Source organism: Xenorhabdus sp. PB30.3 (genome assembly GCF_963895965.1).
Taxonomy (GTDB): Bacteria; Pseudomonadota; Gammaproteobacteria; order Enterobacterales; family Enterobacteriaceae; genus Xenorhabdus; species Xenorhabdus stockiae.
Genome location: NZ_CAWQMW010000126.1, coordinates 1 through 42,175, shown reverse-complemented (window position 1 = coordinate 42,175; position 42,175 = coordinate 1). Strand labels below are relative to the sequence as shown.

At 41.4% G+C, this 42,175-nt stretch carries 32 protein-coding genes and 2 tRNA genes; 15 read left to right on the top strand and 19 right to left on the bottom strand.

The annotated features are described in order from the left end of the window. Nucleotides 1–103: 103 nt before the first annotated feature. Nucleotides 104–697 (top strand): lytic polysaccharide monooxygenase, encoded by a 594-nt coding sequence (locus AACX38_RS10510; RefSeq protein WP_099123074.1) that lies wholly within the window; start codon nucleotides 104–106, stop codon nucleotides 695–697. A gap of 16 nt (nucleotides 698–713) precedes the next feature. On the opposite strand, the gene AACX38_RS10505 is transcribed toward AACX38_RS10510, so the two are convergent. The 7 genes from AACX38_RS10505 to ubiG form a co-directional block, all read right to left on the bottom strand. Continuing rightward, nucleotides 714–1,172 (bottom strand): lysozyme, encoded by a 459-nt coding sequence (locus AACX38_RS10505; protein ID WP_228864219.1) that lies wholly within the window; start codon nucleotides 1,170–1,172, stop codon nucleotides 714–716. A 654-nt stretch (nucleotides 1,173–1,826) separates the two neighbouring features. Then, nucleotides 1,827–2,294, bottom strand: a complete 468-nt coding sequence (locus AACX38_RS10500) for a hypothetical protein (protein WP_339385673.1) — start codon at nucleotides 2,292–2,294, stop codon at nucleotides 1,827–1,829. 720 nt (nucleotides 2,295–3,014) lie between these two features. Continuing rightward, nucleotides 3,015–3,785: an N-acetylmuramoyl-L-alanine amidase gene (locus tag AACX38_RS10495; RefSeq protein WP_228864217.1), complete on the bottom strand. Its 771-nt coding sequence runs from the start codon at nucleotides 3,783–3,785 to the stop codon at nucleotides 3,015–3,017. Nucleotides 3,786–4,161: 376 nt separating this feature from the next. Beyond that, nucleotides 4,162–4,428, bottom strand: coding sequence for a class I ribonucleotide reductase maintenance protein YfaE (yfaE, locus tag AACX38_RS10490; protein WP_099108346.1), 267 nt, complete (start codon nucleotides 4,426–4,428; stop codon nucleotides 4,162–4,164). Between the two features lies 1 nt (nucleotide 4,429). Beyond that, entirely contained in the window at nucleotides 4,430–5,560 is a 1,131-nt protein-coding gene (nrdB, locus tag AACX38_RS10485; RefSeq protein WP_099108347.1) for a class Ia ribonucleoside-diphosphate reductase subunit beta, read from the bottom strand. 12 nt (nucleotides 5,561–5,572) lie between these two features. Next, nucleotides 5,573–7,864: a class 1a ribonucleoside-diphosphate reductase subunit alpha gene (gene nrdA, locus AACX38_RS10480; RefSeq protein WP_228858463.1), complete on the bottom strand. Its 2,292-nt coding sequence runs from the start codon at nucleotides 7,862–7,864 to the stop codon at nucleotides 5,573–5,575. Between the two features lie 358 nt (nucleotides 7,865–8,222). Continuing rightward, on the bottom strand, nucleotides 8,223–8,957 hold the full coding sequence (gene ubiG / locus AACX38_RS10475) for a bifunctional 2-polyprenyl-6-hydroxyphenol methylase/3-demethylubiquinol 3-O-methyltransferase UbiG (protein WP_228864216.1): 735 nt from the start codon (nucleotides 8,955–8,957) through the stop codon (nucleotides 8,223–8,225). A gap of 209 nt (nucleotides 8,958–9,166) precedes the next feature. Between ubiG and gyrA the strand changes: the two genes are divergently transcribed. Next, nucleotides 9,167–11,809 (top strand): DNA topoisomerase (ATP-hydrolyzing) subunit A, encoded by a 2,643-nt coding sequence (gyrA, locus tag AACX38_RS10470; protein WP_228864215.1) that lies wholly within the window; start codon nucleotides 9,167–9,169, stop codon nucleotides 11,807–11,809. Nucleotides 11,810–11,973: 164 nt separating this feature from the next. Continuing rightward, entirely contained in the window at nucleotides 11,974–14,826 is a 2,853-nt protein-coding gene (gene rcsC, locus AACX38_RS10465) for a two-component system sensor histidine kinase RcsC (protein ID WP_228864214.1), read from the top strand. A 36-nt stretch (nucleotides 14,827–14,862) separates the two neighbouring features. Here rcsC and rcsB read toward each other — a convergent pair whose 3' ends face one another. Both rcsB and rcsD read right to left on the bottom strand, forming a co-directional pair. Beyond that, nucleotides 14,863–15,513: a response regulator transcription factor RcsB gene (gene rcsB, locus AACX38_RS10460; protein WP_099108352.1), complete on the bottom strand. Its 651-nt coding sequence runs from the start codon at nucleotides 15,511–15,513 to the stop codon at nucleotides 14,863–14,865. 8 nt (nucleotides 15,514–15,521) lie between these two features. Beyond that, a complete protein-coding gene (gene rcsD / locus AACX38_RS10455) occupies nucleotides 15,522–18,221 on the bottom strand; it encodes a phosphotransferase RcsD (RefSeq protein WP_228864213.1) in 2,700 nt (899 codons plus the stop codon). Between the two features lie 212 nt (nucleotides 18,222–18,433). Between rcsD and AACX38_RS10450 the strand changes: the two genes are divergently transcribed. Both AACX38_RS10450 and AACX38_RS10445 read left to right on the top strand, forming a co-directional pair. Then, nucleotides 18,434–18,521 (top strand) — tRNA-Ser (locus tag AACX38_RS10450). 6 nt (nucleotides 18,522–18,527) lie between these two features. Next, nucleotides 18,528–18,603 (top strand) — tRNA-Thr (locus AACX38_RS10445). A gap of 38 nt (nucleotides 18,604–18,641) precedes the next feature. On the opposite strand, the gene AACX38_RS10440 is transcribed toward AACX38_RS10445, so the two are convergent. Beyond that, nucleotides 18,642–18,800, bottom strand: coding sequence for a hypothetical protein (locus tag AACX38_RS10440; RefSeq protein ID WP_370630630.1), 159 nt, complete (start codon nucleotides 18,798–18,800; stop codon nucleotides 18,642–18,644). A gap of 864 nt (nucleotides 18,801–19,664) precedes the next feature. On the opposite strand from AACX38_RS10440, the gene AACX38_RS10435 reads away from it, so the two are divergent. Next, complete coding sequence (locus AACX38_RS10435; RefSeq protein WP_228864212.1) at nucleotides 19,665–20,903, top strand: MFS transporter; 1,239 nt, start codon at nucleotides 19,665–19,667, stop codon at nucleotides 20,901–20,903. Nucleotides 20,904–21,327: 424 nt separating this feature from the next. Next, nucleotides 21,328–22,533 carry a tyrosine transporter TyrP gene (tyrP, locus tag AACX38_RS10430; RefSeq protein ID WP_228864211.1) on the top strand — a complete coding sequence of 402 codons (1,206 nt, stop codon included), beginning with the start codon at nucleotides 21,328–21,330 and terminating at the stop codon, nucleotides 22,531–22,533. Nucleotides 22,534–22,593: 60 nt separating this feature from the next. Here the strand turns inward: tyrP and AACX38_RS10425 are convergent, their stop codons facing one another. The 7 genes from AACX38_RS10425 to menF form a co-directional block, all read right to left on the bottom strand. Next, nucleotides 22,594–23,136, bottom strand: coding sequence for a YfaZ family outer membrane protein (locus AACX38_RS10425; protein ID WP_228864210.1), 543 nt, complete (start codon nucleotides 23,134–23,136; stop codon nucleotides 22,594–22,596). Nucleotides 23,137–23,244: 108 nt separating this feature from the next. Continuing rightward, nucleotides 23,245–24,663 (bottom strand): o-succinylbenzoate--CoA ligase, encoded by a 1,419-nt coding sequence (gene menE / locus AACX38_RS10420; RefSeq protein WP_228864209.1) that lies wholly within the window; start codon nucleotides 24,661–24,663, stop codon nucleotides 23,245–23,247. Then, nucleotides 24,654–25,649: an o-succinylbenzoate synthase gene (menC, locus tag AACX38_RS10415; protein ID WP_228864208.1), complete on the bottom strand. Its 996-nt coding sequence runs from the start codon at nucleotides 25,647–25,649 to the stop codon at nucleotides 24,654–24,656. The genes menE and menC overlap by 10 nt, the downstream gene beginning before the upstream one ends. Continuing rightward, on the bottom strand, nucleotides 25,649–26,506 hold the full coding sequence (gene menB / locus AACX38_RS10410; protein ID WP_099108358.1) for a 1,4-dihydroxy-2-naphthoyl-CoA synthase: 858 nt from the start codon (nucleotides 26,504–26,506) through the stop codon (nucleotides 25,649–25,651). The genes menC and menB overlap by 1 nt, the downstream gene beginning before the upstream one ends. Before the next feature lie 12 nt (nucleotides 26,507–26,518). Then, nucleotides 26,519–27,307: a 2-succinyl-6-hydroxy-2,4-cyclohexadiene-1-carboxylate synthase gene (menH, locus tag AACX38_RS10405; RefSeq protein WP_228864221.1), complete on the bottom strand. Its 789-nt coding sequence runs from the start codon at nucleotides 27,305–27,307 to the stop codon at nucleotides 26,519–26,521. After that, nucleotides 27,304–28,998 carry a 2-succinyl-5-enolpyruvyl-6-hydroxy-3-cyclohexene-1-carboxylic-acid synthase gene (menD, locus tag AACX38_RS10400; protein ID WP_228864207.1) on the bottom strand — a complete coding sequence of 565 codons (1,695 nt, stop codon included), beginning with the start codon at nucleotides 28,996–28,998 and terminating at the stop codon, nucleotides 27,304–27,306. The genes menH and menD overlap by 4 nt, the downstream gene beginning before the upstream one ends. 156 nt (nucleotides 28,999–29,154) lie before the next feature. Continuing rightward, nucleotides 29,155–30,465 (bottom strand): isochorismate synthase MenF, encoded by a 1,311-nt coding sequence (gene menF, locus AACX38_RS10395; protein ID WP_228864206.1) that lies wholly within the window; start codon nucleotides 30,463–30,465, stop codon nucleotides 29,155–29,157. A 758-nt stretch (nucleotides 30,466–31,223) separates the two neighbouring features. Here menF and pgaA point away from each other — a divergent pair. The 8 genes from pgaA to AACX38_RS10355 all read left to right on the top strand — a co-directional run bounded on the left by pgaA (nucleotide 31,224) and on the right by AACX38_RS10355 (nucleotide 41,455). Further along, nucleotides 31,224–33,725, top strand: a complete 2,502-nt coding sequence (pgaA, locus tag AACX38_RS10390; RefSeq protein ID WP_228864205.1) for a poly-beta-1,6 N-acetyl-D-glucosamine export porin PgaA — start codon at nucleotides 31,224–31,226, stop codon at nucleotides 33,723–33,725. A gap of 10 nt (nucleotides 33,726–33,735) precedes the next feature. Further along, entirely contained in the window at nucleotides 33,736–35,772 is a 2,037-nt protein-coding gene (gene pgaB / locus AACX38_RS10385; protein ID WP_228864204.1) for a poly-beta-1,6-N-acetyl-D-glucosamine N-deacetylase PgaB, read from the top strand. Beyond that, nucleotides 35,765–37,090: a poly-beta-1,6-N-acetyl-D-glucosamine synthase gene (gene pgaC / locus AACX38_RS10380; RefSeq protein WP_228864203.1), complete on the top strand. Its 1,326-nt coding sequence runs from the start codon at nucleotides 35,765–35,767 to the stop codon at nucleotides 37,088–37,090. Before pgaB ends, pgaC begins: the two co-directional genes overlap by 8 nt. Next, nucleotides 37,090–37,506: a poly-beta-1,6-N-acetyl-D-glucosamine biosynthesis protein PgaD gene (gene pgaD, locus AACX38_RS10375; RefSeq protein ID WP_228864202.1), complete on the top strand. Its 417-nt coding sequence runs from the start codon at nucleotides 37,090–37,092 to the stop codon at nucleotides 37,504–37,506. The genes pgaC and pgaD overlap by 1 nt, the downstream gene beginning before the upstream one ends. Before the next feature lie 411 nt (nucleotides 37,507–37,917). Further along, a complete protein-coding gene (locus AACX38_RS10370; protein ID WP_228864201.1) occupies nucleotides 37,918–38,382 on the top strand; it encodes a YfiR family protein in 465 nt (154 codons plus the stop codon). A gap of 4 nt (nucleotides 38,383–38,386) precedes the next feature. After that, entirely contained in the window at nucleotides 38,387–39,649 is a 1,263-nt protein-coding gene (locus tag AACX38_RS10365) for a diguanylate cyclase domain-containing protein (RefSeq protein ID WP_228864200.1), read from the top strand. Further along, a complete protein-coding gene (locus tag AACX38_RS10360; RefSeq protein ID WP_228864199.1) occupies nucleotides 39,646–40,131 on the top strand; it encodes an OmpA family protein in 486 nt (161 codons plus the stop codon). The genes AACX38_RS10365 and AACX38_RS10360 overlap by 4 nt, the downstream gene beginning before the upstream one ends. A gap of 346 nt (nucleotides 40,132–40,477) precedes the next feature. Continuing rightward, nucleotides 40,478–41,455 carry an EAL domain-containing protein gene (locus AACX38_RS10355; protein ID WP_339385672.1) on the top strand — a complete coding sequence of 326 codons (978 nt, stop codon included), beginning with the start codon at nucleotides 40,478–40,480 and terminating at the stop codon, nucleotides 41,453–41,455. A gap of 56 nt (nucleotides 41,456–41,511) precedes the next feature. On the opposite strand, the gene AACX38_RS10350 is transcribed toward AACX38_RS10355, so the two are convergent. Next, a complete protein-coding gene (locus tag AACX38_RS10350; protein ID WP_228864197.1) occupies nucleotides 41,512–41,964 on the bottom strand; it encodes a hypothetical protein in 453 nt (150 codons plus the stop codon). A gap of 50 nt (nucleotides 41,965–42,014) precedes the next feature. Then, nucleotides 42,015–42,134, bottom strand: coding sequence for a CPCC family cysteine-rich protein (locus tag AACX38_RS10345; protein ID WP_228864220.1), 120 nt, complete (start codon nucleotides 42,132–42,134; stop codon nucleotides 42,015–42,017). Nucleotides 42,135–42,175 lie beyond the last annotated feature (41 nt).

The window sequence follows — 42,175 nt, the reverse complement described above, 5'->3', positions numbered from 1 at the left end:
GTATTACTGTATAAATCACATATATTTTATAATAGTGATTTAATATAACACATTAATAAATTTACTATTTTTACAGTCAAGAACGGAAAATAGGACTTTTATCATGAATATTAAAAAGCCATTATTGTTAGTAGGACTTACAGCTTTATTCTCTACTCCTCTATTTGCTAATGCTGAGTCTCAGAATCGCCATGGCTATATAGAAAACCCTCCAAGCAGAGCACTTCTGTGTAAAAAAGGAATCAATAAAAATTGTGGGCCTGTCATGTATGAACCCCAATCTGTTGAAGGCCCCAAAGGATTTCCTGAAGCAGGGCCACCTGATGGCCAGATAGCCAGTGCGGGTGTTGGACAATTCAAACAGCTCAATGAACAAAGCGAAGATCGTTGGCATCACGTTCCGGTTAATAAAGGACAAAATACATTTAAATGGCATTTAACTGCCCGACACAGTACGACATCATGGCAGTTTTTTATAACTAAACCTGACTGGGATCCGAATAAACCTCTTGCTCGCGCACAATTCGATCTTACGCCTTTCTGTTCACAGGAAGATCATGGAAAACGGCCAGAGCAGGAAGTGAATATTAGCTGTGAGGTTCCTGATCGCTCAGGCTACCACGTGATCCTTGGTGTCTGGACAATCGCTGATACATCCAATGCTTTCTATCAGGTCATTGATGCTGATATAAAATAGTTATCTGGGATATTAATTATGTGCTGGTGAAAGAGCCAGCACATGATAAAAACATTTTTTGTTCGGATTTTCGACGGGCCAGTAACGCGGGTAATTCGTGCCCACTGGCCTGATCCCATTTAAGAAATTCCTGCGCAGCACCTTGATAATTACCCCCATTCAATTTCTTCAGTAACGTTGAACGAAGAAAATTACCAATGCCCACATTAAAAATGAACGAACATAACGCATCGAATTGTTCCTGTGTTAAAGCTACCTTAACGAATCGTTGTAAAACGGCATAAATAGGGGTTAAATCTTCACGTAAAAATGCTTCTGCTTGTTGGCTGGTAATCACCTGACCGGGAACAACTCCTTTTGTATGTCCATAACCTATTGTCCAAGGCTCTGCGCCTGTCGCAGGGTCTGGATAAGCTTTTAGCCTCAACCCCTCATAGCTTTTTATTGCATTGATACCATTTTCACTGATTTCCATAAGCGCTCTCCAATAGTTGAACTCACTATCAGGTTAAAACTTATTCTTTTGGATAAAGTATAGACAGATTAAAAAGTTATACGCATATGTCACAGTACAAATGGTGATAAATCAACAGGTTATAGTTACACAACCAACCAATTAAAACTTTAATTTCAATTGGTTACATGAAGTTACAAAAATATTTTAAATTTTAAAAAAATAATTTAATAAATACCTTGACTCTTTTCTGTTTGTGCATAAAATGCCACTCAGAATTTAGATTTTCGTGAAGTAAATCACAATTTATAAACTCTGAAAGGAAACCATCATGAAATCTGTAAAATCTTTCTTCTCCAATGTACATTGTGTTGTTATTCGTCTGTCAACAAAACGTTTCATGTAAAAAACTATGCCAATGCTGAAAAAATAAGCCAGTTAAAATAAAAAACTGGCTTTTTATCATTCAATTCTCAAAATAGTCTGACTGATTCTCTAAAATGTACTAATCACAATGTGGTCTATCACATTAGATGGAAAGGCATGATTCAGATGAATGGTTATGAGGAGCGGTAGCATGAAGAATTATTCAGTAGTTCGTAATGTTTCATAATAAAAATCCATTAACAACATAGGCTAATTTAACTCAATAACCTGATTTCTTTGGGTTAAATTTCATTCAGTATTACTCATTTTTTTGACACAGTACTCTAAAGAGAGAATATAAGCCCCTTTTAGGCTAGGAATATTTATTTTAGAAATAAAAAACTCATTTTTACCCGGTTTAAAATACCCCAATCCATAATCTTTCCCACCATATATTAAAGTGTTTTCACCTATCTCTAAGAGATCTTTTTTATTTAAGATGCCAAATTTAGTGATAAGGGTTAATTTAGGGCTGACAAATTCTTGAGGTTTTATTTCATGAATAATAAAACTCGCATTTTTATAAGAAACTGTAGCTGTATCCTGATTTGCAGAAAAAAAATACATCCCGCCACTTCTGAGAGTAGCATCATTCAATTCCTTATTTATTTTGCACAAATATTCTCCATCATAAGGTGATTTTGCTTCAGCGGTATTATATATAGCTGTAACTACTCCTACCGTCATAACAATCACAACTAACCGTACTCCCATCATAGGCTCCTGACAATCTTCGTAATGGTATATACTCGTCGTCTTATAAGTTGCCTCGTTTTCTGGCCGCACCCTACCTCTGATGCCTATCGTTATAAACGTAAAACCATAAACGCATAGTCATTTGTCTATGCTCCAGAAAATTTATTCTATTGCTACCACAATACAGTTTAAGATATTTTCAGCATAAAACACTTTATATAATCCATGGATTAAAAAAATCCATAAAGAAAACATTAAGATTAGATTAGCATTTACCAAAGAGCAAGGATGAAACAAAAAAGCATAACAATATATGCGATTAAAACAATAAATTTCACCTAAAATAGATATTACCTATAATTTATATTAATAATGGCATAGAGTTTTAAAAAGTCACAATTTTAATTATTTGCTATTATTATCAATAAGTTAATCTATATAAAAAAGATATAAATGGAATTATATTCAGTGAAGATTAGAATTGTACCCTGGCAGTAAAGGAAAAATCAGCTAAGCCAATGGCTAATTTTTGGTGAGATTTTGATACATCTCTGGTCACCATATTTTATAAATAAGATGACCGATTGAGGAGGTGTAGTCCAAAAGAGACAGCTTAAAAGATAAAGAGTGTAATTCGTTCTTATAGTTTGCCAAAACTGTATTTAATACAAACAAACACTAAGATAAGACATTAATGAAAATTTCATAAGATCATATCACGAATAATTGTTCTATTATTTTCTAAGCTTTGTGAAAATACTTTTCAACTAAAGCATATATAATTGCGATAGTTTCTATATCAGAAATTCCATCATAATTTGACTGGCGAAAGTGCATTTGAAATGCTTTAATTAAACTTTTAAAACCGTCATTATCATTCAAATCAGGAACAGCATATCCATACTGGTCAAATTTTTCCAAAATGTCGGCTCTATCAGGAAAAGATTTGCTAAACTCTTTAATATATTTTTGTTTTACCTCTTCGTCATACCACGCTCCTACTCCTGCCTCATATAACTCTTTCCAGGGAAACGCAGGGCCTGGATCACTTTTCCTACCCACAGCAATATCAGAATGCCCGATAACATGAGTCGGGGTAATATCCGGATATCGCTGTAGTATATTAACGACTAACTCCTTGATCGCATTAATCTGATCTGGATGATAGGGTGGAAAAGTTATAACACCACAATTATCGCTGGCCTCATTAATAATTTCTATGCCAATAGATGTATCATTCAGGTTATTTCGCCCTGACCAACTACTCATTCCCGCGTGCCAGGCTCTTTCTGGCTCATCAACCAGATTAAATATACGAATACTGTCAAATCCAGCTGCTTTATATGTTGGGTCATCAGGGTTAGGCACTAAATAATGCGCACTGACTCCTTCACCCGTTAATGCCTCAATAGATTTTTCGAAATTTAATGCAGTGTAATGCATCACTAAAAAACGGGGACGTCGATTAAAACTTTTGATTGAACGGTATGAGTTATAATCAATTTTATACATAGATATGCTCCTTACCTTTTACTTATCTTATCGGTTAAGTTTTTTTAAATAAAACACTCCGCCAAAAACAGCAGAGAATTAAATCCTAATCAATTAAAATCACATAAAATATCTATAATCACTGAATTAACTAAAATTATCTTTCTGGCACTGTCAATATTCAGTAAGGATTGAATAGTATTTATAAAGATAAGGGAATTAATAACAATAAGCAATGCAGAAGAAAAGGAAACAACGAGAAAAAAGTAAGCATATCGATTCATATCTCTAATATACTTACTATTAATAATGATTTTAATATTGGACAGCAGTAAAAATTTACAATTTCTTTGCCTTATTTACTATCTACCGGAAAGAAAATTGCCGTCAATATCAATCAAGGCTCAATTTCAATATCAGAAAGGGGATAACAGCTACAAGGTAAAATCTCGCCCTCATTAACAAATGCTAATGGCTTACAAGGATACCCTACCTTCCCTTTTAGCAATCGAACACGACAAGAACCACAATATCCTTCACGACATTGATATTCAATCTGTACTTTGCCTTGTTCTAAAGCTTCCAACAGATTACTGTGAAGACGGGAAGAGTAATAGACAGATAATCCCTGCCTCAAAGGCAGGGTAACTTTGTAATCAGCCATATCAGAGTTCGAAACCGCTGAGATCCTCAGTATTGACTTCCGAATCAATCTGACCAACCAAATAAGAGCTGACTTCGACTTCCTGTGGAGCCACCTGAACATTGTCAGAAACCAACCACGAATTGATCCAAGGAATCGGGTTTGAGCGAATTTCAAATGGTAGCTTCAAGCCTACAGCCTGCATGCGAATATTAGTAATATATTCAACATACTGACTCAGAATGTCTTTATTCAGACCAATCATCGAGCCATCTTTAAACAGATACTCTGCCCATTCTTTTTCCTGTTCAGCTGCCTGTACAAACAGGTCATAACACTGCTGTTCACACTCTTGTGCAATTTCTGCCATTTCAGGATCATCCTGACCAGAGCGCAGCAGGTTCAGCATGTGTTGAGTGCCTGTTAAATGCAGGGCTTCATCACGAGCGATCAATTTGATGATTTTTGCATTGCCTTCCATCAATTCACGTTCAGCAAACGCAAATGAACAAGCAAAGCTGACATAGAAACGAATCGCTTCCAGCGCATTAACACTCATCAAGCATAAATAAAGCTGTTTTTTCAGTGCGCGCAAACTCACTGTGATTTCCTGACCCGCAACATTGTATGTACCCTCACCCAACTGGTGATAGTAATTGGTCATTTCAATCAGATCGTCGTAATACTTCGAAATATCTTGCGCTCGTTTCAGGATCTGCTCATTTGTAACAATATCGTCAAATATAACAGCAGGATCATTCACGATATTACGGATAATATGTGTGTAAGAACGCGAATGAATTGTTTCTGAAAACGACCATGTTTCAACCCACGTTTCTAATTCTGGGATTGAAATCAGCGGCAGGAACGCTACGTTCGGGCTACGGCCCTGAATAGAATCCAGCAACGTCTGATATTTCAGGTTACTAATAAAAATATGTTTTTCATGATCCGGCAGCGCGTTGTAATCGATGCGATCACGGGAAACATCAACTTCCTCAGGACGCCAGAAAAACGAGAGCTGTTTTTCAATCAGCTTTTCAAAAATAGGGTACTTCTGTTGATCATAACGTGCTACATTCACAGGTTGGCCGAAAAACATCGGCTCCTGTAACTGATCATTCTTTACTTGCGAAAAAGTAGTATAGGACATAGTTTCCTCAGATTAAATCTTACACGCGCCGCCTTCACAATCGGAATCAGCAGATTCGACAACTTCTTCCAAATCATCCTGAGCATCTTCCGCACCATCTCGGGTGTTGTGGTAATACAGAGTCTTCACGCCATATTTGTAAGCGAGCAGTAAATCTTTCAGCAATTGGTTCATCGGAACTTTGCCGTTAGGGAAACGCGCTGGGTCATAGTTAGTGTTGGCAGAAATAGACTGATCGATAAATTTCTGCATGATCCCTACCAATTGCAGATAACCGTCAATGCTTGGCATTTGCCACAGCAATTCATAAGACCTTTTCAGACGATCATATTCCGGTACAACCTGGCGCAGAATGCCATCTTTTGATGCCTTAATGCTGACGTAACCTCTTGGTGGTTCAATACCATTCGTTGCATTGGAAATCTGTGAAGAAGTTTCCGATGGCATCAGCGCTGATAAAGTTGAGTTACGCAGACCATATTGCAGGATATCGCTACGCAGAGCTTCCCAATCCATATGCAATGGTTCATTGGTCAATGTATCCAGCGATTTTTTATAGGTATCAATCGGCAGAATGCCCCGTGAATACGTTGTTTCACCGAACCACGGACATGCTCCCTGCTCTTTAGCCAGCTTATTGGAAGCTTTCAGCAAATAATACTGAATAGCTTCAAATGTTTTATGCGTCAAACCATTCGCACTGCCATCAGAATAACGAACACCGTTTTTCGCCAGATAATAAGCAAAGTTAATGACACCAATACCCAGTGTACGACGCCCCATTGAACCCTGTTTAGCCGCAACAATCGGATAATCCTGATAGTCCAGCAAGGAATCCAGTGCGCGAACAGCCAAATCTGCCAGCTCTTCCAGCTCGCTCAGATTCTCAATGGCTCCAAGGTTGAACGCAGACAACGTACATAATGCGATCTCACCATTTTCATCGTTAATGTTATCCAACGGTTTGGTCGGCAGAGCAATTTCCAGACACAGATTCGACTGACGAACAGGCGCAATAGCCGGATCAAACGGACTGTGTGTATTACAGTGGTCAACGTTCTGAATATAAATACGGCCGGTTGAAGCACGTTCCTGCATCATCAAAGAGAACAGCTCTACTGCCTTGATACGCTCTTTACGGATATTGCTGTCATTTTCATATTGCGTATACAGGCGTTCGAATTCATCCTGATCAGCAAAGAAAGCATCATATAACCCCGGTACATCGGACGGGCTGAACAGAGTAATGTCTTGCCCTTTGATCAAGCGCTCATACATCAGCTTGTTGATCTGCACACCATAGTCCATATGACGAACACGGTTTCCTTCAACACCACGGTTGTTTTTCAGCACCAACAGGCTTTCTACTTCCAGATGCCACATTGGGTAGAACAATGTTGCCGCACCACCACGAACACCCCCCTGAGAACAGGATTTCACTGCTGTCTGGAAGTGCTTGTAGAATGGAATACAGCCAGTATGGAAAGCCTCACCACCGCGGATCGGGCTGCCCAATGCACGGATACGGCCTGCATTCACCCCAATACCTGCACGCTGGGATACATATTTCACAATCGCACTGGATGTTGCATTGATAGAATCAAGGCTGTCACCACATTCAATCAGAACACAGGAGCTGAACTGACGGGTTGGAGTACGAACTCCCGCCATAATCGGCGTTGGCAATGAAATTTTAAAAGTAGAAACCGCATCGTAAAAACGGCGGATATAATCCAGACGTGTTTCCTTCGGATAGGTGGAAAACAAGCATGCAGCTACCAGTACATACAAGAACTGGGCACTTTCATAAATTTCACCGGTAACACGGTTCTGTACCAGATATTTGCCTTCGAGCTGTTTAACAGCTGCGTAGGAAAAATCCATATCACGCAGATGGCTAATAAAACTGTCCATTTGCTCGAATTCTTCTTTGGAGTAGTCTTCCAGCAAATGTTTGTCATACTTACCTAAATCGACCATACGTACAACGTGGTCATATAACGCTGGCGGCTCAAATTGACCATAAGCCTTTTTGCGTAGGTTAAAAATGGCTAAACGCGCTGCCAGATACTGGTAATCCGGAGCATCACCTGAAATCAGGTCAGCAGCAGCCTTAATCATGGTTTCATGGATATCGGATGTTTTAATACCGTCATAAAATTGAATCTGGGAACGCAACTCTACTTGTGATACTGAGACATTTTTCAGCCCTTCGGCAGCCCAGGCAACAACCCGGTGAATTTTATCAAGATCAATTTGTTCTTTATGCCCATCACGCTTGGTTACTAGCAGACTCTGGTTCATGAGGAAATACACCTTCTTTTTCGTATCTCGCCTTGAATTGTTTTTCCTGTCCGTTGACAGCACGATGCCCCCAAGAAGACTGAAAGCCAGTTGGGAACTAGTAGCAGTGAAACGTCCAGAAACACAATATATAGGGGGTAAATAAAACTGTAATAACAAGATAATGTTAATTTCGCATTTTATCAAGTGTACAAGATCGGGAAGTTTTGTGGATAACTTGAGGATTAATTTTGTCAAAAAGCCGATAACCTGCGTAGTTACTTGATGTTACTTTCGCAAACCTATCGGCAGAAACTCAAAAATAAAAACTTAAAAAAAGTATCTATTTGTTGTTTTATTAATCCTTTAATTGTTCTTGTTAAGCGGATTGGGTATGAAGCATGTAATTCACATCCACATTGTGTCCAAGACGAAATTTATCTGTTAACGGATTGTAATGAAGACCAATAATATGTTGATCTTTCAGGGAGGTTTTATCCAGCCAGCCAATTAGCTCCGAAGGGCGGATAAATTTCTTCGCATCATGTGTTCCTTTTGGCACCATGTTCAAAATATATTCAGCGCCGATAACAGCGATTAGCCACGCTTTTCGATTACGGTTAATGGTGGAAAAAAACACATGGCCACCAGGTTTAACCAGTTTGGCACAAGCGCGAATAGCCGACCCCGGATCGGGGACGTGCTCCAGCATTTCCATGCAAGTAACGACATCATAGGTGTGCGGATGCTGTTCAGCATGACTTTCCACAGTTTCCTGCACATAAGTCACCGACATACCGGATTCCAATGCATGCAACCGGGCAACCTGCAATGGTTCAAAACCCATGTCCAGACCGGTCACATCAGCCCCTTCACGAGCCATACTCTCTGACAGTATTCCTCCACCACATCCGACATCCAGTACTTTTTTACCAAAAAGCCCTTCGGCTCGTTGCAGGATATAGTTCAAGCGTAATGGATTAATACGGTGTAATGGCTTAAATTCGCCATCAAGGTCCCACCATCGGGAAGCAACTGCTTCAAATTTTTCGATTTCCTGTTGATCCACGTTGGCATGTGATTGAGTGTGTGAATCGGGGGTTTTAGCGTTCATCAGCAATATCGCTCCTAGGAACTGCTTCACAGAAAACTGGTTCACAGAAAACTGATTCACAGAAAATGTAACAGTATTATGGGGATGTGTGATAAGAAACTATTATACACACCTTAATCTTGAAATACCCGCATCTGATTTTTATAAAACTGTCAATTTGTGGTATAATTCTAAGCCTTTGAATTCGGAGTATGAGGGACAGTGGCTCCATGAGCGACATTGCCAGAGAAATCACCCCGGTCAATATCGAAGAAGAGCTGAAAAGCTCATATCTGGATTATGCGATGTCCGTTATTGTTGGACGCGCACTGCCAGATGTTCGAGACGGACTGAAGCCCGTACATCGCCGTGTACTTTTTGCGATGAATGTACTGGGAAATGATTGGAATAAACCCTATAAAAAATCTGCCCGCGTTGTTGGGGATGTGATCGGTAAATACCATCCACACGGCGACACCGCTGTTTACGACACGATCGTTCGTCTGGCACAGCCATTCTCCATGCGTTATATGCTGGTTGACGGTCAGGGGAACTTTGGGTCAGTTGACGGCGACTCTGCGGCTGCGATGCGTTATACCGAAGTACGCATGTCAAAAATAGCCCATGAATTGCTGGCAGACCTGGAAAAAGAGACCGTCGATTTTGTGCCTAACTATGATGGCACTGAGCAAATTCCCGATGTAATGCCAACCCGTATCCCCAATCTACTGGTGAATGGTTCATCAGGGATTGCGGTCGGCATGGCAACTAACATTCCGCCTCATAACCTGTCTGAGGTGATCGATGGCTGTCTGGCATATATTGATGATGAAAATATCAGTATTGAAGGCCTGATGGAATATATCCCGGGGCCTGATTTCCCGACAGCAGCCATTATTAATGGTCGTCGTGGCATTCAGGAAGCCTACCGTACCGGTCGCGGTAAAGTTTATATCCGTGCCCGCGCAGAAGTTGAAACTGACGAGAAAAATGGCCGCGAAACCATTATCGTCAATGAAATCCCTTATCAGGTAAACAAAGCGCGCCTGATTGAGAAAATCGCTGAACTGGTTAAAGATAAGCGGATCGAAGGGATTAGTGCGTTACGTGACGAATCCGATAAAGATGGTATGCGCATCGTTATCGAAGTAAAACGTGATGCGGTCGGTGAAGTTGTTCTGAATAATCTGTACTCTCTTACCCAGTTGCAGGTTTCATTCGGTATCAACATGGTTGCTCTGCATCAGGGTCAACCTAAGCTGCTTAATCTGAAAGAAATTCTTTCTGCATTTGTCAGCCACCGTCGGGAAGTTGTCACCCGAAGAACAATTTTTGAACTACGCAAAGCCCGTGATCGTGCTCATATCCTTGAAGCACTGGCTATTGCGCTGGCAAATATCGATCCGGTTATCGAATTGATCCGCCGTGCTCCTACTCCTGCTGAAGCGAAAGCAAACCTCATTTCTCAGGCATGGGAATTAGGTAATGTTGCAGCCATGCTGGCTCAGGCCGGTGACGATGCAGCGCGCCCTGAGTGGCTGGAACCAGAATTTGGTATTCGTGACGGCAAGTACTATCTGACCGAACAACAGGCTCAGGCTATTTTGGATCTGCGTTTGCAGAAACTAACCGGTCTGGAGCACGAAAAGCTGCTTGATGAATACCGCGAGCTGCTGATAGTTATCGCTGAACTGATGTTTATTCTGGAAAGCCCTGAGCGTCTGCTGGAAGTAATCCGGGAAGAGTTACTTGCCATCAAAGAGCAGTATAACGATAAACGTCGTACTGAACTGACTGAAAACTCAGCAGATATCAACATTGAAGACCTGATCAATCAGGAAGATGTTGTCGTCACACTTTCCCATCAGGGATATGTGAAATACCAGCCTCTGTCTGATTATGAAGCCCAGCGCCGTGGTGGTAAGGGTAAATCCGCAGCACGCATCAAAGAAGAAGATTTCATTGAACGTCTGCTGGTAGCCAATACTCACGATACAATTCTTTGCTTCTCTAACAAAGGCAAAATGTACTGGCTCAAAGTCTATCAACTGCCAGAAGCAAGTCGCGGTGCCCGTGGCCGGCCAATCGTCAACCTGTTGCCATTAGGTCAGGACGAACGCATTACCGCTATTCTGCCGGTACGTGAATATGAAGAAGGTCTGAATATCTTCATGGCAACTGCAAGCGGCGTTGTTAAGAAGACTAAGCTCAGCGAATTCAGCCGTCCGCGTAGCGCCGGTATTATCGCCGTTAATCTGAATGAAGGCGATGAACTGATCGGTGTTGACCTCACTGATGGCAGTAATGAAGTCATGCTGTTCTCTGCACAGGGTAAAGTAGTTCGCTTCCTTGAAGAAGAGGAAGAAACGCTGGAAGATGGTACGGTTCGCGTGAAAGGCGTCCGTGCAATGGGACGTACAGCAACCGGAGTCCGGGGTATTAAACTGGCTGAAGGAGATAAAGTCGTTTCTCTGATTATTCCTCGCGGAGAAGGACAGATCCTGACGGTGACAGAAAACGGTTATGGAAAACGAACCGCAGAGAAAGAATACCCAACCAAATCCCGTGCAACTCAGGGCGTTATCTCGATCAAGGTTAGTGAACGTAACGGTAATGTGATTGGGGCAATTCAGGTTGAACCAACCGATCAAATCATGATGATTACTGATGCAGGAACATTGGTGCGCACCAGAGTATCTGAAGTCAGCACCGTCGGTCGTAATACTCAAGGGGTTACCTTGATTCGCACGGCAGAAGATGAAAAAGTGGTTGGCTTGCAGCGTGTAGCTGAACCTGATGATGATGAAGACGAAGACGGTAATATAGTCACGCCTTCTGATGAAGAAGGTAATGGAGCAGAAAATCAGGAATAACATCCTCTTTTTCTGAACCACTGATACATTAAAAAAAGCAGGTATAAAAAATACCTGCTTTTTTATGTGATTTTTTTTAGTACCAAATGCTACTTTGTATTCCCTGCTACACTAGTATATGCTGTTAACAGTTATTATTGACCACATTTTTATCAGGCGACCTCTTGAGATATCTATCTTCATTTCATACATCACTAAAGATATCCCGCTACCTTTTTCGGGTACTTGGTTTTATGTTATGGGCATTAGGCGCCTTATTAACCACTTTCTATCTGACTAATATTTTTAATAAGGGCAAATCAGATATTCGTCAGGACTATAATACTGTCTACGATATAATGTTCTCCTATATTCGGAATACGACTGCTACTCTGCATGATCTCCAATATATGACGGAAAAATATTTATCCCAGAAGAATGAAAAAAAACTGACTATTAACCTGCCACATAATAACTCCCATTTTTTGTATACACCGCTGAGTATACATTCTAATTGTGACTTTCTGAGTAATGAACAAGATCACTACTTAAAATCATTAAATGAGCTGTTCTTCTTCTGGAAAGATAATATTGTTATGCCACAGGGCATTAATCAGGTTTTTTTAGTCGATATTCAAAGTATGTGCATGATGAATTCTCCAATTCGCGGGACAATAACCGATCCTGACATACTAAAAAAAATGGTTTATGAAAATTACCGACGCCTGATATTTGACCAAGAGAAAGGAAAAAATCAAAATATCTATTGGGCAGCTCCCAATACAAGTTCCGACAGTGGTAGCTTTTATATACTTTCTCCTATTTATAGCAATGGACAAATGATTGCAATGATAGGCGTCGAACAATCTATCAGGCTGGATACTTTTATTCCCGATCATGACAGGAATATTACCCTTACATTACTGAATAATTATAATAAGCCTGAATTATATTATCCTGCAAGGAATAGTAATAAATCCGACACGATTGGCTACAATACGCAGGTACCTTATTTTGGCTATAGTGAAAACTTTTCTCATTTATTATTAAAACGGCGTTTAGCACCCTCATCATTCAGTGTGGTATATTCAGAACCCTTAGTGAATATTTTTAATGCATTCAAACATAAAATTATTAACAGTATTATTCTTAATATCACCTCTGCAATTCTGATTATCTTTTTTGTCTGGTTATTTGAGAGAAAAATGTTCTCTCCTGCTGAAAATAATGCTCTTCGCCTTGAAGAAAATGAGCAGTTTAACCATAAAATCGTCGCCTCAGCTCCTGTCGGCATCAGTATTTTACGGATTAGTGATGGTGCTAATATATTAAGTAATGAACTTGCACATAACTATACTAGAATGCTGACGTTTGAAGATCAAAAACGCATTATCGATATCATTTGTGACAAAAGCAGCAGCTATATCGATGTTGTCACCAGCAATAATAATCATCTACAAATTAGTTTTGTGCATTCACGCTATCGCAATGAAGAAGTCGCAATCTGTGTTCTGATTGATATCAGCACCCGGGCAAAAATGGAGAAATCATTACAGGAAATGGCCTCAGCCGCAGAACAGGCTAACCAGGCAAAATCAATGTTCTTAGCAACAGTGAGTCATGAATTAAGGACGCCATTATATGGCATTATCGGAAACCTTGAATTACTACAGTCCTATCCATTGTCACGGGAAGCTGCTCGGTTATTATCGACAATGAATAATTCATCATCACTGCTGTTAAAGATTATTAGTGATATTCTTGATTTCTCCAAAATAGAATCTAATCAGTTGAAAATTGATGCCAAAGAATTCAGCTGCAAAGAAGTTGTATCTCATGTAATTTCAAATTATCTACCCCTTATTGCGAAAAAAAATCTGGGATTCTATTGCTATATTGAACCGGATGTACCTGACTACATTAATAACGACCCGGTGAGGCTTCAGCAAATTATTTCCAACTTGTTAAATAATGCGATTAAATTTACAGAAACGGGCTGCATTGTTATATCCATCTCGATAAGACACGGCTATATGTATATCTGCATCAAAGATACAGGGCTAGGGATAGAAAATAAATTACAGGCTCAGTTATTTGAACCATTTTTTCAAACCAATACCAATAAAGAGAATGCATCACAAGGTACCGGATTGGGTTTAGCTATTTGTGAAAAATTAATCAATCTGATGGATGGTGATATTGAGTTTGTATCCCAACAATATGTTGGCAGTATTTTCTCTATCCGGCTTCCGTTATATGGTGCAAGATATGATAAGGTAAAATACCAAGCTAACACCTATTCTCCAAAACATGCTCAACAAAAAATAGTCTTAGCTATTCACAATGATTGTTTAGAAAAATATCTGTACAACTTGCTTACAAAGGCACATTTTCAAATTGCTTTATATGATGAAAATAAAGCCACTGACTCTGAGTTTTTAGTCAGTGATCTTCCTATTGAACCCAATAATTCTGCCCATTATCACATTGAAATATCAGAGCGGCATATCGGGACACCCAAAAACACCCATAATAATTACTGGTTGCATAACACTTACCAGATTAGCGATTTTGCTAGTTTTATTGATAATCTGCTATCAGACAATAATTATATGGCTATGCCTTCTACTTCAACAATAACAACTCCAGTCAAAGTAGATGACAGATTAAATACAATTAGAATTTTAGTTGTTGATGACCATCCTATCAATCGGCATTTACTTGTTGAACAATTAAGCTCATTAGGCCTCAAAACAGCAATGGCTCATGACGGGCTTGATGCTATTGAATACCTGAAAAATAACGAGACTGATATTATTCTGACCGATGTTAACATGCCCAATATGGATGGTTATGAATTCACAAAATATTTAAGAAATAAAGGATATACTAAACCCATCATTGGGATTACAGCAAATGCAATGGCAGAGGAAAGGCAACGTTGTGCTGATGTCGGTATGGATTATTGTTTACTAAAACCAGTATCACTGACAAAATTGAAGGAAACATTAGTGGCACATATAAGATCGGCAACATAAATCACCGATCCTATACTGAAAGAAATAACAAATAGGCTATTTAACCATATCATTGTCAATAGTGACTGAAGATAAGTAATTAAGTAACGCAATATCGTTATCCACTCCCAGTTTTATCATTGCAGATTTTTTCTGACTACTAATGGTTTTTATACTACGATTAAGCTTCTTTGCAATATCTGTAACGAGTAGACCCTCAGCAAATAAACGCAGCACTTCACTCTCTTTTGGAGATAAACGCTTATCTCCGTAACCATTAGCATTCACTTTTTCCAACAATTTAGAAACACTTTCAGGTGTAAATTGTTTACCTTTTTGTAGCGCAGAAAGTGCTTTAGGCAAATCGGTTGGCGCTCCCTGCTTTAAAACAATCCCCTCAATATCAAGTTCAAGTACTGCACTTAAAATAGCCGGATTATTGTTCATCGTTAGAACGACAATAGCCAATGTCGGATAATGGCGTTTAATATATTTTATCAGGGTGATGCCATCACCATATTTGTCACCGGGCATTGACAAATCCGTTATGAGAACATCTGCTTCTATATGTGGCAAACTATTAATCAGTGTAGTTGAATTTTCAAACTCACCGACAATATTAATCCACTCAATTTGTTCAAGTGACTTGCGGATGCCAAATAAAACAATAGGATGGTCATCTGCAATAATGACATTAAGGTTATTCATATTATTGGTTACCTTGGCTGCAACAGCTTTGTGACAAAGGAATCAATACGGCTGATGCTACTTTTGATTTCTATTTCATTATTGTCTGCTATGTGTTGTTCCAACGCCTCACATAATGTTTTTAGCAATTTAAAGTCTAACATAGCAAACGCACCTTTAAGGCGGTGTGCCGTTTGCGAAAGTGATATTAAGTCATAGCGTTCCATATCAGTATACAGCTTAGTAACATCCATCGGTACCGTATCTATAAATAATTTCTTATAATTACTGTCTACCAACTGCGTATGATAACTTTTAAGGGTATTACAAATATTACTATCTACATTTTGAACAAAATCTGATTCTGATTTCAGATCAGAGGTGCTCTCGTCAGACTCAATTAAGCTGAAATCTTCTTCAATCAGCAGCGATATCGCATTGATAACATCACCAACAAAATTGTAATTACACTGAACCAAACCAGCTTGCATTTGCTTAAACCCTACTAAATTACCTACTAATAATATAGTTGGCTTTTTTGTTTTGTTCTGTTTATCAGTAAGAATAATATCGTATTCTTCCGTAACACTTTCTGTGCTTTTTTCAAAATATGTTGCTCCATAATTATCAAGGTGATTATGGATTATTTTTTTAATTTCAGGATTACTGATATCTACTAGGACGATAACCCCTTCCAACAGTTGTGGGATCTCTATATCTTCATCGTGTTGAGACAACGGTAAACTAACAACATAATGCGTTCCCAGCCCCAGTTTACTGTTAATTTGAAGGTTTCCTCCCATCTTTTTACATAACTGATTGCACAAATAAAAGGCTAAACCAGAATTTGTATAATATTTATCTTCTGCTAACTTATGTAAGAAAGGGTAATTTAAACTATTCAGATCTTTCTCGCTAAGACCGGAACCACTATCAATTAACTCAATCTGTACGTGGCTATTATATTTACCGGAAGTACTGACGTTAAGTGATATTTTCCCATAACTGGTTGTTGTAATAGCATAATTTAATAATAATGAAACTATTTTACTTATTGCTTGCCCATCACCATTGAATATGGACTCATGAGGAATGTTAAAATGATAATAAGCTTTCAGACTCTTAGCATTGAGTGTTGGAAGAAATATTTTTAATATATTTTCCAATTGCGAAGATAAAGAGAATATCTCATTAGTAGGCTTCCAGTCATCTGACTCTAACCCATTGAGTAATGAAATATTTTCAACCCAATCGGTAATATATTCTGATTTTAACAGCAACCTATCCAGTGAATATTGGATGTCTTCATCTTGTGACTTTTCTTTCAACTGAATAACAAGATCGTTCAGCTCCTGAATAGGCTTTTTTATTTCATTATTAATATTTAGCAACATGGAACGTCTGGCATACACACTTTTCTCATATTCTCGTTGAGCAAGCTGTAACCGCTTATTGATCATTACCTCCTGATCACGACCCTGAAATAAGAAAAGGTATGTTTCAGGCAATAGATTACTGCTATACATTTTTACTTCATAAACCGCATCCTCAATCGAGGTCTGAATAACACCATGATGCTGTTCTGCCATTATCTTAACCTTATCCAAATCAAGATAAGGCAACAGTTTTTCGGCAATTTTATTACTGCTAATCAGTTGGTTCGATGAAAAATCATAAATCAGCAGCCCAATGGGTATATTGGAAACAATATCATTTTCCAAAGAATTTTTGATTTTCAGCTCCTGATCCATTGATGCATTAGGCGTGATATATCGCCGACGGATATAAAATAAACCGCTGAATGAGAGTAGTAAGAAAAGCAATATAGAAAGTAACAGCCAAATATTCCTGAGCAATAAATCTACAACAAGTGCTTTCAGTGGAACCTGATATATCAATTTATACGGCACAATATTTAGTGGCTGAGAAAACTCCAGCCAGAAACCGTTTAAAGAAACATCAACTTTACTTGTCTTGTCAAGATCATATTCATTGTTTGAGTTCAGCCGAAAATTTGCCGCTGGCATATCAACCGGTAAGAGGTTATTAATTGGTAGATCAAAGGCAATAACGGTGGTTAATTGCCCAGGTGAGTTGAATGCAGCTTTATATGTATAAAAATAAATATTCTCTCCGCGCAATGAATGAATAGATGAGATACTTTCTCTTTCATCCAGCGCTATTGACTGAGCCAGCATTTCAGAACGCTTAAAATCAGAGGTCAGGGTCAGATAACTTTCCTTAAATCTGATTTCTGGTTTTAAAATAGGATGCGTTGTCACCAGTAGTAAATTGTTATCCTTACCATTGAGGTAATACATAGACTCATATTCGTTGCGCGAGCCCCAGAGAATTTCGAGATAATGGGATAGTTTCTGAGCCAGTTGTACACTTGAATCATTGTAACTACCAAAAATAATCGCATCGATATTTTTGCTATTGTTTTCCAGCCAATAAATATTAGGACCTACTTCCAATGTAGGTACAACCCCCAAAGAAGATAGTGACTTAGAATTAGACTGTTCGAAGATACGCCCTGCGTGGTAGCGATAATCTTTAATCTGCAATCGCATTTTAGCTGTCACACTGCTGACGGCATATTTTTTCTCCATCAACCAACTATCAAAATAGTTATACCCAAATAAAAATAGAGACGTAAAAAGCAGAATAATAAACAGTGCATAAAAACGGGGGATAGCAGATGGTTTAATAGGTGCTTGTTTATACATTCTTTGAATGGCTACCTTTCATGTGAAGATATCTATGGTTAACTTTAATTCAATTCGCAATAAAATAAGTCATTGAGTTGTGTTAATACTAGCAGGTTAGCGGATAAAAAGGCCACCAGCGTTCGAAGATTGAGCAAACAGTAAAAAAATAACAATTTTTTCCTTTCGGGGGCTAGACACATCCCAGAGATATAGGCATAATCTCGCGCCATGGAAGGATGGCCGAGCGGTCGAAGGCAGCGGTCTTGAAAACCGCCGATGGGAAACCATCCTAGAGTTCGAATCTCTATCCTTCCGCCAAATTTCGCCGGCTTAGCTCAGTTGGTAGAGCAACTGACTTGTAATCAGTAGGTCACCAGTTCGATTCCGGTAGCCGGCACCAAATAGAACCCGTTATCTCTCAACAAGATAGCGGGTTTTTTATTTCGCCCCTCCAACTACACTGAACGCAGGGTGGGACATATTTGGGACTTCATCATGAAAAAGAGCATCAATTTGTTGTGCATGCTCTGTCAGGTGAGAAGGTGCGAGATACACATATCGACACCCCATTTCAATTAATTCCCTACCCTCTCCCATTTTTTACCCCTTTCATAACTCAACAACTCTGCATCCTAACATATTCTTGCAAGTTAGATTCCTTTTGCTCTGACTCCACTGATAATCTCTAATTGGTATCCGAGTATTCCCCAATTTTGTCTACGTAACTCCCGCATAACCATCAAACTATCTGACCAAATGAAAAACCTCATTTTAGGGGCAAGTATTAAAATTTGAATTTTCTAACATAGATAATATCTGATTATTCATGTGGTTGACCTAATCATCTTTTTGTTGACGCTTTATTAATTTAAATATTATTGCTATGAGGATTACAATAATTATTCTTATTTATCCGGCAATGAATTTATCTAAAAATAGACTTTAAAAATACTCATAAAAAACGTTTTATACGAAAAACCTGATATTCCATAAAGTCATTTAAATTAAATTAACATTTATAAAACAATAAGATATTAAAGATCGCATTAACAAAAATACTAATAATCAAGCCACCAATTATACTCTTAGAGTGAATCTAAATAAAATAACCTGACTAATTAATAAACTACCAATTATTAATTTCCCTTCCGAGAATGGCTGTTATTGAACGAAATTAAAATTATAACAATCAACACTAAATATTATTAACAATCGGCCTTAGTTAGTAATTAACTTATGATGAAATAAAAGAAAAGATAATGACTGATAGATACACAATGGATTTCAAGATGCGTTTCGGCGACAAGGGAGCTCCCCCTCGGGAGTATAGATAACTCCATGGTCGGGATGAGTGAGCGCAGCCAACAAACAAAGAAGCAACTCTCAGTTTGATTGAGAAACAGATGGCAACTGAATCCTTCTGTCATCTGTATTAAATGAGTAAATTTGAGGAGTACGAAAATGAAAGAAAAACCGGTTCTGATCTGGTATCTGGTGCTGGTTGCGCTACTTGATTTTATCGGTTTGGGAATGGTGGTGGCGATATTTCCACACATGATGATTTCTGATGCCGCTTCACTCTTCCCGGAAGGATGGGATCACCAAAAAAAGGTAGTTATATTGGGGATTTTCCTTGCAATCTATCCTTTGGGCCAGTTTTTTGGTGCTTCCATACTGGGCAAAATGTCGGATATTTATGGCCGCAGAAAAATGATGTTAATTACTGTAGCGGGTACTGCTATAGCTTTTGCTGCCAGTGGCTATGCAGTCGTTGAAGCATCAGCAGGGTTACTACTGCTTAGCCGTTTGCTCGCCGGGATGATGGCAGGTAACGTGGCAATTGCACAAGCAAGCATGGCGGATATCAGCGAACCGGGAAATAAAACTAAAAATCTCTCTATGATACAGACTGCTCTGGGTCTGGCCTGGGTGATAGGGCCGCCAATCGGAGGCTGGCTAACTAATTTATCTCTGGGCCAGTTCAACGGGTATATGACACCCTTTGCGATTATGGCTGTTATTTTTACGCTCTTATTTATCTACACGTTGGTTGCATATCCCGATACTCTGGAAAAGCATACACAGGAAAAAATAAATGCGTTTTCCGGTCTGGTGCAAATAGCAAAATCCTACAGTCACACTAAGCTAAGAATAGCATTTACGATATGGACAATTTTTGTTGCTGGCTGGTGGCTGTTTGAGTCTTTCCTACCCGCTTATCTACTGGATATTTATAGTTTCAGTTCGTTCCAGATTGGATCTTTTCTCGCTATAATGGGAGCAACTTATGCATTGTTTCAGTATCTGGTGGTAAGGCACGTTGCCAAAGTCACTAAACCTGAAAATATGGTGCAATATTCACTTGTGGTGTCATCACTTGCCGTCATAGCCATTTCAATGGTCAGTAATGTTATTTATCTGCATGTATTCATTACTCTTTTCGTCACCTCAATGGGTTTTGCATTGACTGGTTTAATAAGCAGTATCTCAAATCTTGCGCCGGAGAATGAACAGGGAGAAATCATGGGTTCTATCAGTTCCATTCAGGCGCTGGCCACGCTGATAGTCATGTTGGCAGGTGGTTTCCTCGATACCATTAATATTAGGGTAACAGTGGTAGGTGGTGGGTTATTACTGTTAATTAGCTGGTTACTTTTTGTAATGCGTCTGGGCGTTATTAACCGAAAAGTAATTCGCTAAGTAAGAACAGTAATCAGTAAGTCACCCGTTCAATTCACATAACTGGCACTGTATAAGAAAAAAAACCGTTATCTCAGGAGCACGGTTTTTTTCTTTTCTACTTTCAGGCTTACTACCATACGTTATTCTCGGTTCAGATGGCGATAACCAGAGGCGCTAATAAAGCTAAACAAATAACAGCCATAATCTGTAATATCAAGACTATTACTAGAATTCTTTTCTTTTCGACGGGGTTCCACAGATACAGCGATTCAACATTAGATTAATTTATTAAATTTAATTTTTTAATCTACTTCGCAGTTTTAGCACATGGTGTAATTATTTCTTTACGATCTATGTATCGCGAATTTGACAGCCATACATCAATACTTTACTCTGCCAGTCTTATTACTATTTTATCAATATATTCAGAGACGAGGATCGCGTGAAGAATCGCACTACTGGCAGTATTTTTATCGTCGCCGGAACGACGATTGGGGCAGGAATGCTCGCCATGCCTCTGGCTGCGGCAGGTGTAGGTTTTAGTACAACACTGGCCATGTTAGTTGGCCTATGGGCTTTGATGAGTTATACCGCACTCCTGCTGGTAGAAGTTTATCAATATAATAAAGCCAATACCGGGCTGGGAACTATCGCAAAACGCTACTTGGGCGTCGGTGGGCAGGTGTTAACAGGGTTCAGCATGCTATTTCTGATGTATGCTCTGACAACCGCCTATATCAGTGGTGCTGGTGAGTTGCTGGCTGCCAGTTTATCTGCCTGGTTAGAGAAAGACATTTCTGTTTCTGTCGGGATCATTATATTTACACTGGTCGCCGGAAGTGTCGTCTGCATTAGCACCCGATCTGTTGATTTAATTAATCGCCTGCTATTTACTGCTAAAGTCATTTTTCTGGTGCTCGTTCTTGGTGTGATGATGCCTCATGTTGATAAAATCAACCTGATCTCCATGCCAATAGAAAAAGGGCTTGTTCTGTCAGCCATTCCGGTAATTTTTACTTCGTTCGGGTTTCATGGCAGTGTACCGAGTATCGTTGCCTATATGGGGGGGGATACAAATAAGCTGCGGAAGATATTTCTTATCGGTAGTGCTATTCCGTTGAGTGCTTATATCCTGTGGCAGTTAGTGACTCTTGGTGCTATTTCTTCCAATACCTTTGTCGGGATTCTGGCACAACAGTCAGGACTGAATGGATTATTGCAGGCTGTCCGAGAAGTTGTTGCGTCACCAAAAGTTGAACTTGCTGTTCATCTGTTTGCTGATCTCGCACTGGCGACATCGTTTCTGGGTGTTTCTCTGGGTCTGTTTGACTATCTTGCTGACCTGTTAAAACGCCGCAATTATGCCAAAGAGCGTTTGCAAACCGGCCTGATAACTTTTGTGCCTCCCATGCTTTGCGCCCTGTTCTACCCTAACTTTGTGATGGCTCTGACTTTCGCTGCCGTTGCGCTGTCAATTCTGGCTCTGATACTCCCCTGCCTGCTGGTTTGGCGCTGCCGCAAAGAAAATCAGGGAGGATATCGTGTGAAAGGTGGTAATCCGGCACTCGTCCTCATTTTCCTGTGCGGTATTGCTGTTATTGCTATTCAGGTTGGCATTGTTACAGGCATACTGCCCGAGGTTGGCTAACCCGCCACTGAGAAAGGCATATCCGCATCTTTACAGATGCGGATAATTTCAGTGGAGATATCAGAAATTCACGCCTGCGCCAATGTAAAAACCATCTGACACTTTATTACTACGATCCCCGCCTTTTCCTTTTAGATCAATCACGCGATAACCCGCTTCAACACTCAGTGGTCTGAAGAGGAGATAACGGACACCACCGTTAGCTTCTGTATAAGAGTCAATACCTGAAGTAAAACCTGATGGAGCACCATACGCTTCACCATATAAGGACAGTGATGGTGTTACCGCTACACTGAGGCCAACACCAGCAGCTAATGCAGCACCATCTTTTCCGACTTTTGGCGACAGATAGAGAGCCTTACCGCCAACACTGGCTGTCAGTGGACCAACAGGCAAAGCAAAGGCCAGTCCCAGGCTACCCAACTGACCATTATGATCACTGCGGGCCCAGTTTCCGTTAAGGGAGAACCCCGCATTTTTATCACCAATTCCCGCAGATGTACTGGTATAGTGCTTTCCTGCCTCAACATTTACAGAAATTGCATTTGCCGTACCAGCCATAAAGAGCAGACTAGCAGCACTGACAGCAATAAAACCTTTCATATCGTTTCCTTCTTCTCTAATTGGTAATTGCCACTACTTGTTGCAAGCCATTTTACTGGAATTCAGTAAACACCATAAACTATAAAATTAATAAACTATCTAGATTAATCAAGATATGCAGGTAACGTATTTTTGCAGCACCCACTGTTTAACCTGCTGCCGTGGAATTTTTATTCCATCATTCTTTAGCTGCTCAGGCAGTAAGTAACAGGCTACAGGCTGCTGAAATGACGCAAGTTTATCCGAAAGCCAGCTAGCAAGTGTTGTTGTAAGTTTAGGTGAGTTTGTTTCGATTACCATGACAGGCCGATGCCCAAATTCAGGATCAGGTACAGGAACAACAAAACTTTGCTGAATTTCGGGATGCTGGTTAATGATTCGCTCAATATCTTCCGGCTGGATACCTTCTCCACCGCTGAAAAACTGATTGTCTAGACGCCCGAGAATACACAGTTCATCCCGCTCAAAGACGCCCCGGTCACGGGTGGAAAACCAGCCATTTTCGTTAAGCAGAGGCTGTAATTTCCCATCAGACCAATACCCCATCGCAATGCTGTCTGCCCTGATCTGTATCTCATCATCCTGCAAACGGATCTCTTTTCCCGGCAATGGTGTTCCCACCCCCGGTAAACCATCTGCACGCTTTGCGCAGACTGTTGAAGCCATTTCAGTCAGACCATAACCACACCAGCAGCGAATACCCAGCGTTCCGGCCTGTTGAACAAGCTCCTGCGGTATCATAGCTCCACCCAGTAACACATCTTTTAACGTCTGTTTATATTCATGTGGCTGAGACAGCCAGCGCCATAATTGCGTTGGCACTAAGGAGGCATGAGTACAACCGGATAAAGCCCTATCCAGAGAGCGCATGTCTTCTAATACCAGCACTGCACCTTTCAGCAACCAGCGCCAGAGTATTCCCTGACCTGAAACATGGTATAAGGGCAGTGACAATAACCAGCGATCATGTGAACTGAAATCTATACGGGAAAGAACACCCTTTGCACTGGAAAAGTGGCCTTCCATAGAATGCACAACGGCTTTAGGCAGCCCGGAAGATCCTGAAGTCAGGATCATACTGACCGGGCGATGCTTATCCCATGAAATTAAGTCCCATGCGACATATTTTCCTGACGTAACTGTAAACTTAGTTTGCCAGTTGAGTTCCGTTGCCTGAATAACCGATGAAGGGGAATCGGTAAAATCAGCCACAAATGCCATCTTCAGCCGGGGAAGTAATTCCACCAGCAATGATTCGGGAAGTTGAGGATTCAGTGGCAGTACTCTTGCCCCGCATTGTAGTGCGCCAAGGTAACAGAGTAATAAATCAGTACTATTTTTCCCCCTCAGGATCACTCCACTGCCTTCTGATACCCCCTGTTGCCGGAAACAATCTGCAATAGTATTAATTTTTGTCGCTAGCTGCTGCCATGTCAGGGTTTTTCCATACAACAAGGCAGCCTGTTTTTCCGGAGCACAAACTGCCCAGTGATGCCACGGCCATTGGTTAAACGACGCTAATGACATTCATGGCTCCATGCGATTTCCAGTTTGTCTGATTCAATGCAAGGAATGTCACTGTCTGGCCAGCAACGGATAAGTTGTGACTGGATCAAATTCAGAGTATCTAATCCCGGGAGTGTATCCGGCGTTAACCAGTGTGCTAAACGGGCCAGTTGCGTCAGGCCAAAACTGGTTTCAATACTTGAGCTTATAACGGCTTCCAATCCTGCCTGATGAGCTTCAGTAATTAACTGACGGCAACGATCAATACTGCCAACCAAAGTGGGCTTGATGATAATAGCAGCAACACCGGCTTCAGCTTTTACCGTGAAACCGTCTTCCCGGACACTTTCATCCCACGCGATAGCAATACCTGTTTCGCGAGCAAAATCCAGTGACTCCTCACGGGTTTTGCAAGGCTCTTCAATGAAAGCAATACGCTGGCGATAATCCGGATTGACATACTTGGCAAATCCATCCGCTTTAGTGCGTGTCCAGCTGCGGTTGGCATCCAGTCTTAAGCGAAATTCAGGCACAGCTTCCAACAAAACATTCGCTACCATGCCATCCCGTACAGCCTCGTATAAACCTACTTTCACTTTCGCAATTTTCTGTCCGGCCATTTTCCCCAGATGCAGGATCACATCATCAGGATCGCCGGTACATAATGGTGCTTTGCGATAGTCAGCTTCTTCCGGCAATTCACCCCGCAATTCAGCAAGCGCACAACTGATACCAAATGCAACAGAAGGTAATTCACTCTGTTCCGGTTCTTTCTCTGCGCCTTTTTCTGCCTGACACCAGCGCGTTAACCACGCTACTGCGGCTTGTTCTGCCTGCTCAAGTGTTTCACGGCTGAATTCCGGCAGCGGAGCAATTTCTCCCCAGCCGTGCTCCTCATTTTCCTGCATATGAACCAGAAAACCATCGCGGGTTTTCAGGCGCTGATAGCGCAGGATAACACCTGCCTCCATCGGCAGGCTGTAGTGATAAAGAGTTGCTTTACGCATCATGGGTTACGTTTGAATTTACTGAAATCAGGGTGACGTTTTTCGTTGAATGCGTTACGCCCTTCCTGCCCTTCTTCAGTCATATAAAACAGCATGGTGGCATTCCCGGCCAACTCCTGCAAACCCGCCTGTCCATCGCAATCTGCATTCAGGGCAGCTTTCAGGCAACGCAGCGCCATCGGACTGTTTTCCAGCATTTCACGGCACCAGCGCACAGTTTCTTTCTCCAGCTCAGCATAAGGAACAACAGTATTAACCAGCCCCATATCAAGCGCTTCCTGAGCATTGTACTGGCGGCACAGGAACCAGATTTCGCGGGCTTTTTTCTGTCCGACTATCCGGGCCATATAAGATGCACCCCAACCACCATCAAAAGAGCCGACTTTCGGGCCGGTTTGTCCAAAAATCGCATTATCTGCGGCAATGGTCAGATCGCACATCAGATGCAGAACATGTCCGCCACCAATGGAGTATCCGGCAACCATAGCAACAACCGGTTTTGGGCAGGTACGAATCTGGCGCTGGAAATCCAGTACATTCAGATGATGTGTTCCCATATCATCCTGATAACCACCGTAATCGCCCCGGATCTTCTGATCACCGCCGGCACAGAAGGCTTTTTCTCCCATTCCGGTCAGAATAATTGTGCCGATACTATCGTCATAGCGTGCATCTGCCAGCGCCTGAATCATCTCTTTAACCGTCAGAGGACGAAAGGCATTACGCACTTGTGGGCGATTGATTGTGATTTTAGCGATACCATCGGTAGATTTATGATAAAGAATATCTTCAAATCCATTAGAACAGTCTTGCCAGTCAATCGGCGCATATAATTTTTCTTCGCATGGGTAGAGCATTATTAAACGTCCTTAGCCAAAAAGTGATAAAAAGTGGTTCACTGCGGCTGAAAAACCCGCAGGATTACTACTGTGGACATTATGTCCAGACTGAGAAATTATTTTTAATGGCAATGCAAACTGCTGCGCTATTCCCTTAAATTTCTGATCATGTTCACCGCATAAATAAATAAAAGGTACTGCCAGTTTTTGTAATTCCGGGAGCAGATACGGCTGGTGCCCGAGTGAGGTATTTTCCAGCATATCTGCAATACTGTTGCCCCTGTTCTGGCTACGAAGATGAATGAGCCTGAGACGTTGCGCAGCAGGTAAATCTGCAAATACAGGCTGTTGATACCAATCCGCTAAAACTGCCGCTATAGGCTCTGAACGGAAACGCTGTGCCCAGTTTTTGTCATGTAATAATCTGGCTTCACGTTCCTCCTGAGATAACAGCCCCGGGTTTCCACCTTCCACCAGAATCCCCCTTAAACCGTGCACTGCCTGAGCTTGAGTTGCGTGATACATGGCAATCCGTCCACCCAGTGAGTAACCAATTAACCAGTAATCATGGATCTGGTACGCAATTAAGGTTTTGCTCAGTAGCGCATTCATCTCTGCAAGGCCATCTTTCGCAAAAACATCCACAAGCGGCATATCGGCAGAATGACCATGACCGGGCAAATCAATGACCAAAGAAGGATACTGGTTGCAGGCACTGATAATGGGCTGCCATTCATGACCACATCCCAGCAGACCATGCAACCAAACCAGCCATGGGCCTTGTTTGTCCGTATTGAATGTCTGACAGGCCAGCTTCACAGTTCCGCCACTTGTTTTAGTAACGTTTGCAGGCACATCGCACCTTCATTATCTGTCACATTTAATTCCACGACCGTTGCAGCATTTTGCAGCCATGCCTGTTCAACGGACTGTTTTAACTCAGGCCAACTTTGTGGAGCGCTATAATGCAGGCCAAACATAGCAGCGGCATGGTTAAAACTGATATTTTGCGGCATACAGTAAAACTGCTGGCGCGCTTCCTGTGGTGTAGGCAGTAATGAAAAAATCTGACCGCCATTATTATTGACGATAATCAGTACCATCGGTGATGAAATTTCCCGCAATAAAGCCAGACTGTTCAGATCATAAAGTGCCGAAATATCGCCGATAATCGCCAGCGTGGGCTTACCGGTTGCCCGTTGTACTCCGGCTGAAGTTGCAATTAACCCGTCAATACCACTGGCTCCGCGATTACTGTAAACCGGATAACCGACAGGGAGTTGCCCCAGCGCATCAATCAGGCGAACAACCAGACTATTGCCGACAAATAGTTGCCCCTCTTCCGGTAATAACTGATACAACTGATGGGCAACCGCAGCCTCACTGAATTTACCCGACAGTTTTTCAGCCACACATCCCGATGCCTTTTCTGACCATATTTCCAGTTCATTCGCCCAAAAAACATTAGGGTGATCCGTATGCGCAGAATGCTCTTGTAACCAAGCTGCGATATTGCAGGTAAATTTACGTCCCTGATGATTGGCTGGATCAAGCCTTCCGGCAATAGAATCGATAACCCAGTATTCCTCTGGCTGACATGTCGCCTGCCACTGCAATAGTCTCTTACCGGTCAGGCTGGAGCCAAACTGGATAACCAGTTCTCCTTTTGCCAGAATTTCCTGTGTTCGAGGGTGATGCAGCCATAAATCAGCACAGGGCAAAGGCTGGCCTGTCTGAGACAAGACATCACCCATCAATGGCCATCCCATGCCTTTTGCCCACTGTGCAACAAGCTGCCCCTCTTCAGCACTCATTCTCCCTGCCAGAACAACACCCCGTTTTTGCCGCCAATAATCCCAGTCAGTCACTTTGGTTGTCACTGTCACCATCGATTGCCGAAGCCACGGCTGATCTCCCTGCCACCAGTCTCCCAGAGTCTGTAACCATGACTGGTATTGATCATCATCTCCATACAAAGGTTCTGCAAAAGGGCAGTTAATATGCAGCCCTCCCTGCCTGAGATTAGACATCGCATTATCAATAACAGAGACCAGCCAGCTGGCTGAAATATCGGTGGTTGGGCGCGGCAAAGTGAGTGTTTGTGATGGATGTGAAGCAAAAATACCGTGCTGACGAATAGCCTGATTTGCACCACAGTCAATCAGCTCCGGCGGTCTGTCTGCGGTGAGAAATACCAGCCGTTCTCCGGTTAAACCCGCTTCAATCAGGGAAGGATAGAGATTGGCAACTGCGGTTCCTGATGTCACGATGACAGCAACGGGTTCCCCGCTCGCTTTTGCCAGCCCCAGTGCCAGATGGCCTAACCCTCGCTCATCAAAGTGAGTATGGCATATCAGCTTACCGTTCTGAGCAGTAGCTTTCTTTACAACGGAAAGTGTCAGTGGAGTAGAACGGGAGCCGGGAGCAATACACACATGACGCAAACCGTGGCGGGTCAGTGCTTCCAGTAAAAGTTCCGCCCAACGACGGTTCAGTGCGCTGTTTGACATAGGATGTTCGAAACTTATTTAAAAAGAAAACTCATTATTTAAGAAAATGAATTATATAAGATATTCGCCGTTCTCATTCCCTTAAAAACACTTTCCTTGTGATAGTTCAAAGAAATATCATTTTATTGACAATACTCCATGCATCATTTCATGCAGCTATTCCATAGATAAATTACTGAGCAATGAGCGTAACCCTGCTGCCTTATTCTCAATTTCTATCCATTCCTGTTCAGGATCTGAGCCAGAAACAATCCCTGCCCCGGCATACAATGACAATAAAGCGCCATCTATGTATGCGCACCGCAGCGAAACGGCAAATTCACTCTGCTCAAGCCCCAAATACCCGGCAGAACCGGCATACCAACCACGGCGAAAAGGTTCATTCTCAGCTAAAAACTGCCGGGCGGCTTCTCGTGGCAGACCAGCAACAGCAGCGGTTGGTTGTAAACGACTCAGGCAATCACTGTCCGAAACCTGATTTAAAAAACCATTAATATGTCTGCGCAGATGTTGTACTTTACGTAAACGAATAACATCAGGCGGAGCAACATCGATTGCTGTCACACCGCCCTGTAAACGCTGGCAGATATCATCCACCACAATCAGATTTTCATGCTGGTTCTTTTTATCCTTTAATAACCATTGCCCCAGCTCTTTTGCCTTTTGGTCATCATCAGAATTTATTGTTGTTCCCGCCAGAGCTTCAGTAACTAACTGTAACTGGTGACGGTAATAGAGCCGCTCAGGCGTGGAAGCAAGAAAGGCCTGCGTATCACTGAAAGCAAGCATGAAGTGATAACAGTGATGATTCACCTCACGGCTGGTCGCCATAAATTGTCCTGCTTGCAAAGGCATATCCAGCATGAGTTCTGTTTTTCGGGCCATCACCACTTTTTCCATTTTTTTGCGGGTAATGGCATCCAGCGCCTGCTCCAGCAGTGTATTCCACTGCTCACTTTCAGGCCGATGCTTGGTATTTAAAATCGTTACTCGTGATGATTGAAATGGCTGATGAGGTGCAATTTTTCTGAGAAACGCGTAAATAGTATCGATGTCAGCCTGTCCATCAATATTCAGATATAAATAAGTAGCCTTATGACAGCGACGTATTTCTATTCTTGGCAAGAACAGATAACTTTCTTCATTATCTGTGTTTTCTTCCTTTTCCCACGCGTTCAAGCCCCAAATACGCATTTGGGGAAATTGAGCATGTTGGTTTAAGAACTTTTCTGCCTGAGCGGCATCCCTGAAGAGGCGGATTTGCCCACAGGCAACAACTTCTTCATGCCCATCGCGATGTTGCCAGTAAAATTGCGGGTAATGCGGTTGAGCAGCTAACCATTCCAGCCAGTCAGTATCATCGGTTACAGAAAGGGGAAAACTGAACGACTGAATACCCACTTCGCTAACATTTTTGGTTCTGAGAGTTTCGCATACATTAGCGATGATACTGGCAATCTGATCCACAACTTTCCTCACTAACAACATAATAAAAGGCAGGATTATACGAACCAGCCGGAATTATTAAAGCACTTATTGTTTGTATGGTTGCTGCTGAGGTTAATGTCGGAAAAGGCATTCAATGTTAAATTTGCTATTTTTTACCGAATTTCTGTGTTTTTTGATCAAAAAAATCGGACACAATATCATTCAATTAAATGGATAAAACCATCGATAATGCATCATCCCTCGAAGATAAAAGATGTTTTATTTTAAAAATAAACAACACAAAGCCTAAAAGCCACATTTAATTATAAAAATGGATATTTTTTATAAAATAGCCGTCACAAAATAATATAGACCATATTCAGAAAATTGATGAAGATAAAAGTAGGAAAAATACAGTCACCATTTACTAAAAACAGTAAAACGAATCATCAATAAAGAATATCAATACTGTTAATAAATATATTTCATCAACTCTGAATTAAATGAATTTATTTAATTAAAAAACGCCATAAGAAAAATCTTAAAATAACAACACTTTGATTTTAATATTAATTTAATTATTACAAATAAATGTAACAATACGATATTACTTATTCTAAGTGTAATTATATTTTATTTATTGCTTTTCATGAATTACCCATTGATATAAAGTCACACAATACGTATTATTTCGCCTCTTCAAAAATGAAGAAACAAAAATTTTCTCTTAATCTAAATTCAATTTTACTTCGTCTGATTCTGCTGTTTTTTAAATAAGCAGTATAAAAGGGGATGTCGTGCTATATCTTTATTTTAAGCCGATAGGCTTTCATAGATATCGGTATAAACTATTATCGTTATTCGTATCACTAAGTTGTCTAATAACGTCAGAAGCCGCAAACGCGGATTATGACGAGTTAATCCTGCAAGCCAGAAATGGCAATACCATCCCCATGCTTGAATATATTCGTCAAGAAGAAAAGCGGCGGAAACTTTCGTCTTCTCAGGTTGCTGACTGGTTACAAATTGCAGGCTGGGCAGGGCGAGATAATGAAGTGATTGAACTTTGGCAACGCTATCATTCCATGGAATTACCCGCCAGAGGCATCGCTGCTGCTGCACGGGCTTATCGCAATCAGCGTCAGTGGACACAATCCGTCCAATTATGGCATCTGGCTTCTGTCCTTGAAGAACAAAACCACGATCTAAAAGCAGGCCTGATTATGACGCTGGCAGATGCCAAACGAGATAATGAGGCTCGGAGGCTGGCAAAAAGGTTACTGGCACAACATCCCAATGCCGCTAATTACCGTTTAATGGCCTATGTTGATGAAGCAGCCGGGCGCACATGGGATGCCATGGAAATGCTCTCCACCGCTCACGAGCGTTTTCCCAATGATAAAAATACCACTCACGACTATCTGTTTAGTCTGAAAAACAACCGTGTCAATGGCCCGGCATGGTCTTTAGAACAAAAATACGTCTCGCAATTACAGTTATCGCCGGGTCAACAACGCAGGCTGGAAGCCGATGCAGCGGCTGAATTAGTTCGTCTTGCCATAATCCCTAATCGCAGTGAAACAGAGCGGTTTGATATTGCTGACAAAGCACTTGTCCGTTATGAGCATATGCTAAATGAGTGGCGTGAACAGCCTGATGCCCAGCAGGATTACCGACGTGCCCGAATTGATCGCCTTGGGGCATTACTCGCCCGTTTCCGGACACAGGAACTTATTGAAGAATATTTACGCCTGCAACAGCCTTCATCAACAGAAGAAAACACAGAAATACCGGATTATGCCCATAAATGGGCTGCGGCAGCCTATCTGAATCTTCGCCAGCCAGATAAAGCAAGGAACATTCTGCGTCCGTTGAGTTACCCGAACGGGAAATACCCTGATAAAAAAACGCCGACTTCCCATATCACACTGGAAGATGACAGCGTTCTTTTTTATTCCGATGTGGAAAGCGAGCACCTAAATGAAGCCCAAAAACTCGCTGCCAATATCAAACAACGTAATGTTTATATGGTTAATGTTTACGGCTCTCCAATCCGGGTTCCTAATGACGGCTGGCTGCAAGGGCAGCAATTTCTGGCGGAATCAGCACAACTTAATGAAGATTTACCTGAGGCAGAAAAGCGTTTTACGCATTTAGCCCGTACAGCCCCTTCCAATCAAAAATTGCGTCTCGATTTGGCGGCAATCTGGCTGGATCGAGGCTGGCCTCGTCGGGCCGAGAGTGAATTAAAACAGGCTGAAGGGCTTGATCACCGTAATTTATCACTGGAAATCCAGCAAGGTTATACTGCTTTAGCATTACAAGAGTGGAAACAGGTTGATTTACTGGCTGATGATGTCATCTCCCGCGCACCAGAGAATGTACTGGGCAAACGTTTTAACCGCCTGCGCAATGTTCATCATATGTCAGAGCTGCGTGTCAGGGTTAATCAGGGTATTGATTCAGACAGCCCCACCAGCGGTAAAAGCAGTTCAGACATTGATGCTGTTATTTATAGCCCGCCCATTAACGATAACTGGCGTCTGTTTGCCGGTGGTGCATATAACCGCGCTCAGTTCAGCGAAGGCCGTGGATTAAACCGTGATTTACGTGGCGGTTTAGAATGGCGGACTCGGGATATCTGGCTGGAGGGTGAAATTTCTGGCCGGAATTATCGTCATGGCAATAAAGTCGGCCTGCGTTTTACCGGCTGGTACGATTTTAATGATGAATGGCGTCTGGGTGGATCAGCAGAACGGCTGGCACGAAATACTCCCTTGCGAGCATTAACCAATAATATTTACGCCAATGGCGGGCAAATCTATAGCCGCTGGAGATACAGCGAACGCAGCCAGTGGAGTGCCAGTTTCGCACCTTCCTTTTTTTCCGATGGTAATAACCGGTTTGCTTATGGCATTAACGGAATGCAACGCATCTATACCGCTCCTTATCTGAAACTCGATGCGACTTTGGAAGTCGGTACAACCCATAACAGCAAGCAAAATACCCCTTATTTCAATCCCAGAAATGATTTTACCCTGCTTCCGGCGCTGGAAGCGGATCACATCATTTATCGGCATTATCAGACCGTCTGGAGCCAGCAACTCACGGCAGGTATCGGCGAGTACTGGCAGAAAGATTATGGCGGAGGGCTGATAACTACGGTCAGTTATGGGCAACGTATTAAGTGGAATGATGTTGTGGATGCAGGCGTGCGGCTCACGCTGGATAAACGCCCTTATGACGGTAGACGCGAAAAAAACCTGCAAGCTGCTTTTGATTTAACGTATCGGTTCTAAAGGATTTTCTATGACTTTTAACGTAATTCGCTATTGGTTAATGATTTCAGCTTTGCTGGTTAGCCTGCTTATTTCTCAACTCAGTGTCATGGCCCACGCCGAAAAGCCTGATTTCGTTCCACCGGCGGAACGCCCTTTATCGATGAACGAACGCCCCTGGCCCCATAACAGTTTTGTCGTGCTGGCTTATCATGATGTTGAAGATGATGGTGCTGACCAGCGTTTTATGTCCGTCCGTACCAGTGCGCTGAATGATCAATTTGCCTGGCTGCACGCCAATGGCTATCAACCTATTACCGTTGACCAGATCCTCGTGGCTAATCAGGGGGGAACACCACTGCCGCCTAAAGCCGTACTACTCACTTTTGATGACGGTTACAGCAGTTTCTATCACCGGGTTTTTCCGTTACTGAAAGCCTATAACTGGCCTGCTATTCTGGCTCCCGTCGGTATTTGGGTTGATGCTCCCGCAGGGAAGCCGGTAAATTTTGGTGGACTGAAAGTACCGCGGGAACGTTTTACCACCTGGGCACAGGTTGCCGAAATGTCCCGTTCCGGTCTGGTGGAAATTGGCTCACATACTTATCAGCATCATTACGGTGCTCTTGGTAATCCACAGGGGAATACCGAACCTGCCGCTGCTACCCGAATCTATGACCGCAAAACTGGCAAATATGAAACTGAAAAGGCATTCCGCCAGCGTATGGAACAGGATGTCAGGACAATCACGCAGCGGATCATTTCTGCTACAGGTAAAAAGCCGCGTGTCTGGGTCTGGCCTTACGGTATTGACAGTGGTGTCACGCTGGATATAGCAAAGCAACACGGCTATAAACTGGCGTTGACTCTCGACACTGGTCTGGCTAATGCCAAAAATCTGGATAATGTTCCACGGATCTTGCTGACAAACAACCCAACCCTGAAAGAATTCGCGGAGCAGATTATTCAGGTTCAGAATAAATTTCCTCTGCGTATCGCCCATATTGATCTGGATTATGTTTATGACCCTGACCCTGTTCAGCAAGCAAGTAATCTCGACAAGCTGGTACAGCGTGTTGCCGACCTCGGTATCAATACGGTTTTCCTACAGGCTTTCGCGGATCCTATAGGCGATGGCACTGTACGTGAACTTTACTTCCCTAATCGCTGGTTACCAATGCGGGCCGATTTATTTAACCGGGTTTCCTGGCAGATACACAGCCGGTTAAATATTGATGTCTATGCATGGATGCCGGTTCTGGCATTTGAATTAGAGCCTTCCCTGCCCCGTGTATTGAGCTACGACAAAAATAGCGGTGAGTTATCCGTTAACAAAGCACAATACCGCCGGTTATCGCCTTATAACCTAGAAAACCGCCGCAGAATTAAAGAGATTTATCAGGATTTAGCTGCTCATTCCATTTTTCAGGGTGTGCTGTATCACGATGATGCCATCATGTCAGATTTTGAGGATGCCGGCCCGGATGCAATCAGGGTTTATCAGCGAGAAGGCTTTCCGGCCTCCATTGCCGAAATCCGTCAGGATCCGGAACAATTCGCCCGCTGGAGCCGCTTCAAAAGCCGATACCTGACCGATTTCACTCAGGAACTCACTGATGCCATTAAATCCGTCCGGGGTTATCAGGTAAAAACTGCCCGTAATATTTTTGCGCTGCCGATTCTGGAACCGGACAGCGAAGAGTGGTTTGCCCAGAATCTGGATGATTTTCTTGCCCATTATGACTGGGTTGCACCGATGGCAATGCCATTAATGGAAAACATCCCGCTGTCAAAAAGTAATCAGTGGTTATCCCGTTTAGTGAAAGCTGTGGGTCAGCGCCCGGATGCACTGAGTAAAACGGTATTTGAACTGCAAGCCGTAGACTGGCGCAAACCATCCGATAAAAGAATGATATCAGGCGAACAACTCGCTGAATGGATGCGCCAGTTACAGCTGAATGGTGCCCAAAATTTTGGTTACTACCCTGATGACTTTATTAATAATCAACCAGAAATGAACTCGATCCGTCCTGTTCTTTCCTCAGAATGGTATCCACTCAATGATTGACCGTATTCTTGCTTTTATTGTGCTCTGTATTGTTTTGAGTATTCCCATCGGTATTGCCGTCACCTTTACCGGTGAAGTTATGCTGAACTTTGTGTTTTTCTGGCCCCTGTTTATGTCTGCCATCTGGATTTCAGGTGGGGTTTATTTCTGGTTTTATCGTGAAAGACACTGGAAACAAAGTGATGAGCCGCCCCATCTGGAGGGCGAGCCTCTGATATCCATTTTGATCCCCTGCTATAACGAAGGCCCGAATGTGCGTGAAACACTACAGGCAGCACTGAATCAGCGCTATTCCAATATTGAGGTGATCGCAATCAATGACGGTTCAACCGACAGCACCGCCCATGAACTTGATGATATGGCGAAACAGCATAGCGCCCTGAGAGTGATACATCTGAAACAGAATCAGGGGAAAGCCACCGCGCTTCAGGCCGGTGCTGCTGCTGCCAACAGTGATTATCTGGTCTGTATTGATGGTGATGCTCTGTTAGATCGTGATGCTGCTGTATGGATGGTGAAACCGATGATTGACCACCCCCGTGTTGGTGCAGTGACCGGTAACCCTCGGATACGTACCCGCTCTACTCTGGTTGGCCGAATTCAGGTAGGTGAATTTTCCTCTATCATTGGCCTTATCAAACGTACTCAGCGGATTTACGGTCAGGTGTTTACCGTTTCCGGTGTGGTCGCTGCTTTTAACCGCCGTGCTCTTGCCGATGTAGGTTATTGGAGCAACGACATGATTACAGAAGATATTGATGTCAGCTGGAAACTGCAATTACGTCATTGGTCCGTCTTCTTTGAGCCTCGGGCTATCTGCTGGATCCTGATGCCGGAAACGCTTCGTGGATTGTGGAAACAGAGATTACGCTGGGCACAGGGTGGAGCTGAAGTCTTTCTCAAAAACCTGCGGAAACTCTGGGCATGGGAATATCGCCGTATGTGGGTTTTATTTGCCGAATTCTGCTGTTCGGTAATCTGGTCATTTACCTTTGCCCTTTCAATTATATTGTTTTTCCTCGGCATGCTTATCACATTACCTGAAACCATTCGGGTTTATACCCTTTTCCCGCCCGGATATACCGGGTTGGTATTAGCCGCAACCTGTCTGATTCAGTTTACTGTCAGCCTGTTAATTGAACGTCGCTATGAAAAACACGTCGCATCATCACTTTTCTGGGTGATCTGGTATCCGGTCGTATATTGGATGCTGAACCTGTTTACGACACTGGTCTCTTTTCCCAAAGTTATGCTTAAAGTCCACCGCAAACGTGCTCGTTGGGAAAGCCCTGACCGTGGAATAGAGAGAATAGAATAATGAAAGATCCCTTAATATTTACAGAACAGAAATTATTACCTCGTCTTATTGATGTCACACTGACTATTTTAGCGTGGTGTGGATTTGTCTATTTGTTTATTTCGGGGTTATTTAATTCGCCCCATCATGGCCCTAAGCCTGTGATGTATATATTCAGCTCGGAGTTAAGCTCAATTTCCCTCTATATCATTGTCGCTATATTCAATGCATTCCTGCTGATCGGCTGGGCAAAGTATAATCAAATTCGTTTTCGCATTGAACGCCGTCGCCATCAGCCTGCGTTAAACCATGATGAGATTGCAACAAGCTTTTCTTTGGAAGAAAGAATAATAGACAGTTTGAATCAAGGAAAAGTGTCTGATATCACTTATAATAATCATGGACACATAATAGGAGTCGCTGAAAAACCAAATTAATAAATAAAGGAAATGGTTTTTATAACTATTTTTCCTATTATTTAATATATTTTTCAACCTATCTCATATACGACCATTTACAACCGGTGATTAATGATTTTTGTACAGAGTGCCATGATGAGATAGGTTCCATACCCAATATATTTAGAATGACAACCCTGAGATACGGATAACCATATATTAATAAAAAAAGTAACTAAAATGAGTAAATACAGCCAACAAAGAGGCGACTTGAAAGACTAAGTGTATATTAATGACTGTTAATAATATGAAAGATAAAAACGGGATCCCGTTATGTGCTTAATTGAATGGACTCTCTGTGTTGTCAAATATTGTGCTTCCAAATTATTTTTACGGGTATTGACGGTTTTATGTATAACCATGGTGATATGTAATTCAATAGTAACAGCTATGCCTGAAACTAAAGAGAAAATAAAAATAAATGAAAATGTTGTACGTGTCGTTTCTGGCATTATCAGTTATACATATTGGCCAGTCACACGTCCGACATTACATTTATGTCTAGTCCCCCCTTCTAACTACATCCGTGTTTTAAAAAATATTAATATGTTTCCTGATGAAATAGAATTACGGATAGAAATTCTAAATTTCAATACAGAACAATTAGTCAATAAGTGTGATATTATTTACTACGGTCAGATTGACCCTATACTTCAACATCAAGTATTTAATCAGAAAAATAATAAACCACTTCTTACTATTGCTGAACAAAACCAATATTGTGAAATAGGTAGTGCATTCTGCCTCAATATAGATAGTACACAAACAACATTTAACCTTAATCTCGATATTTTGACTCGCAGTGGTATACGCGTAGATCCAAATGTCCTGCAATTGGCTCGTAAGGCGGAATAACTGTATGAAAAAGCGTTATTCATTAATGCCATCACGCCCGACATTACGTCAGACAGTTCACCGTATCCATCTGATCATTACTATTGTTACATTATCGGTTGTCGGTCTGTTTCTTTCTTTACTGGCACTCTTTGCCATGCAGAAATATGCTGAAAATAATCTGAAACAGATGTCATCGACAATAGCCCATACCGTACAGGCAGCGGTAGTATTTAATGATAAAACAGCTGCAAACGAAATATTGGAAATGATTGCTGCTCACGATAGTTTTATCGAAGCAAAGATTTTTGATGCAAAAAATCAGGTATTAGCCAGCTGGCATGCCAAACAGATAACACGCACCGGTAATTTTAAGAAACTGGTTGAATACTGGATATTTCCTGAACCCGTTACATTTCCTATTTATCACCACCAACAGCAAGTTGGTTCAGTCTGGTTAATCGGCAATAGTGAACATATCATCAAATTTATCTATCAGGCCTTACTGGTACTGTTTGCCTGCCTCCTGATCAGTGCCATACTTTCACTCTATCTTTCCCTGCGCATGCATGACGGCGTTGTCAGAACACTACAGAACATTGCCAGCGTTGCCCATGATGTACGCCAGCGGCGGGCATTTTCTCAGCGGGTTCCTTCCGCTCAAATTGCAGAACTGCATGAACTCAGTCAGGTTTTTAACCACCTGCTGGAAGAACTGGAAGAGTGGCAGCATCATTTACAAACGGAAAAAGCCGCTTTGACGTGGCAGGCACAACACGATTCTCTCACCACATTACCCAACCGGGCGACTTTTGAGCGTGTTCTGTCCACCGTGATGAATGACAAGTTCATGCGGGAGAGTGCTGCCATTTTATTTATTGACGGTAATCGACTCAAATATGTCAATGATGTTTATGGGCATGCTGCAGGCGATCACGTCCTGATCACAATTGCCGATACTTTAAAAAAGAAAGTCCGGAAAACAGATACTGTCGCCCGCCTCGGTGGTGATGAATTTGCCATTTTATTACCTTCAGCCAGTTTAGAAGATGCTGAGCGGATCGCTAAAAATATCATTCACGCGATGGATACCCCGATTCAGCTTCCCAGCGGCCAACAGCTACGTATCACACTCAGCATTGGTATTGCTCTGTCAAATGGCGCTTTAACAGCAGAACAGTTGCTGTCTGAAGCGGATGCCGCTATGTATCACATCAAACAGCGCGGCGGTGGCTGGCACTCCGCTGACACAACAAAAGTAAACTACTTATCGAGAAATTCATCATGATAAAAAAACGCGCTTTTATATTAATGATTTCATTCATTGGCCCTTTCTTTCTTAACGCCTGCCAACATACGGGCAAACTAACAACGGAACAAATCAAAGTTCTTAAGCAACAAGGATTTCAGCAAACGGATGAAGGATGGCTATTTGGTCTGTCAGAAAAAGTCCTCTTCGGTAATAACCAATTTCACTTGCAACCTGCTGGGGAAGAAAAACTGAAAAAGCTGGCAGCTATTTTATCCAAAACAGGCATTGAACATGCACGCCTTGACGGTCACACGGATAAATACGGTGAATTAAGCTATAACAACCAGCTTTCGCTAAGACGGGCTAACACGGTTGCAGATGCCCTGACACGGGGAGGAATGAACAGATCCAGCTTAGAAACCCGCGGATTGGGGCCAAGCCAGCCGGTTGCAGATAATCGCAGTTCAAAAGGAAGGGCAGAAAACCGTCGAGTGGCGATTGTGATTACATCACAATAAACTTCCAATAGATTTTAAGATATAACTTAAAATACGAGGGGAATAAATAAAAGAAGGAATAATCTGGCGAAAGATTGACATTAATCAATAAAATAATTTAATTATTTCACCAAGGATGGAAACAATAATCGGTTTATTTTAATTACTGCCACCGATTACGTAATTTGTTGTTCAATTCTTGCTATATAAATATATATATAGTTCCTGTATTCAATCTCTTCCTGTAAGATAGCCAGCGTTATTTTTCAAGCAAACAGTCATTTTTTATCAGCAGCAAGCCCACAAAATTTTACAAATCCAGACAGTAAGACTACTGTTGGATAATGGGCTTTATCAAAAAGGAGAAATGATGGGGCTGAATTTTAAATCATACCGAACGTTGTATCGGGCATTTGTGGTACTATTCATCGCCATCACTCTGAGTGCTGGTAATCTATTATGGAAAGTATTTTCTGATTATCGGAATAATATCAGGCCTGATATAGAATTAGAGTGGGTTTTGCTAACATTGACAATACTCATACTTTTATACGCTATCGTTTTATATAAACATACCAAAACTGTTATTATTCCAGACTATCAATTTAAAAAATCCATTAAAAACAAACAATTTATTCCTTATGTTCAGCCCATTATCTGTAGTAAAAATAACGCCCTTATCGGGTGTGAAATCCTTGTTCGCTGGCAACACCCAAAACAAGGGTTAATAGAGCCTAAAAGCTTTATCTCACAAATTGAGAGATCGGACCTCATTATTCCCTTAACACATAACTTAATTACTCAAGTTCGTGATTTTTTTGCCTCTTTCGCCTATCAGCTACCACCAAATTTTCACTTTAATTTCAATATCAGTGCAAAACATTATAAAGATAGTGGTTTAGTTGAGGATTGTCGCAACTTCCTACAGGCATTTCCTGAAGATGCAATCCATCTGATATTAGAAATTACCGAAAGAGAATTACTCGAGCCAGATGCACACACAATCGAACTATTTAATAAATTGGATAAATTAGGTGTATTAATCGCTTTAGATGATTTTGGCACAGGCCATTCTAATCATGCTTATTTACAAAAAATAAACGTTAATGTGGTAAAAATAGGCCATAATTTCATTAGTAAAATGAACAGTGATAGGTTTTCAAAGCATATTGTTGAAAATATTATTGACCTCGCTTTACGGCTTAATTTAGAAATTGTCGCTGAAGGAGTTGAAGATCAAAAACAGGTAAACCAGCTGAAAAACTATTCGGTCAATTACCTACAAGGTTATTACTTTGATCGCCCTATATCACCAGAAGAATTTGTTAAAAAATGGTTAAAATAAATCATGTGACTACACTTAAAACAGTGAACTTGAAACTCATAGCAAATAGATTTTTATCATACTTTTACTGAAATTATTTTCTTTTCATTCTCACTAATCAAAATGGGTAATTGATGTAAAAAAATATAACCATCATGTTGAAACTCAATGAGTGTTTTTTTAGCAGGAGAAATAAAAAAAGCATCTCCATTGAAGAAACACTCTGAATTTTTATTTAAATAATCATTTACAAATAACTCGACATATCTGATATTCATGAAATAAACTTCATCTTTTATATAAGAGTTATCATTAATTATAAAAACATCATCTGAAAGGTATCTTTTAAAATTCATGGCCGCTAATATTTTGGTATCGGATTGATTTTCCCAATTCTCTATTTTACCGAGAAATTTAAATCTACCCTCCAGTGAAAAACTGATATAACTTAATAAGATAAGCTCACCACCAATGATAGGCTGTAACATTCTATCCGCTTTATCCATCGTGTATTTTTTATAGATTCCCATTCTATTATTCTTTATTCCGTCAAATTTACCATAAACCACAATACATAAAATTACTCTACTCTTCTACCTTGTTTAAAGGCATTTTCGGCCTCATTTAAACTCATAGAATTAGCACATCCGGCAAGGTCAGAGTATTTATGTTGAGCTGGATCATCGTCCCAATTAAAAATATAAAAAATAATATAATTTACTTTAAATATAATAAAATATT

Excerpts from the sequence above, each read along its gene's own strand:
- AACX38_RS10435 (WP_228864212.1), top strand. The coding sequence starts at position 19,665 with ATGAAAGAAAAACCGGTTCTGATCTGGTATCTGGTGCTGGTTGCGCTA.
- menC (WP_228864208.1), bottom strand. The coding sequence starts at position 25,649 with ATGCGTAAAGCAACTCTTTATCACTACAGCCTGCCGATGGAGGCAGGT.
- yfaE (WP_099108346.1), bottom strand. The coding sequence starts at position 4,428 with ATGGCTGATTACAAAGTTACCCTGCCTTTGAGGCAGGGATTATCTGTC.
- menD (WP_228864207.1), bottom strand. The coding sequence starts at position 28,998 with ATGTCAAACAGCGCACTGAACCGTCGTTGGGCGGAACTTTTACTGGAA.
- pgaD (WP_228864202.1), top strand. The coding sequence starts at position 37,090 with ATGAAAGATCCCTTAATATTTACAGAACAGAAATTATTACCTCGTCTT.
- AACX38_RS10500 (WP_339385673.1), bottom strand. The coding sequence starts at position 2,294 with ATGATGGGAGTACGGTTAGTTGTGATTGTTATGACGGTAGGAGTAGTT.
- AACX38_RS10505 (WP_228864219.1), bottom strand. The coding sequence starts at position 1,172 with ATGGAAATCAGTGAAAATGGTATCAATGCAATAAAAAGCTATGAGGGG.
- nrdA (WP_228858463.1), bottom strand. The coding sequence starts at position 7,864 with ATGAACCAGAGTCTGCTAGTAACCAAGCGTGATGGGCATAAAGAACAA.
- menB (WP_099108358.1), bottom strand. The coding sequence starts at position 26,506 with ATGCTCTACCCATGCGAAGAAAAATTATATGCGCCGATTGACTGGCAA.
- AACX38_RS10350 (WP_228864197.1), bottom strand. The coding sequence starts at position 41,964 with ATGGGAATCTATAAAAAATACACGATGGATAAAGCGGATAGAATGTTA.
- AACX38_RS10365 (WP_228864200.1), top strand. The coding sequence starts at position 38,387 with ATGAAAAAGCGTTATTCATTAATGCCATCACGCCCGACATTACGTCAG.
- AACX38_RS10440 (WP_370630630.1), bottom strand. The coding sequence starts at position 18,800 with ATGGGAGAGGGTAGGGAATTAATTGAAATGGGGTGTCGATATGTGTAT.
- pgaB (WP_228864204.1), top strand. The coding sequence starts at position 33,736 with ATGACTTTTAACGTAATTCGCTATTGGTTAATGATTTCAGCTTTGCTG.
- AACX38_RS10425 (WP_228864210.1), bottom strand. The coding sequence starts at position 23,136 with ATGAAAGGTTTTATTGCTGTCAGTGCTGCTAGTCTGCTCTTTATGGCT.
- AACX38_RS10355 (WP_339385672.1), top strand. The coding sequence starts at position 40,478 with ATGATGGGGCTGAATTTTAAATCATACCGAACGTTGTATCGGGCATTT.
- ubiG (WP_228864216.1), bottom strand. The coding sequence starts at position 8,957 with ATGAACGCTAAAACCCCCGATTCACACACTCAATCACATGCCAACGTG.
- AACX38_RS10495 (WP_228864217.1), bottom strand. The coding sequence starts at position 3,785 with ATGTATAAAATTGATTATAACTCATACCGTTCAATCAAAAGTTTTAAT.
- menE (WP_228864209.1), bottom strand. The coding sequence starts at position 24,663 with ATGTCATTAGCGTCGTTTAACCAATGGCCGTGGCATCACTGGGCAGTT.
- rcsD (WP_228864213.1), bottom strand. The coding sequence starts at position 18,221 with ATGTATAAACAAGCACCTATTAAACCATCTGCTATCCCCCGTTTTTAT.
- pgaC (WP_228864203.1), top strand. The coding sequence starts at position 35,765 with ATGATTGACCGTATTCTTGCTTTTATTGTGCTCTGTATTGTTTTGAGT.
- AACX38_RS10360 (WP_228864199.1), top strand. The coding sequence starts at position 39,646 with ATGATAAAAAAACGCGCTTTTATATTAATGATTTCATTCATTGGCCCT.
- AACX38_RS10370 (WP_228864201.1), top strand. The coding sequence starts at position 37,918 with ATGCCTGAAACTAAAGAGAAAATAAAAATAAATGAAAATGTTGTACGT.
- AACX38_RS10510 (WP_099123074.1), top strand. The coding sequence starts at position 104 with ATGAATATTAAAAAGCCATTATTGTTAGTAGGACTTACAGCTTTATTC.
- nrdB (WP_099108347.1), bottom strand. The coding sequence starts at position 5,560 with ATGTCCTATACTACTTTTTCGCAAGTAAAGAATGATCAGTTACAGGAG.
- gyrA (WP_228864215.1), top strand. The coding sequence starts at position 9,167 with ATGAGCGACATTGCCAGAGAAATCACCCCGGTCAATATCGAAGAAGAG.
- rcsB (WP_099108352.1), bottom strand. The coding sequence starts at position 15,513 with ATGAATAACCTTAATGTCATTATTGCAGATGACCATCCTATTGTTTTA.